The 49,652-nt window shown below is 65.1% G+C and carries 40 protein-coding genes, 1 pseudogene and 1 riboswitch (1 of these 42 running past the window's edge); of the genes and pseudogenes, 13 read left to right on the forward strand and 28 right to left on the reverse strand.

Annotation, left to right across the window (positions count from 1 at the left end; genetic code table 11):
• Positions 1-232 carry the 5' portion of a flagellar motor stator protein MotA gene (gene motA, locus CCOS865_RS26115; RefSeq protein WP_119146329.1) on the reverse strand. It extends 620 nt beyond the left edge of the window, so the window shows 232 of its 852 coding nt (coding positions 1-232); the start codon lies at positions 230-232; its stop codon lies beyond the left edge, outside the window.
• Between the two features lie 130 nt (positions 233-362).
• Here motA and CCOS865_RS26120 point away from each other — a divergent pair, with 130 nt between their 5' ends.
• Genes CCOS865_RS26120 through asd form a run of 3 tightly spaced genes read left to right on the forward strand, consistent with a single transcriptional unit; the run spans position 363 to position 3,628 of the window.
• Positions 363-1,898, forward strand: a complete 1,536-nt coding sequence (locus CCOS865_RS26120; protein WP_119146331.1) for an HDOD domain-containing protein — start codon at positions 363-365, stop codon at positions 1,896-1,898.
• A 47-nt stretch (positions 1,899-1,945) separates the two neighbouring features.
• Positions 1,946-2,755: a rhodanese-like domain-containing protein gene (locus tag CCOS865_RS26125; protein ID WP_119146333.1), complete on the forward strand. Its 810-nt coding sequence runs from the start codon at positions 1,946-1,948 to the stop codon at positions 2,753-2,755.
• Between the two features lie 9 nt (positions 2,756-2,764).
• Positions 2,765-3,628 (forward strand): archaetidylserine decarboxylase, encoded by an 864-nt coding sequence (asd, locus tag CCOS865_RS26130; protein WP_119146335.1) that lies wholly within the window; start codon positions 2,765-2,767, stop codon positions 3,626-3,628.
• Between the two features lie 92 nt (positions 3,629-3,720).
• Here asd and serB read toward each other — a convergent pair whose 3' ends face one another.
• Positions 3,721-4,935, reverse strand: coding sequence for a phosphoserine phosphatase SerB (gene serB, locus CCOS865_RS26135; RefSeq protein WP_119146337.1), 1,215 nt, complete (start codon positions 4,933-4,935; stop codon positions 3,721-3,723).
• Between the two features lie 135 nt (positions 4,936-5,070).
• Here serB and CCOS865_RS26140 point away from each other — a divergent pair, with 135 nt between their 5' ends.
• Positions 5,071-6,534: a histidine kinase gene (locus tag CCOS865_RS26140; protein ID WP_119146339.1), complete on the forward strand. Its 1,464-nt coding sequence runs from the start codon at positions 5,071-5,073 to the stop codon at positions 6,532-6,534.
• Between the two features lie 866 nt (positions 6,535-7,400).
• Here CCOS865_RS26140 and CCOS865_RS26145 read toward each other — a convergent pair.
• The 9 genes from CCOS865_RS26145 to CCOS865_RS26185 form a co-directional block, all read right to left on the reverse strand.
• A complete protein-coding gene (locus CCOS865_RS26145) occupies positions 7,401-8,111 on the reverse strand; it encodes a PqiC family protein (protein WP_119146341.1) in 711 nt (236 codons plus the stop codon).
• A 174-nt stretch (positions 8,112-8,285) separates the two neighbouring features.
• A complete protein-coding gene (gene parC / locus CCOS865_RS26150; protein WP_119146343.1) occupies positions 8,286-10,544 on the reverse strand; it encodes a DNA topoisomerase IV subunit A in 2,259 nt (752 codons plus the stop codon).
• A 10-nt stretch (positions 10,545-10,554) separates the two neighbouring features.
• Complete coding sequence (locus CCOS865_RS26155) at positions 10,555-11,073, reverse strand: retropepsin-like aspartic protease family protein (RefSeq protein ID WP_119146345.1); 519 nt, start codon at positions 11,071-11,073, stop codon at positions 10,555-10,557.
• Positions 11,070-12,056: an esterase-like activity of phytase family protein gene (locus CCOS865_RS26160; protein WP_119146347.1), complete on the reverse strand. Its 987-nt coding sequence runs from the start codon at positions 12,054-12,056 to the stop codon at positions 11,070-11,072. Before CCOS865_RS26160 ends, CCOS865_RS26155 begins: the two co-directional genes overlap by 4 nt.
• Complete coding sequence (gene parE / locus CCOS865_RS26165) at positions 12,053-13,957, reverse strand: DNA topoisomerase IV subunit B (protein ID WP_119146349.1); 1,905 nt, start codon at positions 13,955-13,957, stop codon at positions 12,053-12,055. Before parE ends, CCOS865_RS26160 begins: the two co-directional genes overlap by 4 nt.
• A gap of 35 nt (positions 13,958-13,992) precedes the next feature.
• Entirely contained in the window at positions 13,993-14,601 is a 609-nt protein-coding gene (locus tag CCOS865_RS26170; protein WP_119146351.1) for a YqiA/YcfP family alpha/beta fold hydrolase, read from the reverse strand.
• A 142-nt stretch (positions 14,602-14,743) separates the two neighbouring features.
• Complete coding sequence (gene cpdA / locus CCOS865_RS26175; RefSeq protein WP_119146353.1) at positions 14,744-15,553, reverse strand: 3',5'-cyclic-AMP phosphodiesterase; 810 nt, start codon at positions 15,551-15,553, stop codon at positions 14,744-14,746.
• 85 nt (positions 15,554-15,638) lie between these two features.
• Complete coding sequence (locus tag CCOS865_RS26180; protein ID WP_119146355.1) at positions 15,639-16,091, reverse strand: DUF1249 domain-containing protein; 453 nt, start codon at positions 16,089-16,091, stop codon at positions 15,639-15,641.
• The gene (locus CCOS865_RS26185; RefSeq protein ID WP_119146357.1) at positions 16,082-16,699 is read right to left on the reverse strand and encodes an NUDIX domain-containing protein; all 618 of its coding nucleotides are present in this window, start codon (positions 16,697-16,699) and stop codon (positions 16,082-16,084) included. Before CCOS865_RS26185 ends, CCOS865_RS26180 begins: the two co-directional genes overlap by 10 nt.
• Positions 16,700-16,883: 184 nt before the next feature.
• Here CCOS865_RS26185 and CCOS865_RS26190 point away from each other — a divergent pair, with 184 nt between their 5' ends.
• A complete protein-coding gene (locus CCOS865_RS26190; RefSeq protein ID WP_119146359.1) occupies positions 16,884-17,630 on the forward strand; it encodes an RsiV family protein in 747 nt (248 codons plus the stop codon).
• Here the strand turns inward: CCOS865_RS26190 and cytX are convergent.
• Positions 17,599-18,882, reverse strand: a complete 1,284-nt coding sequence (gene cytX, locus CCOS865_RS26195) for a putative hydroxymethylpyrimidine transporter CytX (protein WP_119146361.1) — start codon at positions 18,880-18,882, stop codon at positions 17,599-17,601. The two genes, CCOS865_RS26190 and cytX, sit on opposite strands and share 32 nt — an antisense overlap.
• Positions 18,883-19,009: 127 nt before the next feature.
• On the reverse strand, positions 19,010-20,896 hold the full coding sequence (gene thiC, locus CCOS865_RS26200; protein WP_119146362.1) for a phosphomethylpyrimidine synthase ThiC: 1,887 nt from the start codon (positions 20,894-20,896) through the stop codon (positions 19,010-19,012).
• A gap of 158 nt (positions 20,897-21,054) precedes the next feature.
• Positions 21,055-21,161, reverse strand: a riboswitch (TPP riboswitch).
• Between the two features lie 161 nt (positions 21,162-21,322).
• Between thiC and CCOS865_RS26205 the strand changes: the two genes are divergently transcribed.
• A complete protein-coding gene (locus CCOS865_RS26205; RefSeq protein ID WP_119146364.1) occupies positions 21,323-22,759 on the forward strand; it encodes a TolC family outer membrane protein in 1,437 nt (478 codons plus the stop codon).
• Positions 22,760-22,905: 146 nt separating this feature from the next.
• Here CCOS865_RS26205 and waaA read toward each other — a convergent pair whose 3' ends face one another.
• Entirely contained in the window at positions 22,906-24,177 is a 1,272-nt protein-coding gene (waaA, locus tag CCOS865_RS26210) for a lipid IV(A) 3-deoxy-D-manno-octulosonic acid transferase (protein ID WP_119146366.1), read from the reverse strand.
• 90 nt (positions 24,178-24,267) lie between these two features.
• Positions 24,268-25,158 (reverse strand): LysR family transcriptional regulator, encoded by an 891-nt coding sequence (locus tag CCOS865_RS26215; RefSeq protein ID WP_119146368.1) that lies wholly within the window; start codon positions 25,156-25,158, stop codon positions 24,268-24,270.
• An 87-nt stretch (positions 25,159-25,245) separates the two neighbouring features.
• Between CCOS865_RS26215 and CCOS865_RS26220 the strand changes: the two genes are divergently transcribed.
• From CCOS865_RS26220 to CCOS865_RS26235, 4 genes are all read left to right on the forward strand, one after another.
• On the forward strand, positions 25,246-25,578 hold the full coding sequence (locus CCOS865_RS26220) for a DMT family transporter (protein ID WP_119146370.1): 333 nt from the start codon (positions 25,246-25,248) through the stop codon (positions 25,576-25,578).
• Between the two features lie 90 nt (positions 25,579-25,668).
• On the forward strand, positions 25,669-26,844 hold the full coding sequence (locus CCOS865_RS26225; protein WP_119146372.1) for an NAD(P)/FAD-dependent oxidoreductase: 1,176 nt from the start codon (positions 25,669-25,671) through the stop codon (positions 26,842-26,844).
• Entirely contained in the window at positions 26,841-27,653 is an 813-nt protein-coding gene (locus CCOS865_RS26230; protein WP_119146374.1) for an aldo/keto reductase, read from the forward strand. Before CCOS865_RS26225 ends, CCOS865_RS26230 begins: the two co-directional genes overlap by 4 nt.
• Before the next feature lie 37 nt (positions 27,654-27,690).
• On the forward strand, positions 27,691-28,653 hold the full coding sequence (locus tag CCOS865_RS26235) for a metal ABC transporter ATPase (RefSeq protein WP_119146376.1): 963 nt from the start codon (positions 27,691-27,693) through the stop codon (positions 28,651-28,653).
• A gap of 39 nt (positions 28,654-28,692) precedes the next feature.
• Here CCOS865_RS26235 and hldE read toward each other — a convergent pair whose 3' ends face one another.
• Both hldE and msbA read right to left on the reverse strand, forming a co-directional pair.
• Positions 28,693-30,114, reverse strand: a complete 1,422-nt coding sequence (gene hldE / locus CCOS865_RS26240) for a bifunctional D-glycero-beta-D-manno-heptose-7-phosphate kinase/D-glycero-beta-D-manno-heptose 1-phosphate adenylyltransferase HldE (RefSeq protein ID WP_119146378.1) — start codon at positions 30,112-30,114, stop codon at positions 28,693-28,695.
• A 127-nt stretch (positions 30,115-30,241) separates the two neighbouring features.
• Positions 30,242-32,044, reverse strand: coding sequence for a lipid A export permease/ATP-binding protein MsbA (gene msbA, locus CCOS865_RS26245; protein ID WP_119146380.1), 1,803 nt, complete (start codon positions 32,042-32,044; stop codon positions 30,242-30,244).
• Between the two features lie 115 nt (positions 32,045-32,159).
• Here msbA and CCOS865_RS26250 point away from each other — a divergent pair, with 115 nt between their 5' ends.
• Positions 32,160-32,798, forward strand: coding sequence for a phosphotransferase (locus CCOS865_RS26250; RefSeq protein ID WP_119146382.1), 639 nt, complete (start codon positions 32,160-32,162; stop codon positions 32,796-32,798).
• A gap of 34 nt (positions 32,799-32,832) precedes the next feature.
• On the opposite strand, the gene CCOS865_RS26255 is transcribed toward CCOS865_RS26250, so the two are convergent.
• From CCOS865_RS26255 to putP, 9 genes are all read right to left on the reverse strand, one after another.
• Positions 32,833-33,972, reverse strand: a complete 1,140-nt coding sequence (locus tag CCOS865_RS26255) for an O-antigen ligase domain-containing protein (RefSeq protein WP_244216181.1) — start codon at positions 33,970-33,972, stop codon at positions 32,833-32,835.
• Positions 33,973-33,994: 22 nt separating this feature from the next.
• Positions 33,995-34,762 carry a glycosyltransferase family 2 protein gene (locus tag CCOS865_RS26260; protein WP_167469111.1) on the reverse strand — a complete coding sequence of 256 codons (768 nt, stop codon included), beginning with the start codon at positions 34,760-34,762 and terminating at the stop codon, positions 33,995-33,997.
• A gap of 22 nt (positions 34,763-34,784) precedes the next feature.
• On the reverse strand, positions 34,785-35,747 hold the full coding sequence (locus tag CCOS865_RS26265) for a glycosyltransferase family protein (RefSeq protein WP_119146386.1): 963 nt from the start codon (positions 35,745-35,747) through the stop codon (positions 34,785-34,787).
• Positions 35,744-37,171 carry a PIG-L deacetylase family protein gene (locus tag CCOS865_RS26270; RefSeq protein WP_119146388.1) on the reverse strand — a complete coding sequence of 476 codons (1,428 nt, stop codon included), beginning with the start codon at positions 37,169-37,171 and terminating at the stop codon, positions 35,744-35,746. Before CCOS865_RS26270 ends, CCOS865_RS26265 begins: the two co-directional genes overlap by 4 nt.
• Before the next feature lie 2 nt (positions 37,172-37,173).
• Complete coding sequence (locus tag CCOS865_RS26275) at positions 37,174-38,070, reverse strand: antimicrobial resistance protein Mig-14 (protein WP_119146417.1); 897 nt, start codon at positions 38,068-38,070, stop codon at positions 37,174-37,176.
• Positions 38,070-39,200: a glycosyltransferase gene (locus CCOS865_RS26280; RefSeq protein WP_119146390.1), complete on the reverse strand. Its 1,131-nt coding sequence runs from the start codon at positions 39,198-39,200 to the stop codon at positions 38,070-38,072. The genes CCOS865_RS26275 and CCOS865_RS26280 overlap by 1 nt, the downstream gene beginning before the upstream one ends.
• Positions 39,184-40,941 carry a carbamoyltransferase family protein gene (locus CCOS865_RS26285; protein ID WP_119146392.1) on the reverse strand — a complete coding sequence of 586 codons (1,758 nt, stop codon included), beginning with the start codon at positions 40,939-40,941 and terminating at the stop codon, positions 39,184-39,186. The genes CCOS865_RS26280 and CCOS865_RS26285 overlap by 17 nt, the downstream gene beginning before the upstream one ends.
• Positions 40,942-41,118: 177 nt before the next feature.
• Positions 41,119-41,955: a 23S rRNA (adenine(2030)-N(6))-methyltransferase RlmJ gene (locus tag CCOS865_RS26290; RefSeq protein WP_119146394.1), complete on the reverse strand. Its 837-nt coding sequence runs from the start codon at positions 41,953-41,955 to the stop codon at positions 41,119-41,121.
• Between the two features lie 153 nt (positions 41,956-42,108).
• Positions 42,109-43,584, reverse strand: a complete 1,476-nt coding sequence (putP, locus tag CCOS865_RS26295) for a sodium/proline symporter PutP (protein WP_119146396.1) — start codon at positions 43,582-43,584, stop codon at positions 42,109-42,111.
• Positions 43,585-43,942: 358 nt separating this feature from the next.
• Between putP and putA the strand changes: the two genes are divergently transcribed.
• A complete protein-coding gene (gene putA / locus CCOS865_RS26300; RefSeq protein WP_119146398.1) occupies positions 43,943-47,896 on the forward strand; it encodes a trifunctional transcriptional regulator/proline dehydrogenase/L-glutamate gamma-semialdehyde dehydrogenase in 3,954 nt (1,317 codons plus the stop codon).
• Between the two features lie 111 nt (positions 47,897-48,007).
• Here putA and CCOS865_RS26305 read toward each other — a convergent pair whose 3' ends face one another.
• Both CCOS865_RS26305 and CCOS865_RS28520 read right to left on the reverse strand, forming a co-directional pair.
• Positions 48,008-48,277, reverse strand: coding sequence for a DUF3077 domain-containing protein (locus tag CCOS865_RS26305; protein ID WP_119146400.1), 270 nt, complete (start codon positions 48,275-48,277; stop codon positions 48,008-48,010).
• Between the two features lie 154 nt (positions 48,278-48,431).
• Positions 48,432-48,673: pseudogene (locus tag CCOS865_RS28520) on the reverse strand (hypothetical protein).
• A gap of 786 nt (positions 48,674-49,459) precedes the next feature.
• Between CCOS865_RS28520 and CCOS865_RS26315 the strand changes: the two are divergent.
• A partial coding sequence (locus CCOS865_RS26315; protein WP_208644568.1) for an acyl-CoA dehydrogenase N-terminal domain-containing protein occupies positions 49,460-49,652 on the forward strand: 193 nt, incomplete at its 3' end.

A 49,652-nucleotide genomic window follows, 5' to 3' on the forward strand; every position in this document is an offset into this window, starting at 1 on the left:
GCACTTCCAGGTAGAAGGTGTGGGTGAAGCGCGAGCCGAACATCTTCAGCGACTTCTTGGCCACGTGCATGGTCATGTAGCCGGGGTTGGCCTGCAAGAACGCGCCAAAGGCTGCACCGCCGATGATGAGCACTTCGAACGGCTGGATCAGCGCCGCGATCTGGCCGTGGGAGAGCACGTAACCCGCGAGTACGCTCGCGAATACGACGATGATGCCGATAATTTTAGCCATAGGTTCAAAGCACTTGAAGTCGAGGTCAGGGTCGGGGACGGGAGCTTTAAAACTCTTCTTCTACTTATCGGCAGAACTGCGCCAGACTATAGCCACTCTAAGCGAAAAGCCAGTTCGGACTGATGTCAAAATGCCAATTGAAACCAAGGTACCAGGCCAGAACCCGCGCACACTCGAGGGTTGGATAAAGCTGCTGGATGGCGTCCGCCTACCGGTGCCCAAAGAGAGCCACGACCGTGTGCTGGCTGCGATCAATGACAATCGCCGGTCGTTGCGCGACATCGCCGAACTGATGCAAGACAGCCCGGCCCTGGTGCTCTCGGTGATGCGCGAGGCCAACCACCCGACCAACGCCAGCCAGGCCGAGCCCGCCGAAAGCCTGGAGATCGCCCTCAACCGCCTGGGCCTGGAACGCAGTGCGCAATTGCTGGCGCGCCTGCCGGCACTGCCCGGCGATGAGATCCCGCCGGTGCTGCGCCAGTTCGTGCTGATCAGCCAGCATGCCGCGCAGCAGGCCAGCGGCCTGTTCGCCAGCCGCCTGGCGCGGCTGTGGCAAGAGATTCACTGGGGCAGCCTACTGTTCCTGTCGCCGCTGTGGCCGTTGGCGCTGACCTACCCGAAGCTACTAGACAGCTGGGAGCTGCGGGTTATCCACAAGGGCGACAACGCCGCCCAGGTCGAGCTCGAGCTGTTCGGCGTGCGCCTCATGGAGCTCTGCCAGGCCGTGGCCAGCCACTGGCGGTTGCCTGGCTGGGTGACCCAGGGCTATCGCCTGCTGACCACCGAGCGCGAGCTGCTGGCGCAGGTGTTCAACGTCGCCCGCGACCCCGACAGCCTCAGCCAGCAGCATCGCCTCGACGAAGAGCCCGGCCTGCGCCGCTGGTTCAACCAGCCGGCCAACACCGTGCTGCTGGCCAACGGCCTGGCGCTGTCGGCCCAGGTCGGCTGGGACAACCCGCACCTGCTGCGCTGGCAACTGCTGACCGCGCTGTACCTGCAGACCACGCTCGACGACGTCCAGCAGCAGGTTCACCAGCAGGCCGCGGCCAGCGCCCGCCATCATGCCCGCGACGCGCTGTTCCACCCGGCCGAGGCGCTGATCTGGCCGTGGCACCAGCGTCGCCCGCACCCGGACATGCTCACCCCGCCGCCACCGCCCGCCGAAGCGCTGGAGCGCTGGCGCACGCTGTGCGGCGCACTGCTGGCGCAGCCCAGCCCGTTCAGCAACGGCGTGCACCTCGCCACCCAGGCCTGCGACGCGCTGCTGGCCTGTGGCATGCAACGCGTCATGCTGCTGATGCATGACAAGGCCAACGACGTCCTGCGGGTGCAGCAAAGCGCCGGCCTGGCCAAGGAGGCCGCGGCACTGACCCTGCCCGTCGCGCAGAACAAACTGTTGCAGCGTTTGACAAGCCAGGCCGGCCAACTGCGCCTGACACCCGACAACCACGCGCAATTTGCCGCGCTGCTGCCCGCGCCGCTGCGCGCCGTGTGGCGTGGCGAGCACCTGTTGCTGCGCTCGCTGGCGGTCAATGGCCAGGTCGTGATGCTGATGATCGCCGACCAGGGCGGCCGGCCGCTGGCCGATGTCGGCGTGCAGGCCTTTGGCAAGACCGCGCAGTGCGTGGAGCGTGCATTGGCCACCTTCGCCACCCGCAATGCGTGAGCCTTGGGCTACAATCGCCCTCTTGTCCTGCCCCCTGGAGACTGTGGATGACTGACTTTTCCGGCTTGCCGCTGGTGATCGAACCGGCCGAGCTGTTGCCGCGCCTGGATTCGCCACAGCTGATCCTGGTCGATCTGACCAGTGCCAACCGTTATGGCAGCGGGCACATCCCCGGCGCGCGCTTCGTCGAACCCAAGCGCACCCAGCTAGGCCAGCCGCCGGCGCCCGGCCTGTTGCCGGCCCGCGCCGACCTGGAAAAACTGTTCGGCGAGCTCGGCCACCGTGCCGACGCGGTGTATGTGGTCTACGACGATGAAGGCGGCGGCTGGGCCGGGCGTTTCATCTGGCTGCTCGATGTCATCGGCCATTCGCAGTACCACTACCTCAATGGCGGCATCCAGGCGTGGCCGGCAGACAAGCTCTCGACCGAGGTGCCAGCCAGTGCTGGCGGCCCGGTGCAGCTGACCCTGCATGCCGAGCCCACGGCCACTCGCGAGTACCTGCAAAGCCGCCTCGGCGCCGCTGACCTGGCCATCTGGGACGCCCGCGCGCCGGGCGAATACCGCGGCGAAAAGGTCCTGGCGGCCAAGGGCGGGCACATCCCGGGCGCGATCAACTTCGAATGGACCGCCGGCATGGACTTGAATGACCACCTGCGCATCCGCAAGGACATGGCGCAGGTCCTCACCGGCCTGGGCATCACGCCGGACAAGGAAGTGATCACCCACTGCCAGACCCACCACCGCTCCGGCTTCACCTACCTGGTGGCAAAATCCCTCGGCTACCCACGGGTCAAGGCGTACGCCGGCTCCTGGGGTGAATGGGGCAACCACCCGGACACGCCTGTAGACGTTTAAGGAAACCCAATGAAATCCCGCTTGTTCATCATCAGCCAGTACCTGCTGCCGCACCACCTGCTGTCGCGGTTGGCCGGCTGCGTCGCCGAGTGCCGTGCGCGCTGGTTCAAGAATGCCTTCACCGCCTGGTTCGCCAAGCGCTACCAGGTCAACATGAGCGAGGCGCTGGTCGAAGACCTCAGTGCCTACGAGCATTTCAACGCCTTCTTCACCCGCGCCCTGAAGCCGGGCGCGCGCCCGCTGGATGAAACCCCGGGTGCCATCCTCTGCCCGGCCGACGGCGCAGTGAGCCAGCTCGGCCCGATCGAGCACGGCCGCATCTTCCAGGCCAAGGGCCACGGCTACAGCGCGCTGGAGCTGCTGGGCGGCGACCCGGCGCTGGCCGCGCCGTTCATGGGCGGCGAGTTCGCCACCATCTACCTGTCGCCAAAGGACTACCACCGCGTGCACATGCCGCTGGCCGGCACCCTGCGCGAGATGGTCTATGTGCCGGGCAAGCTGTTCTCGGTGAACCAGACCACGGCGGAAAACGTGCCGGAGCTGTTCGCGCGCAACGAGCGCGTGGTGTGCCTGTTCGATACCGAGCGCGGGCCAATGGCGGTGGTGTTGGTTGGCGCGATGATCGTGGCATCTATCGAGACCGTCTGGGCTGGGCTGGTGACGCCGCCCAAGCGTGAGCTGAAGACCTTCCGCTACGACGACGCGAGCCGTGCGCCGATCCATCTGGAGAAGGGTGCCGAGCTGGGCCGCTTCAAGCTGGGCTCGACGGCGATCGTGCTGTTCGGGCCGGAGCAGGTCAAGTGGGCACAGAACCTCGGTGCGGGTTCGGCGGTGCGCATGGGTGAGCTGCTGGCGGTGCCTGAGCAGGCGTGACACCCGGGTAATCAAAAAGGCCCTGCATGACGCGAGTCATGCAGGGCCTTTTTGTTTGCGGGCACCGTCTCAGGCCCCTGGCCAGATACCGATCAGCTGCGAGCGTCGCGGTCGCGCACGCCCAGCAGGTACAGCACGCCATCCAGCCCCAAGGTCGAGATCGCCTGCTTGGCCGACTGGCGAACCAACGGCTTGGCCCGGAACGCCACACCCAACCCGGCCAACGACAACATCGGCAGGTCGTTGGCGCCATCCCCCACGGCGATGGTCTGTGCCAGCTGCAAGCCTTCCTTGTTCGCCAGCTCCTGCAGCAGGTCAGCCTTGCGCTGGGCATCGACGACCGGTTCGATGGCAACGCCAGTGACCTTGCCGTCGACCACTTCCAGCTCGTTGGCAAACACGTAGTCGATACCCAGGCGCGCCTGTACCTGCTTGGCGAAGTAGGTGAAGCCGCCCGACAGGATCGCGGTCTTGTAACCCAGGCGCTTGAGCTCGGCGAACAGGTTCTCGGCACCTTCGGTCAGGCGCAGCGAAGCGCCAATCTGGTCCAGCACCGCGACGTCCAGGCCCTTGAGCAGCGCCATGCGCTCCTTGAAGCTGGCGCGGAAGTCGAGCTCGCCGCGCATCGCCCGCTCGGTGATCGCCGACACCTGCTCGCCGACACCCGCAGCCTTGGCCAGCTCATCGATGACCTCGGCCTCGATCAGCGTCGAGTCCATGTCGAACACCGCCAGACGGCGGTTACGGCGGAACAGGTCGTCTTTCTGGAAGGCGATGTCGACCGCCAGTGCCTCAGACAGCGCGAAGAAGTCGGCGCGCATCGCCTGGGCGTCGCTCGGCTCTCCCCGTACGGAAATTTCCAGGCAGGCCTTGCCGTGCTCGCTCGGCGCATTCAGCGCGACCCGTGCCGACAGGCGCTCGATGCGTTCGATGGTCAGGCCGTACTGGCTGATCACTGCACTGACCCGCTGCAACTGCTCGGGGGTGACCTTGCGGCTCAACAGCGTCACGATTTGACGCGCTTCGCCCTGACTGTCGGCCCACTGCTGGTAATCGGCTTCGGAGATCGGCGTGTAACGCGCCTGCAGGTTCAGTTCGTGAGCCTTGGCCTGCACGCTCTGCAGCAGCTGGGTGGCCACTTCGTTGTCTGGAATATCGACCAGAATGCCGAACGACAAGGTGCCGTGCATCACCGCCAGGCCGATGTCGAGGATGTTCACACCGCCCTGGAGCAGGACGCCGGTGATGGCCGCAGTGAGACCGGGACGGTCCTCACCGGTGATGTTGATCAGGACGATTTCGCGCAAGACCGGGCTCCGATTTCGATGAAAAATGCGTATTCTACCGACTTTCAGTGACTATCGGGCGCCGCTTACACTTTGCCGACAAATGCCGGGTCGCTATACTGCGCAGCACTTTCTCGCCATAAAGAGCCGCGCTCTGTGAACCGGCCCACGCCAGTCAAATCCGATAATTTCTTCCTGATGCTCTTCCATGCCCTGCGCCAGCGTCGCGTACCCCTGGCATTGCGCATCGCCAGCACCAACATTTTCCTGGTGGCCATGGCGCTGGTGATCTACGCCTGCGTGATGGGGTTGCAGTTCAAGCAGGCCATGCACGAGCAGGCGGACGCCTTGGGCCAGAGTCTGACCATCCAGACCGCGACCTCGGCCACCGAACTGCTGGTGTCCAACGACATCCTCAGCCTCAATGTGCTGCTCGGCAACCTGGTGAAGAACCCGTTGGTGGCCCATGCGGCGATCTACAGTGTCGACAACCGGATCCTCGCCGAGGCCGGCCAGCGCCCGAAAAACAGCCTGTTGGGCGAAGCCGAAGGCCTCTACCAGACCAAGATCACCTTCCAGGACGTGACCGCCGGGCAACTGCGCATCAGCCTGGACATGAGCCAGTTCCAGCAGCCCATGCTGATCAGCCTGCAAAGCATGGGCATCCTCGCCGCGATCCTGCTGGTGCTGGCCTTGACCCTCAGCCTGCGCCTGGGCCGCTATATCTCTACGCCTCTGCTGCAACTGCGGGTCTGGCTGCGTGATCCGCACCCGTACACCCCAGGCATCGACCGCCAGGACGAAATCGGCGACCTCGCCCGCCAGCTGCACGCGCGCCTGGCGCCACCGCCGCCGCCTGAGCCCGAGGAAGAAGAAGAGGACTACGAAGACGGCTTCGATGACGTGCACGACGCACCGCTCGCCGCCAAGGCTGCGCCACGGGCCAAGGTCGTCGCGCAACAGGACGACGAGGACGATGATGCCTTCGCCGGGCTGATGGACAGCGAAGAAACCACCGCCAAGCCCGCCCCAGCGACCTCCAACGAGCCGCAGTACAGCGCGGTCCTGGCCGTTCAGCTGGGCTCGCAGGAGCAACTGCGGCGCCTGCCGCGCACGCGCCTGACCGAGCTGCTGGAGCGCTACCGTGATTGCCTGGAGCAAGCGGCCTCGCTGTACGAGGGCGAGACCTTCACGCTCAACGACGGCAGTACCCTGCTGCTGTTCCACAGCCGCGACAGTGGTGAGGACTACCTGACCAACGCCATCTGCTGCGGCGAGCTGTTGCGCGCCTTGGGCCATGCCCTGCAGATCGAGGTGGCCGACAGCGGCATCACCCTGCAACTGCAACTGGGCCTGACCCTGGGGGACGACCTGCAAGGGTTGGAACAGGTCGACCTGCTGATGGCCGAGAAGGCCCAGGATGCCCTGGCGCTGTCACAGCACAGCCGCAACCTGCTGCTGGTCGAGCGGCAGATCACCGACGATGCGCTGGTGCGCCAGCGTGCGCGCATTCGGCCGATTGCCAGCCCTGAAGGCGCGTGCTGCGTGGAGCGCTTGATGGAGCCTTATCCGTCGATGCTGGAGCGGCAGTTGGCGCGGATGCACGAGCGCCGGGCCTGACACAGCCTTGAGTGCCCCCGGCACTCTTCAGCAGCCACAAAAAAGCCCGCATCGCTGCGGGCTTTTTTGTTCTTCCGCATGCGCTTGCGCTTGCCGATTGGGGGCTTATCCGTTCGATGTAGCGGCGCTTATGGCCCCTTCCGCCCTTACGGCGGGTCACTTTTTTTCTTGGAAAAAAGTAACCAAAAACCGCCGGCTCCCACATACGGCCCTCCGCTGCGCTACGGGTTCCCTCACTCCGGTCTTGCTCCCGCGTGGACCGGGCTGTACGGGCCTTCCTGGCCCGCAGCCCTTGCCGGCCTTCCTGGCCGTCACCCCGCTCCGCAAGACCTCCGTTCGGCCTCCTGAGGTCGCCAAGTTACGGGCGGCGTCTGGGCTGGCGTTATCTTCGATAGTGGCAATGGTGGAGGAAGCTTGGCCTCTTCGCGGGTAAACCCGCTCCCACAGGGACCGCGGTGGCCTTACGGTCAGCAGAGAACCTGTGGGAGCGGGTTTACCCGCGAAGAGGCCGGAACTGCCAATGCAAATTCTGGCGCTGACGCGCCATACCGCCCTTATAAACAAGCGAGAGCGAAGCGATTCGCCAGCCGTTGCCCTGGCCTTTGATCTGGCTTGTGATCTTGATCTACTGCGACTTCAGGAGGCCGAACGGAGGTCCTCGCGGGAGCAAGACCGGAGTGAGGGAACCCGTAGCGCAGCGAAGGGCCGGATGTAGGAGCAAGCGGTTTTTGGTTACTTTTTTCCAAGAAAAAAAGTGACCCGCCGTAAGGGCGGAAGGGGCCAGCAGCAGCCCCCCATCAACCGGATAAGCTCGCTAATCGAAACGCGCCACCAGCGGCTGAAGAACCTTTATTGTGTCTGGAGGCTCAGAACCTGAACACTTCCATATCGGTACGGATCGGCGAAGCCATCGGGATCTTCGACTTCTCCGGCGCCTTCTTCACCTGAACCGGCGCAGCCGGCTTTTTCGGTGCCTCTTCAGCCAGCGCAGGCTGGTTGGCCAGCGGCTTGACCGCGCTGCTCAACTGCTCTGCCAGCTTCTGCAGCAACTGCCCCTGCGCCTGCACCTGGGCAGACTCGCTGCCTTCATGCTGCTGCTCGAGGTGCACGATACGGTTGTCACGCACGTTGCCGCGGCGATCGAGCAGGCGCCACTGGGCGTCAAGGATCGCCGGCTGGTTCTTGCCGGAATCAAGCCGGGTGATCGACAGCAGCACCTGCACGTCGGGGGCAAAGCCGCTGCTGGCCGGGGCCAGGACAACACGCTGGCTGTCCAGGCGCCAGGCGAGCTGACGCACCAGCAGCTGGTCGATATCCGACGAAAGGCTGCCGGCCCAACGACCGTTGATCGCCGACGTCAGGCTGCCATCAGCCTGACGCTGCAGGAACGTTTCGCGCTGCAGGTAGTCGGCAACCGATACCGGGCCGAGCACCACAGCCATGCCCGCGCTCTGCGAAGGCTGGCCAGGATCACCGCTGTCCAGCTGATACAGGGCAACCGGCTGGTGCATGCTGCACCCGCTCAGGCCCAGCAAGCCAGTCATCAACAGCGCAAATGGAAGGCGCAGAAGTTTCATCATCCCATCCAGGCGGCCGCCACTCGGCACACCGCAGTGATACATATGTAGAGTCTTCTGGGCGCTCAGCCACGCTGGCGCCACAGGGGCACTATCATCCGCGAAATAGCCGTCCGACTCCAGTGTTTCCGCCGGTAACAGCGCTGAAATTGCCGTTTCAGACGATTCGCGCGGTCAGTTCGGGGGCTCCACCAGCAGCCCGTCAACCCGCTGGAAGCCGCGTGGCAGCTTGCTGCCGCGTCGGCCGCGCTCACCCTTGTAGTGCTCCAGATCGTCGGGTTTCAAAGACAGGGTACGCTTGCCTGCCTGCAATACAAGGGTCGAGCCCTCGCTGATCACGGCCAGGTCGGTAACATACTCTTCACGGCTGGCGACTCGCTCACCCGGCACGCCGATGATCTTGTTGCCCTTGCCCTTGCCCAGCTGTGGCAGGTCGGCGACCTTGAACACCAGCAACCGGCCTTCGGTGGTGACCGCCGCCAGCCAGTCCTGCTCGCGATTGGCCACTGGCCGCGGGGTAATCACCTTGGCGCCGTTGGGCAGGCTGAGCAGGCCCTTGCCGGCCTTGTTCTTGGCCTGCAGGTCTTCGCCCTTGACCACGAAGCCGTAACCGGCGTCCGAGGCCACCACGTACAGGGCATCGTCCTCGGGCAGCAGCACGCACTCGAAGGTGGCGCCCGGTGGCGGGGTCAGGCGGCCGGTCAGCGGCTCGCCCTGGCCACGCGCCGAAGGCAGCGTGTGGGCCGCCACCGAATAGCTGCGGCCCGTCGAGTCGATGAGCACGGCAAACTGGTTGGAACGCCCGGTTGCGGCGGTCTTGAAACCATCGCCGGCCTTGTAGGAAAGGCCCGTGGCGTCGATATCGTGGCCTTTGGCGCAACGTACCCAGCCTTTCTCCGAGAGCACCACGGTGACCGGCTCGGTCGGCATCAGCTCGTTTTCCGAGAGCGCCTTGGCTTCAGTGCGCTCGACGATCGGCGAGCGGCGGGCGTCGCCGTAGGTTTCGGCGTCCTTGATCAATTCGCTACGGACCAGCTTGCGCAGCTTGGCGTCGCTGCCGAGCAGGGCCTGCAGCTTGGCCTGCTCCTTGAGCAGCTCGTCCTGCTCGCCGCGGATCTTCATCTCTTCCAGGCGCGCCAGCTGACGCAGGCGGGTCTCGAGGATGTATTCGGCCTGGATCTCGGTCAGCTCGAAGCGGGCGATCAGCGCCTGCTTGGGGTGCTCCTCGGTGCGGATGATGTGGATCACTTCATCCAGGTTGAGGAACGCGGTGAGCAAACCGTCCAACAGGTGCAGGCGCCGCTCGACCTTGTCCAGGCGGTGCTGCAGGCGGCGACGGACGGTACCGATACGGAACTGCAGCCACTCCTGGAGCAAGGCCCGCAGGTTTTTCAGCTGCGGCCGGCCGTCGAGGCCGATGATATTGACGTTGACCCGGTAGCTGCTCTCCAGGTCGGTGGTAGCAAACAGGTGCTGCATCAGCTCATCGGCGTCGATCCGGTTGGAGCGCGGGATGATGACGATGCGGCAGGGGTTCTCGTGGTCCGACTCGTCACGCAGGTCGGCGACCATCGGCAGCTTCTTGGCCTGCATCTGTGCGGCGATCTGCTCGAGCACCTTGGCCCCGGACACCTGGTGCGGCAGCGCGGTGACGACGATATCGCCGTCCTCGACACGGTACACGGCGCGCATGCGGATCGAGCCCTTGCCGCTCTCGTACATCTTCAGGATGTCGGCGCGGGGGGTGATGATCTCGGCTTCGGTCGGGTAATCCGGGCCCTGGATATGCTCGCACAGCTGCTCGAGGGTGGCCTTGGGCTCATCCAGCAGGCGCACGCAGGCACTGGCCACTTCGCGCAGGTTGTGCGGCGGCACGTCGGTGGCCATGCCCACGGCGATCCCGGTGGTGCCGTTGAGCAGGATGTTCGGCAGGCGCGCCGGCAGTACGGCCGGTTCCTGCAGGGTGCCGTCGAAGTTCGGCACCCAGTCGACGGTGCCCTGGCCGACTTCAGTGAGCAGGACTTCGGAGTAACGCGACAGGCGCGCCTCGGTGTAGCGCATGGCCGCGAAGGACTTCGGATCGTCCGGCGCACCCCAGTTGCCCTGGCCGTCGACCAGCGTATAGCGGTAGCTGAACGGCTGGGCCATCAGCACCATGGCTTCGTAGCAGGCGGAGTCGCCGTGCGGGTGGAACTTGCCGAGCACGTCGCCGACGGTACGCGCCGACTTCTTGTGCTTGGAATCGGCATCCAGGCCCAACTCGCTCATGGCATAGATGATGCGCCGCTGGACCGGCTTGAGGCCGTCGCCGATGTGCGGCAGGGCGCGGTCCATGATCACGTACATGGAGTAGTTGAGGTAGGCCTGTTCGGTGAAGTCAGCCAGGGAGCGGCGTTCGACGCCGTCGAGACTGAGTTCCAGTGAGTCGCTCATGCGGGCCTCGTCATTTCAGGTTCTGGCGCAACAGCATGCTGCCGCCGCGCTGGGTAAATTCAAGTTGTTTCAGGGCACTCATGCCCAGCAATACGGTTTCGCCGTCCAGGCCCGGGACCACCAGCGCGCGCACGTCGCGCAGGCGAATGTCGCCCAGTTGCAGGCTGTCCAGGCGGGTGCGGTAGCCCTCGGTGCGGCCATTGGCGGTGCTCAGTATCACCGGCGCACCGCGCTGCAGGTTCATGCCATTGGCCAGCGACTCGGGGATCGCCACGTCGGTGGCACCGGTATCGAGCATGAAATGCACCGTCTGGCCATTGATCGCGCCGTCGGCGACGAAATGGCCCTGGCCGTTGCTCAACAGCCGCACTTCGATAAAGCCTTCGCCCTGGGTGGACTGCGGCTGGGCATTGGGATTTTGCTGACGGTCCTCCCATTGGCCGAAAAAGCGCGTGGCAAGGAACATCGCCGCCGCCCAGGCGACCACCATCAGTACCCTGCCCGCGCGCTTGCCGGCCGCCTGACTCATGACTTGGCGCTCCAGCCACCGTGCGGGGCGGCGAAGCGCCAGACGATCGGCCGCGACTCGCCATCGGCGCGGTCGCCATTGTTGTTGTCCAGGCCGATCCAGGCGCCTTTGCCATCGATGACCAGGCCCTCGGCAAGGCCGAACGGCTGATCATAGCGGCGTGACGGCTGCAAGGCATCGACCGCGAACGACCAGCAGCGCTCGACCTGGCCGCTGTCGGCGTCACGCCGGCAAATACGGTAGGCGTTGCGCTCCAGGGTGAACAGCTTGCCGTCATACCAGGCCAGGTCGGCGAAGTCGCGCGAGCGTGGCTGCGGATTGGGCATCTGTGGCGGCTGCATCTCGACCCCGGCTTCGCTGAGCAGCACGCAGCTGCGCCCGCAGGTCCACACCGACTGCTGGCGCTGCACCGCGACCAGGCCGCGGCGCTCACGCTCGGCGGCCAGCCACAGGCGGTCGCCCGCCGGGTTGATCGCCACGCCTTCGAACAGTGCATTGAAGTGCAGCAGCATGCCACTGGCGCGGGCCTGACGGACCATCACCGGGTCGATCTTCAACCAGTCGGGCTGGCCCTCGAGCGGCAACTGCAGCACCGCCGCATGGGCCTCGCTGACCAGGTAGAAGTTGCCTGCCTGATCGCAGCTGATACCCTCGAAATCCAGCGCGCCGCCGCGCACGTGGGCCACTGCCCAATGGCGCGCCTTCAGGCCCCAGGGCAGGCCACTCTCCGGCACCGGCGGTGGCGTGAAGGTCAACGCCTGGGCACGCCAGACGCCGTCCTGCTGGTCGAGCCGGTAGATGCGATCGTCGTCCCGGTCGGAAACGCCCCACAGGGCGCCGCGGCACCAGGCCAGGCCGGACAGGTTACCGCCGCGCATGCCGTCGATCGGATGCTCGGCGGTGAGTTTCAGCTCTGGCCAGTTACCGGCAAGGCTCGGCGCCGCAAGCAGCGCCAGCACCGCTGTCAGAAACAGACGGATCAAACCATGACCTCGGCCAGGTTGCCTTTGGTCTCCAGCCAGCTCTTGCGATCACCGGCGCGCTTCTTCGCCAGCAGCTTGTCCATCAGCTCGCAGGTCGCCTCGACGTCGTCCAAGGTCAGCTGGACCAGGCGCCGGGTGTTCGGGTCCATGGTGGTCTCGCGCAGCTGCGGCGGGTTCATCTCGCCCAGGCCCTTGAAGCGGGTGACCTGCGGCTTGCCGCGCTTCTTCTCGGCGACCAGCCGATCAAGAATGCCGTCGCGCTCAGGCTCGTCGAGGGCGTAGTAGATTTCCTTGCCGAGGTCGATGCGGTACAGCGGCGGCATCGCCACGTAGACATGCCCGGCCTCGACCAGCGTGCGGAAGTGCTGGACGAACAGCGCACACAGCAGGGTGGCGATGTGCAGGCCGTCGGAGTCGGCGTCGGCGAGGATGCAGACCTTGCCATAGCGCAGCTGGGACAGGTCGGTGGCACCCGGATCGACGCCGATGGCGACGGCGATGTTGTGCACTTCCTGGCTGGCGAGCACTTCGCCACCGTCGACTTCCCAGGTGTTGAGGATCTTCCCGCGCAGCGGCAGGATGGCCTGGAATTCCTTGTCCCGCGCCTGCTTGGCCGAACCACCGGCGGAGTCACCCTCGACCAGGAACAGTTCCGAGCGCATCGGGTCCTGGCCGGCGCAATCCGCCAGCTTGCCGGGCAGCGCCGGGCCCTGGGTGATGCGCTTGCGCTCGACCTTCTTGCTCGCCTTGAGGCGCCGGCCAGCGTTGCTGATGGCCAGCTCGGCGAGCTGCATGCCCAGCTCCGGATGGCCGTTGAGCCACAGGCTGAAGGCATCCTTGACCACCCCGGAGACGAACGCCGCCGCTTCACGCGACGACAGGCGCTCTTTGGTCTGCCCGGAGAACTGTGGCTCCTGCATCTTCATCGACAGGACGAAGCTGATCCGCTCCCAGATGTCTTCCGGCGCCAGCTTGACCCCGCGTGGCAACAGGTTGCGGAACTCGCAGAACTCGCGCATGGCGTCGAGCAGGCCCTGGCGCAGGCCGTTGACGTGGGTGCCGCCCTGGGCCGTGGGGATCAGGTTGACGTAGCTTTCCTGGACACTGTCACCGCCCTCGGGCAGCCACAGCAGGGCCCAGTCGACGGCTTCCTTGTTGCCGGCCAGGCTGCCGCAGAACGGCTCGTCGGGCAGCCGCGGGAACTCGCTGACCGAGTCGACCAGGTACGAGCGCAGGCCGTCCTCATAGTGCCATTCGACTTTTTCGCCGCTGGCCTTGTCCTCGAAGCTAATGGACAGGCCCGGGCACAGCACGGCCTTGGCCTTGAGCACATGCTTGAGGCGGCTGATGGAAAATTTCGGCGAATCGAAATACTTCGGGTCAGGGCTGAAATACACGCTGGTGCCGGTGTTGCGCTTGCCAACGCTACCGACAACTTCCAGCTCGGTGGCCTTGTAGCCATCGGCGAAGGTCATCTGGTACTCGTTGCCGTCGCGCTTGACCCGCACCCGCACCTGCGTCGACAGGGCGTTGACCACCGAAATGCCGACGCCGTGCAGGCCCCCGGAGAACTGGTAGTTCTTGTTCGAGAACTTGCCACCGGCGTGCAGCTTGGTGAGGATCAATTCGACGCCAGAGACGCCTTCTTCCGGGTGGATGTCCACCGGCATGCCGCGGCCGTCGTCGCTGACTTCCAGCGAATGGTCGGCATGCAGCACGACCTGCACCGAACGGGCGTGACCGGCCAGGGCTTCGTCGACACTGTTGTCGATGACTTCCTGGGCGAGGTGGTTCGGCCGGCTGGTGTCGGTGTACATGCCCGGACGCTTGCGAACCGGGTCGAGGCCGGAGAGGACTTCGATGGCGTCTGCGTTATAGGCGCTAGCGCTGGGATTGGCCATGGGTTCTCGTCGTCAGTCTGGTGAGTGCGAAAAAATCAAAATTCAGCAAAATCGAGCGCCGCATACTGCCCGCGGGCGATACCGGCGAAGGCCAGCAACGCCGGCAGGCGCTCGCTGAAACCTTGGAAACTGTGGTCGCCGCCCGCCTCGATGCGCAGGGCACAGGCCCGGTAGTAAGCCTCGGCGTGGCGATAGTCGAGGGTTTCATCGGCCGTCTGCAACCACACTTGATAGCGGCTGGCGTCGGTCGGCGCGGGGACTTCCAGCTCGGCCAGGGCCTGCACGTGGTCCAGGGTCAGTTCCCAGGGCTCGTCGGTGTACAGGTTGCGCTGGGTGCCCAGGTAACCGTCGAACAGCCGGTGTGGGGCGACCGCCGGGTTGACCAGCAGGGCCTTGAGGCCGTGGCGCTGCGCCAGGTAAGTGGCATAGTAGCCGCCGAGTGAACTGCCCACCAGCAAGGGCGCGCCGAGCTCATCGATGGCGCTTTCGAGCTGGGCGATGGCCTGGCGCGGGTGGTGGTGCAGCGCGGGCACGCGCAACTGCGCGGACAGGCCCAGCTGCTGCATCACGGCCTCGAGCTGGCGCGCCTTGGTCGACAAGGGCGAGCTGTTGAACCCATGGATATAAAGGATGGAACCCGACATGCTGCCCCCGGAGTCTGCTGCGGCGCGCCCTCCTGTAGGGGCGCAGGGACGCGCAGTGTAGCGTGTTCGCTGGGCGTTGGCGTAGCTTAGGGATTTTCGCAACACTTTCCCCAGGCCTGGCGGGGCTGCTGCACGGCCCCGGTCAATAACCCGCGCTGTCAAAATCCAGTTTTACCTCGAAGTCGCGCGCGCGCTCCACGCCCGTCTCCAGCCGACCATCGGCATGCAGGCGAAGCCAGCGATACCCCGGCTGCTCCTCGCTGACCTTGAAGTCCTCGCTGTGCGGCGCGAACTGGATGCAGGTGGACGGCGTGGCCAGGAAGCGCACGCCGTCGCGCAGTTCATCCCACGCCTGGTGAATATGGCCCCAGAGGACCGCCCTGACCTGCGCATGCTGGCGTACCCGCTGCAACAGCGCATCGGCATTGCGCAGGCCGATCGGCTCGATCCAGGCACAACCGATGTCCACCGGCTGATGATGGCAGCACACCAGGCAGTGGCGCTCGCCGGCCGTGGCCAAGGCGTCGTCGAGCAGCGCCAACTGAGCGTCTGCGAGCAGGCCGTGGGTCGCGCCGAGCACCGCCGAATCGAGCATGACGATGCGCCAGCCACCGATATCGGTCACCGCCTGGACCAGGTCACTGCCCTGCGCCACCTCGGCCATCACCCGCGCCTCGTCATGATTGCCGGGCAACCACCGCGTGGGCACGGCAAACGCCGCGGTCATCTGGCGAAACGCCTGGTACGCCGCCACACTGCCGTCCTGGGTCAGGTCGCCGGTGCACAGCAGCAGGTCGATCTGCGGCTGCTCGCGCTGCACCTGGGCGATCACGTGGCGCAGGCTGTCGCGCGTATTGAGGCCCAGCAGGGTGCCCGCCGGGTCGGCGAACAGATGGGCGTCGGTCAGTTGCACCACATGCAGCGGCGCGGGGGGATGGTTGGGCTGCGGCAACGGCCGTCTCCTCAAGCGGATTCAGGGCGATTATCGCCGCTGACGGGTTTCGAGCAAACACTCGAAACCGATCCAGCTCACATTTTCAGCGTACCGCTACCAGTTCATGGCCGCAGGCCAGGCAATGACTCAGCCATTCGCCGAGAAACAGGTTGAGCTGGGCCTTCTCGTCCGGCTGATGCATCGCCTCGTTGGGGTACGGATAGATGCTGCGAAACCGCCGGGCGTGCTCGGCGCTGACCACTTCGGCCATGCGCGCATCGTGATACACCTGAACTTCCAGCTGCGGCACCGGCAACCACGGCAGGCTGTGCTCCTGACGCACCCGCAAGGTGGTGGTATACGGGCAGGACAACACCACATCGAGCACCAGCACGCCGAGCATCTGGTCGCCCTGGGTCATGCCGATACGGCGCGAACTCGGGGTGCTGCGCATGTCCGGGAGCAAACGCATCAGGCGGGCATAGTTGGCCTCGCAGGCTGACTGCAGCCCGACCAGATCGACCCGATAACGCTCGCGCAGCAGGTTCACTTCCACATACCTCGTACTTCGTCTCTGTTCAGCGCCAGCCACTGCAGGCCAATGATCGTCGCCGCGTTACAGATACGTCCATCGCGTACGGCCTGCAGCGCGTCCTCGAACGACCACACCCGCACACGGATATCCTCACCCTCTTCTTCCAGCCCATGCAGGCCGCCGGCGCCCTCGCTGATGCAACGCCCGAGGAACAGGTGGACGAATTCGTCGCTGCCGCCCGGCGACGGGAAGTAGCGGGTCATCGGCCACAGGGCGGCAAACGTCAGCCCGGCTTCCTCGTCGGCCTCGCGGTGGGCGACCTCCTCAGGCTGCTCGTCCTTGTCGATCAGGCCGGCGACCATCTCGATCAGCCAAGGGTTGTCGACCTTGCCCATGGCACCGACGCGGAACTGCTCGATCAGCACCACCTCGTCGCGTTGCGGGTCGTAGGGCAGGACACACACCGCATCGTGACGCACGAACAGCTCGCGGCTGATTTCACGGCCCATGCCACCGGCGAACAGCTCGTGGCGCAGGTGCACCTTGTCGAGCTTGTAGAAGCCTTGGAAACAGTTCTCGCGCTTGACGATCTCGACCGCCCTTGGCACTGAAATTGACGTGTCTGTCATGGAAATCCTCGTTACCTCTAATGCTGCATCGCGCCATCCTACTCTGCGTGCCGCCCGGTTTCATCCCTTTCCAGCGACCGTTCGTGCGACCGGGACAGCTCGGCTTCTGTCTGTTAGCTTAGTGGCGAACCGAAGGCTTTGCCGACGGTCCAAGGCCGACTATTCCTGTTCTGCAAGGATCATCATGACGCTTGTCAAACTGACTTCCGTGGCTGTGCTGGCAGTGGCCCTGAGCGCCTGCCAAAGCCTCTTCGCACCCAACTATCGGGCCCCGCTCGAGGTCAAGCGCGAAGCCTGGGAGCACGTCAAGCCGGGCTGCAGCGAGAGCGACTGCCCGCTGGTGAACATCGACACCGTGCACTTCCCTGACCTGCCCAAGCTCGACGCCATCGTCGAGAGCCGCCTGCTGCAACTGACCGAGGACAACCAGCGCAGCACCACCCCGACCTCGCTCAAGGCCTATGAAACGCAGTACCTGGCCAGCGCCGAGAAGCGCAACAGCAGCTACCTGCAAGCCAAGGTACGCGAGCAGCATGACGGGCTGGTGATCGTCGAATTCTCCAGCTACCTGGACAGCGGTGGCGCCCACGGCATGCCCGGGCGCGCCTTCATCAACTATTCGCGCAAGCAGGACAAGGTCCTGACCCTGCAGGACATGCTGGTGGCCGGCCAGGAAGAGACGTTCTGGAAGACCGTCGAAGAGTCGCACCGGGCCTGGATGATCAGCACCGGCATGGACAAGGACGCGGAATTCGTCAAGACCTGGCCGTTCAAGAAGTCCCCGCACATCGCCCTGACCTATGGTGCGGTCGTGGTGAAGTACGAGGTCTATGCCATTGCGCCCTACTCCATGGGCCACATCGAACTGAAAATCCCCTACCCGCGCCTGAACGGCGTGCTCAAGCCTGAGCTGTTTCCCGGGCGCGGTTGACGCTCAACAGCCCATACAGCACACCTGCCAGCAGCAACGCCGGCAGGGTCGCGCCCAGCTCGGGTGCCTGGCTGGCCATCAGGTGATAAGCCGCCACGCCCACCGCCCAGGACAGCAGCGCTTGCCAGTGCAGCCCGTCGACCTGGGTCGGCAGCTGCCGGCGGCGGATCACGAAGTGGTCGATCAGCACCACGCCGAACAGTGGCGCGAACACCGAACCGATCAACAGCAGGAAGTTTTCGTACTGGGCCAGCGGTGCCAGGTAGGCGATCAGCGTGCACAGCACACCGATGGCCAGGGCCAGGTGCTCGACCTTGATGCGCACCAGCAGGCCGGTCGAGACCGCGCCGGAGTGGATATCGGCAAAGGCGTTTTCGGTTTCGTCGAGCAGGATCAGCAACAGCGGGATACCCAGCCCGGCACCGGCCAGCGCCAGCAGCAGCGCATTGGCTTCACCGCTCGGGGCGAAGGCCAGGGTGTAGGCCACGCCCAGGCTCATCAACCAGGCATTGCCGAGGAAATAACCCAGCACCGTGCCGCTGAACACCCGGCTGGCGCGTCCGGCGAAGCGTGAATAGTCGGCGATCAACGGCAACCACGACAGCGGCATGGCGATGACGATGTCAAAGCCCACCGCCAGCGACATCGAACCGTCACCGGCACGTGCCCAGATAGCCGCCAGGTCAGCCTTGGCAAAGAGGTTCCAGGTCAGCCACAGGCAGGCACCGATCAGCAGCCAGATGCCCCATTTGCGCAGGATCTTGCGCACGAAGGTCAGCGGCCCGCAGATGGCCAGCAGGGTCGCCAGCGCACCGAAGCACAGGGTCCACAACAACGGGCTGGTCCACACGCTGTCGGCACCGAACGCGCGCGCGCCAAGCAGGCTGGCGGCGTCGCGCATGACGATGATCTCGAACGAGCCCCAGCCGATCAGCTGTAGCAGGTTGAGCACCGCCGGCAGGCGTGCGCCATGGCCGCCGAGGGTCAGGCGCAGGGTGCCCATGGCCGACAGGCCGGTGTCGCTGCCGATCACCCCGGCCGCCGCCAGCAGCAGCACGCCCACCGCGGTGCCGAGGACGATCGCCAGTACCGCGCCCGCCAGGCCCAGGCCGGGGGCGAGCATGGCGCCGACCTGCAGCACCATCAGGCCGGTGCCAAGGGAGAACCACAGGACGAACAGGTCACGCGCGCCGAACAGGCGCTGGCTGGCAGGGATCGGGTGATCGGGTGAGAAATGGCTGGGGGTGGTCATGCTTGGGCTCGCCGGAATTAGTGTCGGGGGTTACACAAGGCCGCTCCCACAAGGATCAGCAACGCTGCAAATCCCTGTGGGAGCGGCCTTGTGTCGCGAAAGGGCCGCAGAGCGGCCCCGCGTTACATCAGACTTTCTGGTACAGCTGGCTACCGGCCTGACGGAAGCGCTCGGACTGCTCGCGCATGCCCTCTTCAACCGACACATCCACCGCCTCGATGCGCTGGTTGGCCGCGTACTCGCGGACCTCCTGGGTGATTTTCATCGAGCAGAACTTCGGCCCGCACATCGAGCAGAAGTGGGCGACCTTGGCCGATTCCTTGGGCAGGGTCTCATCGTGGTAGGCGCGCGCGGTGTCCGGGTCCAGGCCCAGGTTGAACTGGTCCTGCCAGCGGAATTCGAAGCGCGCCTTGGACAGTGCGTTGTCGCGGATCTGCGCGCCCGGGTGGCCCTTGGCGAGGTCAGCGGCGTGCGCCGCGATCTTGTAGGTGATGATGCCGGTCTTGACGTCATCCTTGTTCGGCAAGCCCAGGTGCTCCTTGGGGGTCACGTAGCACAGCATGGCGCAACCGAACCAGCCGATCATTGCCGCCCCGATGCCGGAGGTGATGTGGTCGTAGCCGGGCGCGATGTCGGTGGTCAGCGGGCCAAGGGTGTAGAACGGCGCCTCGTCACAGCACTCCAGCTGCTTGTCCATGTTCTCCTTGATCAACTGCATCGGCACATGGCCCGGGCCTTCGATCATGCACTGGACATCGTGCTTCCAGGCGATCTTGGTCAGCTCGCCAAGGGTCTCCAGCTCACCGAACTGGGCGGCGTCGTTGGCGTCGGCGATCGACCCCGGACGCAGGCCATCGCCGAGCGAGAAGCTGACGTCGTAGGCCTTCATGATTTCGCAGATTTCGTCGAAATGGGTGTAGAGGAAGTTCTCCTGGTGATGCGCCAGGCACCACTTGGCCATGATCGAGCCGCCGCGGCTGACGATGCCGGTGACCCGCTTGGCGGTCAGCGGTACATAGCGCAGGAGCACGCCGGCATGGATGGTGAAGTAGTCCACGCCCTGCTCGGCCTGTTCGATCAGGGTGTCGCGGAACAGCTCCCAGGTGAGGTCTTCGGCGACCCCGCCGACTTTTTCCAGGGCCTGGTAGATCGGCACGGTGCCGATCGGTACCGGCGAATTGCGGATGATCCACTCGCGGGTTTCGTGGATGTGCTTGCCGGTCGACAGGTCCATGACCGTGTCCGAACCCCAGCGGATGCCCCAGGTCAGCTTGGCCACTTCTTCCTCGATCGAGGAACCGAGGGCGCTGTTGCCGATGTTGCCGTTGATCTTCACCAGGAAGTTGCGGCCGATGATCATCGGCTCGAGCTCGGTGTGGTTGATGTTGGCCGGGATGATCGCGCGACCGCGGGCGATCTCCTCACGGACGAACTCGGCAGTGATCTCCTTGGGGATGCTCGCACCAAAGCTGTGGCCGGCGTGCTGCTGGTCCAGCAGGCCGGCGGCGCGGGCTTCCTGCAGCTTCATGTTCTCGCGGATGGCGACGTATTCCATCTCGGCGGTGATGATGCCCTGGCGCGCGTAGTGCATCTGCGTGACGTTGGCCCCGGCCTTGGCCCGGCGCGGGTTGCGCACATGGGCGAAGCGCAGCTTGGTCAGCTCGGCGTCGCTCAGGCGCTGTTGGCCGAAGTTCGAGCTCAGGCCGGCCAGGCGCTCGGTGTCGCCGCGGTCGTCGATCCAGGCCGAGCGCACGTCGCCCAGGCCCTTGCGCACGTCGATGATGACGGCGGGGTCGGTGTACGGGCCGGAGGTGTCGTAGACCAGCACCGGCGCATTGGTCTCGCCGCCGAAGTCGGTGGGGGTATCGTCGAGGCTGATTTCACGCATGGGCACGCGAATATCGGGGCGCGAGCCTTCGACATAGATCTTGCGCGAACGGGTGAAGGGTTGCACGGACTGCTGATCGACTTGTGCCGATTCGCTGAGGTTGATCGCTTTTTCTTGTTTGGTCATCACAGGCTCCAGACGGCTTCCTAGCGGCGGAATGTCGGGGAGAACCTGAAAGACGCGGACGCACCCCATGAGATGGGTGCCGTGCCGGATACCTGGAGTGCCATGAGCGTGGTGCGCTGCTCGACAAATCCCGGACCTGACACAAGAGACTCGCCGGGAAAGCGAGAAATCTTGTTCCCTACGCAGGCGCTAACCTGATCAGGTTCAACGGGATCCGCAACTTTGCGATCTCAGCCTTTGCATCAAGGCACCCCGACAAGAACATGCGCAGTCTAGACTGGAGTGGCAGCCAAAGCCAAGGGGGCTTGCAGGCAGGATGATGAAAGGCGTGCCGAACGGATTGTTGCCAACGGCGCGCGGCACTACACTGGCGCATCGCTCGAAACTCAACAGTTCAGTAATTAAAACTCGTACAAGGATTGCCCTATGCTGCGCAAACTTTCACTGGCGATTGCCGTGTCTTGTACGTCCAACGGAGTGGTGTGGGCAGCGGATGTGCCCACCACGGTGAAAACCGACCTGGTCAGCGTCTACCAGGAGGCGGCCAGCAACAACGCCGACCTCGCCGCCGCCCGTGCCGACTACGGCGCCCGCCGTGAAGTGGTGCCGCAGGCCCGCGCCGGCTTGCTGCCGAACCTGTCGGCCGGCGCCGAGATGATGAACACCCGGACCAAGCTCGACGAGCCGGCGATCACCTCCAACCGTAGTGGCAATTCCTGGAGCGCGACCCTGTCGCAACCAATCTTCCGTGCCGACCGCTGGTTCCAGCTGCAGGCGGCCGAGGCGGTCAACGAACAGGCCGCCCTGGAACTCTCGGCAACCGAGCAGAACCTGATCCTGCAGACCGCTGAAAACTACTTTGCGGTGCTCCGCGCCCAGGACAACCTGGCCTCGACCAAGGCCGAGGAATCGGCGTTCAAGCGCCAGCTCGACCAGTCCAACGAGCGCTTCGATGTCGGCCTCTCGGACAAGACCGACGTGCTGCAGTCACAGGCCAGCTACGACACCGCCCGGGCCAACCGGATCATTGCCGAGCGCCAGGTGCAGGACGCCTTCGAAGCGCTGGTGACGCTGACCAACCGCGAATACGGCGCGTTGCAGGGCGTGGTGCATACCCTGCCAGTGCAGGTGCCGACTCCCAACGACGCCAAGACCTGGGTCGAGACTGCGGCCCGGCAGAACCTCAACCTGCAAGCGACCAACTACGCGGTCGACGCCGCCGAGGAGACCCTGCGCCAGCGCAAGGCTGGCCATGCGCCGACGGTGGACGCGGTGGCGCGCTACCAGAAAGGCGACAACGACAGCCTCGGCTTCACCAACCCGGCGCCGCAGGCCGGGGTGCGTTATGGCGGCGACGTCGAGCAGACCAGCATCGGCCTGCAGTTGAATATCCCGATCTACAGCGGCGGCCTGACCAGCTCGCAGGTGCGCGAGGCCTATCAGCGTCTGAGCCAGACCGAACAGCAGCGCGAGAGCCTGCGCCGGCAGGTGGTGGAGAACACCCGCAACCTGCACCGCGCGGTGAACACCGACGTCGAGCAGGTACAGGCGCGCAAGCAGTCGATCATTTCCAACCAGAGCGCGCTGGAGGCCACCGAGATCGGCTACCAGGTCGGCACCCGCAACATCGTCGACGTGCTCGACGCGCAGCGCCAGCTGTACACCTCGGTGCGCGACTACAACAACAGCCGCTATGACTACATCCTCGACAACCTGCGCCTGAAGCAGGCGGCCGGGACCTTGAGCCCGCAGGACCTGCAAGACCTGGGGCGCTACCTGAAGGCTGACTACAACCCGGACCGCGACTTCCTGCCGCCGGACCTGGCAGCCGCAGCGGCGAAGAACTTCGAACGCCGCCCTTGATTGGTCGATAGTGCCGCCCTCTTCGCGGGGCAAGTCGCATCGGCGCACCGCCGCTCCCACAGGTTTAGTACTGGCCCCGGAATTTGGGCATTGCAGAGATCCTGTGGGAGCGGGCTTGCCCCGCGAAGAGGCCCGCACCGGCAACGCTAGCGCATCAGCTTGCCCAACCCCTCCAGCAGGCGCTGCAAAGCGCCCTGATTGGCCTGCATCACTGCCCTGCCCGCTTCGCCCACGCGCCGCGCATCCTGCGGCAACTCGATCAGCCGCTGTACCGCGAGCGCCAGCCCCTCGGCGTCGTCCACCGACTGCAAGGCGCCCGCTTCGCGCAACATCGCACTGATTTCGAGGAAGTTGAACACATGCGGCCCCATGATCACCGGCAATGCCAGCGCCGCCGGTTCCAGCGGGTTGTGCCCACCGGTCGGCACCAGGCTGCCGCCAACAAAGGCGATGTCGGCCAGGGCATACAGGAACAGCAATTCGCCCATGGTGTCGCCGAGCAGCACGCGGGTCTCGGTGCTGACTGCCTGCCCGGTCGAGCGGCGCACCGTGGCGAACTGCTCGGCACACAGCGCCTGCACCGCATCGAACCGCTCGGGATGGCGTGGCACCAGGATCAACAGCGCATCGCCATGCACCTCGAGCAACTGCCGATGCGCCTGCAGCACCAGGGCATCTTCGCCTTCATGGGTACTGGCAGCGATCCACACCGGGCGCCGCTCGGCCTGCCACTGCCCACGCAGCTCGCGGGCACGCGGCAACAGTTGCGCGTCGATCTTCAGGTCGAACTTGATCGAGCCGGTCACTTGCACGCAGGCCTCGCGTGCCCCGAGGCTGCGGAAGCGCTCGGCCTCGACCTCGGTCTGCACGGCGACCAGGCTCATTTCGGCGAGCATCGGGCGGGTCAGCCGGGCGAAGCGCCCATAACCGCGAGCGGAACGCGCGGACAACCGCGCATTGGCCAACGCCACCGGGATCCCGCGCTTGGCGCACTGGTGGATATGGTTCGGCCACAGCTCGGTTTCCATGATGATGCCCAGCCGCGGGCGGACATGATCGAGGAATCGCCCCGCCGCCCACGGCAGGTCGTAGGGCAGGTAGCAGTGCTGCACGCGCGGTTCGTCGGCGAACAGCGCCTTGATACGCTCCGAGCCGGTCGGGGTCATGCACGTGAGGGTGATCGGCAACTCCGGGTAGGCCTTGAGCAAGGCGCGCACCATGGGTGCCGCGGCGATACTCTCGCCCACCGAAACCGCATGCACCCAGATCCCGCCGTGGCGCATCGCTGGCAGTTTGCAGGCGAAGCGCTCGGCGATCCGCTGCCTGTAGGCCGGCGCCTTGCGCCCACGCAGGAACAGGCGCAGCGCAACCAGCGGCAGGCCCAGGTGAAACAGCAGGGTATAAAGGGTTCTGTTCATGGCGGCGAAGTTTACTAGGAACCGCGCGAAAAGGCCTGCGCTTGGCCACGCCGGCAACGAAAACGACAGGGCTCACCCGCGCCTGCCGGCCTAGCCAATCGCTCGCAGGTGCACCGCAAACCGCTCGGCCAACCACTGCGCCGCCGGCCCGAGCGGCTGATCACGCCGCCACGCCAGTTCGACCACCAGCGCGGGCGGGCGCCACTCGGTGTCAAGTTCGACCATCTGTGCCTGGTACGTCGGGTACTGCACCACATGCCGGGGCAACCACGCCCAGCCCAGGCCGCGCATGAGCAGCTCGGCCATGGCGTAAAAACTGTCGGCGCGCCAGATCTGCGGGCTGATCGCCTCGCCGCCGGGGTAGTCGCTCTGCTGCGGGGTGATCAACAGCTGGCGGTGCCGCGCCAACTGCTGCCGGTTGACCCGCCCCTCGCGCGCCAGCGGATGATCGACCGCACACACGGTGACCATCTCGACACTGCCCAGGGCGCGCCGCTCCAGGGAGGCCGGGATGCGCTCGTGATGGAAGAACAAGCCAAGGTCGGCCTGGCGCTCGACCAGCTTGCGCGCCACATCACCCTGGGCGCCGCTGGCCAGTTGCACTTGCAGGAACGGCAAGTGACTGGCCAGCTCCTCCAGGCTGTCGATCACCGGCTGATACGGCATGGCCTCGTCCTGGGCGACCCGTAGCAAGGGCTCCTGGCCACGCATCAAGGCCAATGCACGGCCATCGAGGCGCTCGCATTGGCGCAGCAACTCGCGGGCGTCTTCCAGCAGCGCCGCGCCGCGCTCGGTCAGGCGCGGCTGGCGCCCGCTGCTGCGCTCGAACAAGGTCACACCCAGGTCGGTTTCAAGCATCGCGATGGCGCTGCTGACCGCCGACTGGGCCTTGCGCTGCTCGCGGGCAACGGCGGAAAACGAGTTCAGGTCGGCGACGCGGACGAACAGCCGCAGGTGTTCGAGATTCCACTTTTCAGCCATCAACCTATCTCCATGAGCGATAGGTAATGACTTTACCGCATCCGGGCAACGCCTAGAATGCCAACCACGAATCGGAGGAACTGCCCCATGAACGCCTACACCTACCTGGCCATCGCCATCTGCGCCGAAGTCATCGCCACCGCCTCGATGAAGGCCGTGAAGGGCCTGAGCACGCCCCTGCCGCTGCTGCTGATGGTGTGCGGCTATGCGGTCGCGTTCTGGATGCTGACCCTGGTGGTGCGCAGCATTCCGGTCGGCATCGCTTACGCCATCTGGTCGGGGCTGGGGATTGTGCTGATCAGCATCGCGGCACTGGTGATCTACGGGCAGAAGCTCGACGTGCCGGCCATGCTCGGGATGGCCATGATCGTCGGCGGGGTGGTGGTGATCCAGGTGTTTTCCAAGACCGTCGGGCATTGAGCGCAGACACAGGCTGTTTCCTGAGCGCGGGTTCATTAACGCTATCCCCGGCGTATACTGACCAGCTGTCCAAGTCTTAGAGGTAGCCGCATGCCATCCGCCATTTCCACTGACGTGCTGATCGTCGGCGCCGGGGTCGCTGGCCTCTGGCTCAACGCCCGGCTGCGGCGCCAGGGTTACTCGACCGTGCTGGTCGAGCGCGCCAGCCTTGGCGGCGAGCAGACCATCAAGTCGCAGGGGATCATCCATGGCGGTATCAAGTATGCCCTGCACGGCAGCCTGACCGGCGCCTCCGAAGCGATCGCCGACATGCCGCGACGCTGGCGCGAGGCGCTGGCTGGCAGCGGCGAGCTGAACCTGGACAAGGTCCGCCTGCTGTCCGACGCCCATTACCTGTGGTCGCCCGGCGGCCTGCTGGGCAATGTCACCAGCTTTTTCGCCAGCAAGGCGATGCGTGGCCGGGTCGACCAGGTAAAAGGCGAGCAACTGCCACCGGCCCTGCAGGACCGCGCGTTCAAGGGCAAGGTCTACCGCCTCGCGGAACTGGTCATCGACGTGCCGAGCCTGCTCGCCAACCTGGCCGAGCTGGCCGGCGACAGCCTGCTCGCGGGCGAGCACATCGAGCCACTGCGCGAGGCTGACGAACTGGTCGGGCTGCGCATCGACGGTCGTGAGATCCGTGCCCAGCGCATCGTCCTGAGTGCCGGCGCCGGCACCGAAGACCTGCTCAAGGCCCTTGGCCTGAGCCAGCCGGCCATGCAACGCCGGCCGCTGCACATGGTCCTGGCCAAGGGCCCGAACCTCAAGCCGCTGTACGCCCATTGCCTGGGTGGCGGGCCAAAGCCGCGCATCACCGTGACCACCCATCCGGCCGCAGATGGCCAGTGGGTCTGGTACCTCGGCGGCGACCTTGCCGAAGCCGACGGTGTTGCCCGCGAGCCTGCGGCGCAGATCGCTGCCGCGCAAAAAGAGGTCGCCAGCCTGCTGCCGTGGGTCGACCAGAGCCAGGTCCGTTGGGCCACCCTGCGCGTCGACCGCGCCGAGCCGGCGCAATCCGGGCAGGTGCGTCCGGACAACGCCTTCCTCGCCGAGCAACAGCGCTTGCTGGTCGGCTGGCCAACCAAGCTGGCCCTGGCCCCGGACTTTGCCGACCACGTGCTGGCCAAGCTCGAGCGCGACGGCATCCGCCCGGCGGCCCAAGCGGATTTGTCCGACCTGCCACGCCCAGCGCTTGGCGTACCGGCCTGGGAGCAACTGCTGCCATGAGCCTGCCCAACCTGCACGACCTCCATCGCCCGTTGGGCAGCACCGGGCTGAAGGTCTCACCGCTGGGCCTGGGCACGGTCAAGCTGGGCCGCGACCAGGGCGTCAAATACCCGACCGGCTTCACCATCCCCAGCGATGACGACGCCCGCCTGCTGTTGGCCCAGGCGCGCCAGCTGGGCATCAACCTGATCGACACCGCGCCAGCCTACGGTCGCAGCGAGGAGCGCCTCGGCCCGCTGCTGCGCGGCCAGCGCGACGCGTGGGTGATCGTCAGCAAGGTCGGCGAAGAATTTGAAGCGGGCCAGTCGCACTTCGACTTCAGCGCCGCCCACACGCGCCGCTCGGTAGAACGCAGCCTCACGCGCCTGGAAACCGACCGCATCGAACTGGTGCTGGTGCACTCGGACGGCAACGACCTGGCCATCCTCGAGCACGAGGAGGTCTACCAGACCCTCGCCGCGCTCAAGCAGGAGGGCAAGATCCTCGGTTTCGGCTTTTCCGGCAAGACTGCCGCAGGCGGCCTCAAGGCACTCGAGCAGGGCGACTGCGCGATGGTCACCTACAACCTCAACGAACAGGCCGAGCGCCCGGTGCTGGACTACGCTGCCGAGCATGGCAAGGCGATCCTGGTGAAAAAGGCCCTGGCCAGCGGGCACGTGTGCCTGGCGCCGGGCGTCGATCCGGTGCAGGCCAGTTTCGAGCTGCTGTTCTCCCACCCGGGCGTCAGCAGTGCTATCGTCGGCACCATCAATCCGCTGCACCTGGCCCATAACGTGGCCACCGTGGCCCGCATCCTGGGCCGGCATTGAGCCGCCCTGGCAGCGGCCTTGCACAAGGAGGAGCCTCGTGGCGCGTACGCTGATCCGCAAGAACCCGAGCAACTTCAAGACCCTGCCGCTGCATGTCGAAGCCACCCCCGACGGCCTGAGCTACCAGAGCATCGGCCTGCCGCTGAACTTCGCGCAGACCCTGCAACGGCGCAAGGCGGTGCAGTTGGCCGACAGCGAGCGCTTCGTGGTCGAGCTGGCCAACCTCGGTGTGTCGGTACGCTTGACCCTGCAGTGGCAGAACCGCGACTACTGGGTGCTGGTCCGCCAGCGCCGGCAAGACCGTGGCGACGTGGTGCTGAAACTGATCTCCGGCTACGTGCCGGCCCAGGAACTCAACCTGCCACTGCACACAGCCATCCAGGAAGTCGCCGAAGAGTGCCTGCTGGAAACGCCCGAAGGCTGGCTCGGCGGGCGCTTCAACGACACCTGGCTGCCGGCGCCCTACGCCGCGGCGCTGCACTACCGCGAGGCGCTGCCGTTCGTGCTCACGCCGCAGTCCGGCGCCGCGCGGCCGGTGCACTGTGGCAACCTGAAGTTGCTGGAGCGGCCACGGGCCTATGTGCACCTGCCGACGGCGTCGCTGCAGCTGATCTACGACCTGCGCCTGCAGGTGCCGAAAGAGGCCAAGTCGGTCAGCCTGTTCCATGTCGATGAGCGCCTCGAAGGCGATCAGCTGGTGGCGCGGTTGAACCGCAAGCGCCCGGACCTGTACCTGATGCCGCTGGAAGACGGCAAGCCGACCGCCGAGCTGTACACCCTGAAGAAGGACGAGCTGGTGCCTGCCAGCACGCGGGGGTTGTACCTGGCGGAGAGCTTTGCCCAGCAGGAAGGCTGGGTGGTGCGCGAAGAGCGGATTCGCTGGAAGGATTGGGTGCGCCAGCAAGGGCTGGCTGAACCCCGGCCCGACTCGCGCCTGCAGCGCTTTACCGGCAAGGCCCGCGAGTTGCTGGAGCGGGCCAGGACGACCCTGCACAAGTAGCCAGAATCATCGCGGGGCTCGCCCCGCGATGGCTACGCCTCAGTTCTTGCGGATTTTCTCGACGATCGCGGTGGTCGAGCTGTTTTCCACCAGGCCGAGCACCTTCACCGTCCCGCCGTAGCCGGTAACGATATCGGCGCCGACCACTTGGTCGATCCCGTAATCACCGCCCTTCACCAGCACGTCCGGCTTGACCTGGCTCAGCAGGTTTTCCGGCGTGCCTTCAGGGAAGCTGATCACCCAGTCCACCGCGCCCAGGCCCGCCAGCACGGCCATGCGCCGGTCGACGCTGTTGATCGGTCGGCCCGGGCCCTTGAGGCGGCTTACCGAAGCATCGTCGTTGACCGCGACGATCAGCCGATCGCCTTGCGCCCGCGCCTGCTCCAGGTAGGTCACATGGCCGGCATGCAGGATGTCGAAGCAGCCGTTGGTAAAGACGATCTTCTCGTTGTGCGCGCGGGCGTCGTCGATCGCCAGCAGCAGCTGATCGAGGGTCAGCACACCGCGCTCGGAGCCTTCTTCGCGCTGGATCGCACGGCGCAGCTCTGGCGCACTGATCGCCGCGGTACCCAGCTTGCCGACCACGATGCCGGCCGCCAGGTTGGCCAGGGCCACCGCGTGCGGCAGATCCTCACCGGCGGCGATGGCCGCGGCCAGGGTCGAGATCACGGTATCACCGGCACCGGTGACATCGAACACTTCACGGGCGCGCGCCGGCAGGTGCAGGGCGGGATGGTCAGCGCGCAGCAGGGTCATGCCGTGTTCGCCACGGGTCACCAGCAACGCGCCCAGGTCCAGCTCCTGCATCAGTTGCAGGCCCTTGGCGACCAGTTCGGCCTCATCGGCGCAACGGCCAACAATGGTCTCGAACTCGCTGAGGTTGGGCGTGATCAGGCTCGCGCCACGGTAAATTGAGAAGTCCTTGCCCTTGGGGTCGGCCAGCACCGGAATGCCGCGGGCACGCGCCGCCTGAACCAGGCTCTGGTGGTTTTTCAACGCGCCTTTGCCGTAGTCCGAGAGCACCAGCACCTTGACCCCTTCGAGCAGGTTTTCGACCTCTTCGCCGAGCGACAGCGGGTCGGTGGCGAACGGCTCTTCGAAGTCGATGCGCAGCAGTTGCTGGTGACGGCTCATGACCCGCAGCTTGACGATGGTCGGCTGATGGGCGATGCGCTGGAACACCGAGCGCACCCCCGCGGCCTGCAGGCTGTTGGCCAGGCTGTCGGCGGCTTCATCCTGGCCGGTCACACCGACCAGCGAGGCCGGGGCACCGAGCGCGGCGATGTTCAGCGCGACGTTGGCCGCGCCGCCCGGACGGTCCTCGATCTGCTCGACCTTGACCACCGGCACCGGCGCTTCGGGCGATATACGCGAAGTACCACCATGCCAGTAGCGGTCGAGCATGACATCGCCGACCACCAGAACCGGGGCTTGATCGAAACGCGGCATGGACAACTTCATGGGCAACCCATATGAAAAATTAACAAGGGCGGGATATTAGCACAGGGTAGGCGACGGCTTTATGGCCAACCTGCGCTGGAAAAATGCGCTAACAATCGGGGCCGCGGGCGGCCCCGATGGGCAGGGCTCAGGTGATATCGACTTTTTCGGGTCGATCCAGGCCCATGGCGTGCAGGCGGGCATAATGGCCATTCGCCTGAAGCAGCTCGGCGTGGGTGCCGCGCTCGACCAGGCGGCCGTTGTCCATCACCAGGATCATGTCGGCCTTTTCGATGGTCGACAGGCGGTGAGCGATCACCAGCGTGGTGCGGCCCTGCATGACGTGGTCGAGGGCAGCCTGGATGTGCCGCTCGGACTCGGTGTCCAGCGCCGAGGTCGCCTCGTCGAGGATCAGCAACGGCGCGTTCTTCAACAAGGCCCGGGCGATGGCCAGGCGCTGGCGCTGACCGCCGGAGAGCAGCACACCGTTCTCGCCGACGTCGGTGTCGAAGCCCTTGGGCAACTGGTCGACGAACTCCTTGGCGTAGGCATCGGCGGCGGCAGCCTCGATGGCCTCGCGCGGCGCACCGGCCAGGTCGCCGTAGGCAATGTTGTTGGCCACGGTGTCGTTGAACAACGTCACGTGCTGGGTCACCTGGGCCACATGCCGACGCAGGTTGCGCAGCTTGTACTCTTCGATTTCCACGCCATCGAGCAGGATCTGCCCCTGATCGTGGTGATAGAAGCGCGGGATCAAGCCGGCCAGGGTCGACTTGCCGCTGCCGGAGCGACCGACCAGGGCGATCATCTGCCCGGGTTCAGCAGTGAAGCTGATATCGCTGAGCACCTGGCGCTCGGTGCCTGGGTAGGTGAAGCTGAGGTTGCGCACCTCGAGGCGACCCTCCACCCGCTCCTTCTCGACGGTGCCGGTGTCCAGCTCGGCTTGTTCGTCCAGCTGCTCGAAGATGCTCTCGGCACCGGCCAGGCCTTTCTGGATGGTCGAGCTGACTTCCGACAACTGCCGAATCGGCTTGGGCAGCAGGCCCGCGGCGGTGATATACGCCACCAGGTCGCCGGCCGACGCTTCGCCGCGCAGGAACAGCACGAGGAACATCAACGAGGCCATGGCGGTGTAGATCACCAGCTGCAGCATCGGCGTGTACAAGGCGCCGGTCTTGGTCATGCGCAGTTGCTTGTCGGTGTTGCTCTGGCTGGCAGCGTTGAAGCGGCGCTGCTCGTAGCTCTCGCCGCCGAAGCTGCGCACCACGCGGTAGCCCTGGATGGTCTCGGAGGCGACGTGGGTGACATCGCCCATCGCCACCTGGATCTTCTTGCTCTGCTTGCGGAATTTCTTGCTGGCCGTGCTGACCATGACCGCAATGATCGGCAGGATGGCGACCATCACCAGGGTCAGTTTCCAGTTCATCCACAGCAGGTAGGCGAACAGGAAGACCACCGTCAGGCCTTCACGGATGACCACCTTGATCGCGTCGGTGGCAGCACCGGTGACCATGGTCACGTTGAAGGTGATGCGCGAGATCAGGTGGCCGGAGTTGTGGTTGTCGAAGTAGCGGTTGGGCAGTACCAGCAGCTTGTTGAACAGCTCCACGCGCAGGTCGTGCACCAGGCCCAGGGAAACCTTGGCCAGGAAGTAGTTGCCGAGGAACGAGCCCAGGCCCTGCCACGCCGCGATCAGGATGATCAGCAGCGGCACCGCCTGCAGCAGTTGCAGGTCGCGCAGGTAGGGCACATTGGGGAACAACACCGCCTGAGGATCGCTCAGGCCGTCGACGAAATACTTGAGGATGCCGGCCAGCATGGGCTGGGTGGAGGCGAAGATGACGAAGCCGACGATGCTCAACGCGAAAATGCCAATGTAGGGCTTCACGTAGCTCAGCAGGCGAAAGTAGATCTTCAGGCTCGCGGGGGCGGACGATTCAGGAACTGTCATGACAATCCGTCGGGTGAAAAAGAGTCGGGATTATAACACACGCGGTGTCTCGGGCCGCCCGCTGCAGGTAAGATAGGCGGCTGTCCCGCCCCCATGGCCAAACTCTGGAGACTTGATGCAAGCGCTTGAACATGCACGTTATCTCGCCCTGCGCGAAGGCGCCCATGTGCTCGAAGCCGACGGCACGGGCGACAAGGTGTTGCGCCTGGCCGATGGCTCGATGCTCAAGCTGTTCCGCCGCAAGCGCCTGATCAGCTCCGCCGCCTGGTACCCCTACGCACAGCGGTTCGCCGACAACTGCCGGCACCTCGCCGAGCGCGGCATCCCCTGCCCGCAGGTCATAGCGGTATACCGTATCGCGGCGATTGCCCGCGACGCCGTGCACTATGCGCCGCTGCCCGGACAGACCCTGCGCCAGGTACTCGAGCAGCCCGGCGAGCACGCTGCGCTGCGCGCCCAGCTCGGGCGCTTCATTGCCACCCTGCATGAGCGCGGGGTGTACTTCCGTTCGGCGCACATGGGCAACGTGGTGCTGACCCCCGACGGCGAGCTCGGGCTGATCGACATCGCCGACCTGCGCATCTACGCGCGGCCGCTGCGCAAGTCGCAGCGCCTGCGCAACTTCCGCCACATGTTGCGCTACCGCCAGGACCGCCACTGGCTGCTGGAGACCGGCGACCGCAGTTTTGTCGACGGTTACCTGGCCAGCCAGCAGCTGTGCGATGCGCAGGACCTGGCAGCCGCCCTGGGCTGAAAAGCAAAAGGCCGCCTTACGGCGGCCTTGGGCATCAGAAGCTCGAACGTCGTTGCTGCTGGTGCTGGATAACCCTGCCCAGCACCACCGCGGCCGGCAACAGCACCAGTGGCCACAGTTCGTCGGGGTTGCCGATCAGCTTGCTGCCGTCGAAGTTGAGCATCACCAGCGCGCACGCCAGGTACATGCCCCAAGGGTCACGCAGGCGCGCCGCCTGGACCAGGGTCATGGCCATCACGACCAGGAACAGCACCAGCGAGATGGCGCCGGTGTAGAGCCCCATCGCGACGAAGATATTGTGCGGATGCTGGATCGGCATGACGCCGCTGAGCAGCTTGTCGGTATGGAAGTCGACCCCACAACCCAGCAGCCAACCGCAATTGCTCCACTCACCGACCATCACCTGGAACAGCTCGATCCGGTACGAGTCGCCGCGGGCGAACAGGTTGTGGAACCATTTCGCATCCTTGACCAGCCACAGGGCAATGCAGCCCATGACCGCGAACGCCAGCAACCACGGCGCGGTTTGCCGCGGGAAGCGCCACAACGCGTAGCACGCCCAGGCCGCGAACAGGAACGCCGCGCCGACCAGCGCCGTGCGGGTCTGCAGTACGAAGCTGACCGCCACCACCGACAGCACTACCGCGGCGAACGCCTCTACCCAGCGACGGTTGCGCGCCCAGGACGGCATGGCCAAGGCCAGCGCGCAGAACAGCCAGATGCTGGCGTAGATGACGTTTTCCAGCCGCGCGGGCAGCAGCCCGACGCGAGAGCCGAAGCCGAACACACCGGTCTGGTAGGCGTATGCCGCATAGCCGTAGATGTACAGGCAGAGAATCCAGAACAACGCCCGGACAAAGCCCTCGGAGCGGAAGAAGTCCGGGCTGACCAAGCCTGCGACGACGAACACGAACAGCGTCACATACAGAATGTGCTTGTAGAACTGGCCATCACCGGCCACCGCGGCCGGCACCAGGAACCACAGCAGGAACACCAGCCAGGCCAGGCCCAGCTTGTTGGAAAACAGCCCGGCACCGCGCTCCTTGATCAGGAACACCAACCCCGGCAACGCGACGAACGCGTAGAAAATGTTGTTGGTCCACTTGGAAGAGGCCATCAGCACGTAGCTGAGGAGGAAGATAATCAACGCCGCGCCAAAGTATTGCCTACTCATGCCACTGCCCTTGCCTGTACTTTCAAACATCCTTAAGAACCCACCCAACCACTAGTCCAATGACGACAGCACCGATCAGCCGGATGCGGTCGATGCGTTTACGGCGAAGCTTCTTCACCTTTTCTTCCTGCATTTCCACGTGCTCACCGAACCCGGTGTGCAGCACGGCGTCGTTTTCCAGAATCAGCGCATAGCGATTGGCCTCGGCATACAGCCGCGAAAGGCTCTTCTCGCCCGAGTGCGAGGCGTAGGGCGCGTGCGCCTGATAGTCGGCCAGGCGGCGCAGGCCGGGATTGAACGAGAACCCCTGCCACTCGGCCTTGTGCGAGCCCAACTGATAGAACGGGATACCTTGCAGCACCTGCCGCTCATGCAGGAAGACATACGGGCTGTGCACCTGCAGGTCATGCATGAAGCTGCGCAGCCAGACCTGCAAGGCCTGCGGGTCGGCCTCCAGCAGCGCCTGGGAGTCCTCGATGAAGCCCGGACGGTAGAACGCCCAGTCATCCTCACAGTGGAACACCCAGAACGTCTTGATCTGCGCGTAGGCGGCATCCACCGACCGCAACTGGCCGAGCTTGGGATTGTTGACGATGAAGGTGGTGTGCGCGCGCCAGTGCTCAGGGATGCAGTCACGCACGGCTTCGTCACCCGCGTCCTCGGTGATGAACACTTCACGGATGGGCGCGGTGTTGTAGCGGTCGAAGGTCTCGAGCGTGCGCTTGAGCAGGTCGAACCGGCCACAGCTGGTGACCATCAGAGTGATCTCGCTGCTTTCACTGAAGAGCATGGTTTCCTCGTTGTTCTAGGGTTCAGCGCGACAGGCCGAGGGCGCGACACAGCCGCTGCCAAGGGCTCAGGGCAGGACGCTCGCGTAAAGGGGCGCGCATCGCCTCGACGATCGACTGTCCGATCGCATGGAAGGTGAAGCGCTGTTCGGCCAACTGCTGGCCGTTGCGTGAAATGCGCTCGGCCAGCGCGCTGTCGGCGCGCAGCACGGCGAGCTTGTCGCGCAACTGCTGGAGGTCGCTGTAGAGGACGATATTGTCCATGTCGACAAAGCCCAGCGCGCGGTTTTCTTCCTCGCCCTGGTCGTACGCAAACAGCACGCAGCCACAGGCCATGGCTTCGAAATTCTTGATCATGTACTCGCCCATGCCGACATCGGCACTGACGAAGAAGCGGATCCGGCTCAGGGTCTGGCTGTACTCTTCACCCGACTTGGTGCGGGTGATGACCAGGTTTTCCACTGCGGCCAGCGAGTCGAGCATCGCCTTGCGCCCGGAGTACGCGACGCTGCGCAGGCTGCCGACAAAGGCCAGCTCGATATCCCGCTCGCGGTTCTCGTTGCGCAGCAGCGCCTGGTCATAGCCCTTGGGCACGAACACCGCGTCGAAGCCCTCATCCACCAGGCGCCGCGTGACCACCGCGCCCGAGGTGATGACCCGCGCCCACGGCATGCGCCGGTACTGCGCGCTGAACTTGCCGGTGTACTTGCAGGGGATGTAGTTCTGGTAGGCGTCGTGTTCGAGAATCACCAGGTTCGGCACCTGGGCGATGAAACGGGCCTGGCGGATCTCTTTTTTGAAGCGCAGGAAGAACAGGATCCGGTCGTATTCCTTGACCTTCACGTGGCGACTGAAATAGCCGCGCAGGTCATCCTGCTCGTCGTCGCTCAACCAGCGAATGTCGCACTGGCAGCTGGCCGAGATACCTTCGTACAGACGATCGAGGATGGCGCGCTGCTCTTTCTGGACCAGGAACAGGACTTTCACTGTTGCTCTCTCTTGTCGATCACGGTCTCGACCCAAAACAGTTCATGACGACGCACTGCCTTGCGGAAGAATTCATTTTCACCGAATGCCGGCCAACGGCGGGCGGCCAGGTAGTGCTGCAAAAACCGCCGAATCTTGCGCTTGAGCGGTGCCGGTGGCTGCAGGTCGTGCATCATACCCAAGGCGATGGCCTTTTGCCGCTGCCGCTCGGGCGAGACCTGCAAGGCCCACGGGCGCATCGCCACCTGCTCCTCGAAGAACGGCGGCAAGGCGACGCCATCACCCGCCTCGCCCATCGGCCAGCGGTCATTGTCGTGCAGGTGATTGGCGTACAGCAGCAGGGTCTGCGGCTGCCACTGGGTACCCAGTAGCGCCTCGCGCACGGCGTCATGGGCACACACGTGGTCAGGGTGCGGGTCGAGCTGCGGGTGCGGCAGCACGAGGGTCGCCGGGCGCGCCCGGTCGATCAGCTCGCGCAGGTCGCGCACCAGGTTGTGCCAGGTCGGCAAGCCATCGGCGTCACTGTGCAAGGTGCATTCATTGAAGCGGCGGAACGGCCGGGTGTCGGCGAGATCAGCCTCGCGCGAAGCGACCACAGCCGCCGGGTCGGCCTTCATGGCGGCCAACTGCATGCAGAAATAGCCCAGTTGCACGCTCTGCGACGCGGGCACGCCAGCCCAACGCGGCACCGCCACGCTGTCCCAGCTGCGCACTTCGCCCTTGAGCCGGGCAGCCGCCACGGTGTCGAGCTGCAAGGTGTCGCGGTAGTACTCGTTTTCGATTTCGCCGGCGGTCAGGGTGACGATCCAGCTCTGCTCGGCCTGGGCATAGGCAGCAAACCCGGCAAGCTCGGCATCGTCCGCATGCGGCGCGATGACCATCATCGTCCCGGCCAGGTAATCGGCATGCCGCACGACCAGCAGCTGCAGCTCATCCGCCAGCCGGCAGCGCCGGCCACGCAGGCGCAAACGGCCGGCCGCAAGCGCCTCGGCCTGGCTGGTCAGGTTGAGGTAGCGCACGCCGCGCACGCCGCGTTCGAACGTCTGCCGGTCAGCCTCGCCGCCCTCGATCAGCACCGCCGGGTCGAACAGCCGGCCCAGCCAGCCCGCGCGCAGTTGAACGCGCAGCAGCAAGGTCGGCGCGCCGTCCAGCGAACACCCGGCCGACACCACCAGCAGCCCGTCGCGGCACGCCACGGCATGCCGTTCAGTGGCCTGCAGGTCGTAGCGGTAGTCACTGCCCGGCAGGTAGAACAGGTGATCGGAGAACCACGCCTCGTGCGCCACCCACAGCAGCACCGCCAGCAGCGGTGGCAGCCACCAGGCCAACGCGCCGCTGAGCAGCACCAGGCACAGCGCCACCAGCAGGATCACCCGCTTGCGCTTGCGATGACGGCTCAACAACTGCTGCTTGCGTGCGCTCATGGTCAGACCTGGTACACAGTGACGGGGTTGCACCAACGGTCCTTGTACTCGCGGTCGGCACGACCGAAGGAGAACCGCAGCGGCTTGTTGCGCGCCTTGGCATCCTCCCAGGCGGCCTGGGTGTTGAGAAAACTCAACACGCTGCCAGGGCTGAATGCCTTGGTTTCGGGGTCGACACCGCCGTTGACGTATTCGACGCTGATCCACTCCGGCGCTTCGACGCGGTACACCAGCTGGATGGCGATCGGCGCGCCGTCAAGCAGCAGCACCGAGCCGATCAGCAGCCCACGCAGGCGCTCGACGACCTCCGCCATGTGCTGCGCGCCGGTTGCGGCAAAGCCCCAGCGACGCTGGAACAGGTCGCAGTACATGGCCGCGATTTCAGCCGAGCTGAAGTCGCTGATCGGCCGCACCTGCCCGCCCGCCTCTTCCAGCAGGCGCAGTTCGCGGCGCTGGTTGTAGCGAAACTTCTTCGACAGGTCTTCATGCGCACGGGCCATGGCCAACTGCTCGGTTTGCGCCTTGAGGCCGCTGAAGCGCCCCTGGTTAAGCTCGGACAGGTAGCGCCCGGCATGCCGCAGCCGCGCACCGGCGGTGCTGGCGGCGGGCAGGATCAGTTCGGCGTTGCCCAGATCGAACAGGCCTTTCTTGCCATGGCGCTTGAGCACGTCCTTGGACAGCGCCAGGTGACGCCCCCAGGTGGGAATGGCCGCCTGCAACTGGCCGCCCTGCTCCCAGCCCAGGTAGCGCACCGGAATCTGCGCCAGCTCGGCGAGCTGCTCGATCACTTGCGGGTGGGTCGCCACACTGCCGCCGAAGCGTTGCCAGACGTCAGCATAGGCGGGCGCGTCGATGACCTGCCAACCGCGTTCACGCAGGGCCGGTATATGGTTGAGGATCACGGCTGCACCACCAACGCGCGCGCCGATGGCAACTGCCAGAAGGTCTCCCGCACAGCCTGATCGCTGAAGCGTTCGCGCAGGCGTTGCAGCATATGCGCGGCACACGCCTGGCGCTGCTGATCATCCAGCCCGGCCATGTGCGTGAGGCCTTGGGCCAATTGCCCGGCATCACCCAACGGGAACAGTACGCCGACCCCTTCGACCACTTCACGTGCACCGCCACAGGCGGTGGCCAGCACGGGCACACCGGCGACCATGGCTTCGAGCAGGACCATGCCGAACGGCTCATGGTCGGAGCTCAAGGCGAACACATCGAACGCCTGGAAGTAGCGTCGAGCGTCGGCGACCTGGCCGAGAAAATCGACCTGGCCGGCAATACCCAGCGCAACGGCCTGGGCCTTCAACTCGGCCTCCAGCCGCCCCGTGCCCAGCACCGCCAGACGGGCGCCTTGCGGCAGATTGGGCAACGCTTCGGCAAAGCCCTTGAGCAGGGTGGCCTGGTCCTTGTCCGGATGCAGCCGGCCAACGTTACCGACGATCCACGCCTGTGGGTCGAGACCGAGCACCCGGCGCGACTCTTCACGCGGCACCAGGGCAGCCTGCAGGGCGTCGACATCGATACGGTTGTACAGGGTCTGGATACGCTCGGCCGGCCACTTCGGCAAACAGCGGCGCATGTCGTCGCGCACCGCGTCGGAGACGCCGAGCAGGCTCAGGCGCTTGCGAAACAGGTTGGCGAACAGCTGCCGGCTCTTGCGCTGGTAGTCGCTGAAAGCATGGTGCACACCGATCACCGGCAAGCCGGTGGCGAGCAAGGCCACGTAGATCGGCTTGAAACGGTGGGCGATGCACAGACTGAAATTGCGCTCGGCAGCGATCGTGCGCAGTGCACGGATCGCCCCCAGCTTGAGGCCACGCACGGCCTTGGAGCTGAACTCGAGGAACAGCACCTCGTCCGAGGCGCAGCCGGCCGCTACCTGCGGGTCGGCCTTGCCGGTCAGAAAGACCGTGGTGACCCGGTAACCGCTGCCCTGGAACAGGCTGGCGTATTGACGGGCACAGTCGAGAAACGGCCCGTCATAGCCATGGCAGAACTGCAGGATGCGCGGTTCAGAGCGGCTGGTCATAAGGCGCAGCGCCATCCTTGACGACCAGGATGTCTTCCATGATCAGGTACTGCAGGTCGGAGCCGAAGAACATGTTCAGCGCATCGGTCGGCGAGCAGATCATCGGTTCGCCGCGACGGTTGAGCGAGGTGTTCAACGACACGCCGTTGCCGGTGAGGACCTCGAGGGCCTTCATCATGTCGTAGTAGCGCGGGTTGTACTCGCGCTTGAGCACCTGGGCCCGCGAGGTGCCGTCTTCGTGGACGACTTCCGGCACGCGGGTCTTCCACTCGTCCGAGACTTCAAAGGTGAAGGTCATGAACGGCGCCGGGTGATCGATCTTGATCATCTGCGGGGCGACGGTGTCGAGCATCGACGGGCAGAAAGGCCTCCAGCGCTCGCGGAACTTGATCTGGTGGTTGATCCGGTCAGCCACGCCCGGCACGCTCGGGCAGCCGATGATCGAACGACCACCCAGCGCACGCGGGCCGAACTCCATGCGGCCCTGGAACCAGGCCACCGGGTTGCCATCGACCATGATCTTGGCGATCTGCTCGGGCATGTTGTCCAGCTTGCGCCAGGCCGGCTGGCTCGGGTGACGGGCACAGGCGGCGATCACGTCCTCGTTGGAGTACGCCGGGCCGAGGTAGACGTGTTCCATCTTCTCGACCGGTACGCCACGGGCGTGCGACACGTAGGCCGCGGCACCGACTGCGGTACCGGCGTCGCCGGAGGCCGGCTGGACGAACAGTTCCTTGACGTCCGGGCGGGCGATGATCTTCTGGTTGAGCTTGACGTTCAGCGCGCAGCCGCCGGCGAAGGCCAGCTTGCCGGTCTGCTTGAGGGTGTCGCCCAGGTAGTGGTCGATCATCTGCAGGGCGAGTTTCTCGAACAGCGCCTGCATGCTTGCCGCGTAGTGGATATACGGCTCGTCGGCGATATCGCCTTCGCGCTTGGGACCCAGCCACTCGATCAGCTTGGGCGAGAAGTAGAAGCCCTTGCCCTTCTCTTTATAGCGGCGCAGGCCGATGACGTTGGCGTACTCGGTGTTGATCACCAGTTCGCCATTCTCGAAGCTGGCCAGACGCGAGAAGTCATACTTGCTGGCGTCGCCGTACGGCGCCATGCCCATGACCTTGAACTCGCCGTCGAGCATCTCGAAGCCGAGGAACTCGGTGATCGCGCCGTACAGGCCGCCCAGCGAATCCGGATCGAAGAACTCCTTGATCTTGTGGATCTTGCCGTTTTCGCCGTAGCCAAAGAAGGTCGTGGCGTACTCGCCCTTACCGTCGATGCCGAGGATCGCGGTTTTCTCTTTGAAGCCCGAGCAGTGGTAGGCGCTGGAGGCGTGAGCGAGGTGGTGCTCGACCGGCTCGATCTTGATCTTTTTCGGGTCGAAGCCCAGTTGCTCCAGGCACCAGACGATCTTCTTGCGGTAGCGCTTGTAGCGGCGGTTGCCCATCAGGATCGCGTCGAGGGCGCGGTCCGGGGCGTACCAGTAGCGCTTGGCGTAGTGCCAGCGGGCCTTGCCGAACAGGCTGATCGGGGCGAAGGGAATGGCCACCACGTCGACGTCCGACGGCTTGATGCCGGCCTGTTCCAGGCAGAACTTCGCCGATTCGTAGGGCATGCGGTTCTTCGCATGCTTGTCACGCACGAAGCGCTCTTCTTCGGCGGCGGCAATCAACTTGCCGTCGATGTACAGGGCCGCGGAAGGGTCATGGCTAAGGGCGCCGGACAGGCCAAGAATCGTCAATGCCAAGGGTCTAGCCTCTTCATTCGGTAGAGATGCGCCATCGGCCTCATGGGCGGACGGCGGCTAAAGGGCGGGATTATAACGCAAACATCAGGGACACACCGCCCCCTCCGGGCGCGGAGTGCCGCAGGCTACGATGCAGGGTGTGTCACCGTCATCCGCGGGCAGGCCTGCCCGCGAGCATTATTCGGCGATCAACCAGTCCAGGCGCCAGCTGCCGTCGGTCTGCGCCAGCTCTTTGGCCAGCAACGGCAGCAACTCGCGCAGCTCTTCCTCCAGCCCCCACGGCGGGTTGGCAATGGCCAGGCCAGAGCCGTTCAGGCCCTGCGGGCTGTCCTGGTGATGGACGTAGAGCTCGGCGCGCAGCAGCTTGGGCGCGCCGGTGCTGGTCAGGTCCTGGTAGAAGCGGGTCAGCGAGCGCTGGTCCTTGATCGGGTACCAGATGGCCGCGACCGTCTGGCGCATACGACCGATCGCTTCCTTCACCGCCACGGTGCAACGCTTGAGCTCGTCGGCCTGCTCGAAGGGCGGGTCGATCAGCATCACCGCACGTTTTTCCTGCACGGGCAGCAGCGCCCGCGGCACATGCCAGCCCTCGCCGAGGTGGACGGTGACGCGCGGGTCCTTTTTCATGTTCTCGCGCAGCAGCGGGCCGTCTTCGGGGTGCTTTTCGTTGAGCAGCGCACGGTCCTGCTCGCGCATCAGCCGGCGCGCAAGCTCGGGCGAGCCTGGGTAGTAGCGCAGTTCGCCGTCCTTGTTCAGGCGCTTGATCACCTGCAGGTAGTCGGCGGTGATCGCCGGCAGGTCATCGCGATTCCACAACCGCGCGACGCCTTCGAGGTATTCACCGGTGCGCGACGCCTGGTCGCCCTGCAGGTCGTACAGACCCAGGCCGGCGTGGGTGTCGATGTAGGCGAACGGCTGCTCCTTGCGCGACATCAGGGCGATGAGGCGGGTCAGCACGATGTGTTTGAAGACGTCGGCGTGGTTGCCGGCGTGGAAGGCGTGACGATAGTTCATGGCAACTCCTGCAAGGCCGGCAAGTTTACCTTGTCGCGCCGGAGTCGTCAGGCCCGACAGCCGATCGGCGCCGCCAGAAGGCCACCACCGCGCCCACAAAAAAGCCCGCGCCTCCAGGAGGCGCGGGTTTTTCAGTACAGCATCAGGCAGGCATCACTTACCGATATGGTAAGCCTCGTCGGCCTTCTCGAAGCGCGAAACCATGCTCGAGGTCGGCGCGCCCAGCTTGCTCACCACGAAGATCGCGACGGTAGCGAACAGGAAGCCCGGAATGATCTCGTACAGGCCGGTATCCAGCTGTTTCCAGAAGATCACCGTCAGGGCGCCGATGACGATACCCGCCAGGGCACCGTTACGCGTCATGCCTTTCCACAGGACCGACAGCAGCACCACCGGGCCAAAGGCCGCACCGAAGCCTGCCCAGGCGTAAGCCACCAGGCCGAGCACGCGGTTTTCCGGGTTGGCCGCCAGGGCGATGGCGATCAGCGCCACGGCCAGCACCATCAGACGGCCGACCCAGACCAGCTCGACCTGCGAGGCGTTCTTGCGCAGGAAGGTCTTGTAGAAGTCTTCGGTCAGGGCGCTCGAGCACACCAGCAGCTGGCAGCTGAGGGTACTCATCACCGCCGCCAGGATGGCCGACAGCAGCACACCGGCAACCCATGGGTTGAAGAGGATCTTCGCCAGCTCGATGAACACCCGCTCGTGGTTCTCGGTCACCGGACCGGCCAGCTCAGGATGGGCCGAGAAGTAGGCGATGCCGAAGAAGCCCACGGCACAGGTACCGGCCAGGCACAGGATCATCCAGGTCATGGAGATGCGACGGGCATTGGCGATCGACTTGACCGAGTCCGCCGCCATGAAGCGCGCGAGGATGTGCGGCTGGCCGAAGTAGCCCAGGCCCCAGCCCATCAGCGAGATGATGCCGATGAAGGTGGCGCCCTTGAACATGTCGAAGTTGGCCGGGTTCTGCGCTTCGATCGCCAGGAAGGTGGTGTCGAAGCCACCGGTGGAGATCAGCACGATGATCGGCGTGAGGATCAGCGCAAAGATCATCAGCGAAGCCTGCACCGTGTCGGTCCAGCTCACTGCCAGGAAGCCACCGACGAAGGTGTAGGCAATGGTTGCCGCGGCACCGGCCCACAGGGCGGTTTCATACGGCATGCCGAAGGTGCTTTCGAACAACCGCGCGCCGGCAACGATGCCGGAGGCGCAGTAGATGGTGAAGAACACCAGGATGACGATGGCCGAGATGATCCGCAGCAGGCCGCTGTTGTCTTCGAAACGGCTGGCGAAGTAATCCGGCAGGGTCAGCGCATCGCCGTTGTGCTCGGTCTGCACCCGCAGGCGGCCGGCAACGAACAGCCAGTTGAGGTAGGCGCCGACGGTCAGGCCAATGGCAATCCAGGCCTCGGACAGACCCGACATGTAGATGGCGCCCGGCAGGCCCATCAACAGCCAGCCGCTCATGTCCGATGCACCTGCGGACAGCGCGGTGACAACGCTGCCGAGGCTGCGACCACCGAGGATGTAATCGGAAAGGTTATTGGTGGAGCGATAGGCGGCGAAGCCGATCAGCACCATTGCCGCGATGTAGATCACAAAGGTGATCGTAAGTGGATTGCCCATGGTTGTGCCCTGGCGTTTGTTTTTATGTTCGTGCGACCGGCCGGATAAGCGGTTGCACCCTGGCGGCGAATGCTATGCAACAACCTCAAGCGGGTGCAACCCTTTTTCTTTTACAAGTTGCACCCTGGAACGCATTTTCGGAAAAATGCCTCGTTTTTGCTCCTTTTTGGCGCAAAGACAGCGTATTTCATAATAAAACGCACTGTAAGCGCCCATTTCCGCTGTGTGGGAAATGGCGTCAGACGAGTTGCACCTTTTCTTGCGAAAAAACGGGTTGCACCTGGTTGCACCCGAATTGTCCTACAGCTAATCTGAGCATCAGCTTAGGCCACAACCGTGGCAATAATGAGGATAAGAAATGGCGACGACCACCCTTGGGGTCAAACTTGACGACCCTACCCGTGAGCGACTCAAGGCCGCTGCGCAGTCCATCGACCGCACGCCGCACTGGTTGATCAAGCAAGCGATCTTCAATTACCTGGAGAAGCTCGAGGGTGGCGCCACCCTGACCGAACTCAACGGTCATGCCAGCAACCTCATCGAGGACGCTGGCGACGTCCAGCAAGACCACAACCACCAATGCTTCCTCGAGTTTGCCGAGAGCATCCTGCCGCAGTCGGTACTGCGCTCGGCGATCACCGCCGCCTACCGCCGCCCCGAGCAGGAAATGGTGCCGATGCTGCTCGAGCAGGCGCGCCTCTCGACCGCCCAGGCCGAGGCCACTAACAAGCTGGCGGCCGGCATCGCTGAAAAACTGCGCAACCAGAAGAGCGCCAGCGGTCGCGCCGGCATCGTCCAGGGCCTGCTGCAGGAGTTTTCGCTGTCGTCGCAGGAAGGCGTGGCACTGATGTGCCTGGCCGAAGCCCTGCTGCGCATCCCCGACAAAGGCACCCGCGACGCGCTGATCCGCGACAAGATCAGCACCGGCAACTGGCAGCCGCACCTGGGCAACAGCCCGTCGCTGTTCGTCAACGCGGCCACCTGGGGCCTGCTGCTGACCGGCAAGCTGGTCTCCACCCATAACGAATCCGGCCTGACCTCTTCGCTCACCCGCATCATCGGCAAGAGCGGCGAGCCGATGATCCGCAAGGGCGTCGACATGGCCATGCGCCTGATGGGCGAGCAGTTCGTCACCGGCGAAACCATCGCCGAAGCCCTGGCCAACGCCAGCCGCTTCGAAGCCAAGGGCTTCCGTTATTCCTACGACATGCTCGGCGAAGCCGCACTGACCGAGCACGACGCGCAGAAATACCTGGCCTCCTACGAGCAGGCGATCCACTCGATCGGCAAGGCCTCGCACGGCCGCGGCATCTATGAAGGCCCGGGCATCTCGATCAAGCTCTCGGCGCTGCACCCGCGCTACAGCCGCGCCCAGTACGAGCGCGTGATGGAAGAGCTGTACCCGCGCCTGCTGTCGCTGACCCTGCTGGCCAAGCAATACGACATCGGCCTGAACATCGACGCCGAAGAGGCCGACCGCCTGGAGCTGTCGCTGGACCTGCTCGAGCGCCTGTGCTTCGAGCCGTCGCTGACCGGCTGGAACGGCATCGGCTTTGTCATCCAGGCCTACCAGAAGCGTTGCCCGTACGTGATCGACTCGGTCATCGACCTGGCCAAGCGCAGCCGCCACCGCCTGATGATCCGCCTGGTCAAGGGCGCCTACTGGGACAGCGAGATCAAGCGCGCCCAGGTCGAGGGCCTGGAAGGCTATCCGGTGTACACGCGCAAGGTGTACACCGACGTGTCCTACATCGCCTGCGCCCGCAAGCTGCTGTCGGTGCCAGAAGCGATCTACCCGCAGTTCGCCACCCACAACGCCCACACCCTGTCGGCCATCTACCAGATCGCCGGGCAGAACTACTACCCGGGCCAGTACGAGTTCCAGTGCCTGCACGGCATGGGCGAGCCGCTGTACGAGCAAGTGGTCGGCAAGGTCGCCGACGGCAAGCTGAACCGCCCGTGCCGCGTCTATGCACCGGTCGGCACCCACGAGACGCTGCTGGCCTACCTGGTCCGCCGCCTGCTGGAAAACGGCGCCAACACCTCGTTCGTCAACCGCATTGCCGACCACTCGATCTCGATCCAGGAGCTGGTCGCCGACCCGGTCGCCAGCATCGAGCAGATGGCCGCCCAGGAAGGCAGCATCGGCCTGCCGCACCCGCGCATCCCGCTGCCGCGTGACCTGTATGGCAGCGAGCGGGCCAACTCGGCCGGTATCGACCTGGCCAACGAACATCGCCTGGCGTCGCTGTCCTGCGCCCTCCTGGCGACGGCCCACAACGCCTGGAAAGCCGCCCCGCTGCTGGGCTGCGCCTCCAGCCAGGAAGCCCCTGCGGCGGTGCTCAACCCGTCCGATCATCGCGACGTGGTCGGTCATGTCCAGGAAGCCACGGTCACTGACGTCGACAACGCCATCCAGTGCGCACTGAACGCCGCGCCGATCTGGCAGGCGACGCCACCGGCCGAGCGTGCGGCGATCCTCGAGCGCAGCGCCGACCTGATGGAAGCCGAGATCCAACCGTTGATGGGCCTGCTGGTGCGCGAGGCGGGCAAGACCTACGCCAACGCCATCGCCGAAGTCCGTGAAGCGGTCGATTTCCTGCGCTACTACGCGGTGCAGGCACGCAACGACTTCAGCAACGACGCCCACCGTCCACTGGGCCCGGTGGTCTGCATCAGCCCGTGGAACTTCCCCCTGGCGATCTTCAGCGGCCAGGTCGCCGCGGCCCTCGCAGCCGGCAACCCGGTGCTGGCCAAGCCGGCCGAACAAACCCCACTGGTCGCCGCCCAAGCCGTGCGCCTGCTGCTGGAAGCCGGCATCCCCGAAGGCGTGCTGCAACTGCTCCCGGGCCGTGGCGAGACCGTGGGTGCACGCCTGGTCGGTGATGAGCGGGTCAAAGGCGTGATGTTCACAGGCTCCACCGAAGTGGCTCGCCTGCTGCAACGCAACATTGCCGGGCGCCTCGACGCCCAGGGCCGGCCGATCCCGCTGATCGCCGAAACCGGCGGCCAGAACGCGATGATCGTCGACTCCTCGGCCCTCACCGAGCAGGTGGTGATCGACGTGGTGTCTTCGGCCTTCGACAGTGCTGGCCAGCGTTGCTCGGCCCTGCGCGTCCTGTGCCTGCAGGAAGATTCTGCCGACCGCGTGATCGAAATGCTCAAAGGTGCCATGGCGCAAAGCCGTCAGGGCAACCCGGAGCGCCTGTCGGTGGACATCGGCCCGGTGATCGACGCCGAAGCCAAGGCGGGTATCGAGAAGCACATCCAGGGCATGCGTGAGAAAGGCCGCACGGTCTATCAAGTCGCCATCGCCGATGCCGCCGAGTGCAAGCGCGGCACCTTCGTGATGCCGACCCTGATCGAACTGGACAGCTTCGACGAGCTCAAGCGCGAGATCTTCGGCCCTGTGCTGCACGTGGTGCGCTACAACCGTCGCAACCTCGACCAGCTGATCGAGCAGATCAATGCCTCCGGTTATGGCCTGACCCTGGGCGTGCACACGCGCATCGACGAGACCATTGCCAAGGTGGTCGACAACGTCAACGCCGGCAACATGTACGTCAACCGCAACATCGTTGGCGCTGTGGTCGGCGTGCAGCCGTTCGGTGGTGAAGGCCTGTCTGGCACTGGCCCGAAAGCCGGCGGCCCGCTGTACCTGTACCGCCTGCTGTCGACCCGTCCGGCCGACGCGGTGGCCCGTCACTTCCAGCGTGCCGATGGCGAAGCCAAGGTCGACCGTGTGCTGCGCGATCAGTTGATCAAGCCGCTGCATGCGCTCAAGGCCTGGGCCGAGAGCAACCAGCTGGCCGACCTGGCGCGTCTGTGCGACGACTTTGCCGAGCAGTCGCAGAGCGGTATCAGCCGCCTGCTGCCAGGCCCGACCGGCGAGCGCAACAGCTACACCATCCTGCCGCGCGAGCATGTGCTGTGCCTGGCGGACAGCGAGGCTGACCTGCTGGCTCAGCTGGCTGCAGTGTTGGCTGTGGGTAGCTCAGCGGTGTGCGTGGATGGCGAGCCGGCGAAGAGCCTGCGTGCGCGTCTGCCCAAAGAGCTGCAGGCGAAGGTCAAGCTGGTGGCCGACTGGAACAAGGACGAGGTGGCCTTCGATGCCGTGCTTCACCATGGCCACTCGGACCAGCTGCGCGCGGTGTGCGAGCAGGTGGCCAAGCGTGCCGGCGCGATCGTTGGGGTTCATGGGCTGTCCAGCGGCGATCATCAGATTGCGCTGGAGCGCTTGGTGATCGAGCGGGCGGTGAGCGTCAACACCGCTGCGGCGGGGGGCAATGCCAGCTTGATGACCATTGGCTGATTGAAGTGATGTGATGAAAAAGGAGAGCTTCGGCTCTCCTTTTTTTTGGCCTGGACAGCGCGTGAAGTTGGGGCCGCTTTGCGACCCCGGGAGGCTCCAGCCAACGCAATGTCAGTGCGTCATGCCGAGTTCAGCATCGTCCAGCAACGCCTTGGCCAATGCGCTCAGGTAGTGCGAGGCCCAGACTAGCTGGGGGTTGTCTTCCATCACGCCAGTGATGGTCAACTCTCGTACAACGCCCATCAACTCCGAGGCCTGTTCACGGGCATGCTGGCACGGGATGCCGGGCTCGATGCAAAACAAGGGTTGGGTCAAGCCTTCCCCTTGGTAAAAGCGGGTCTTGCCGACGGTGGTGTTGGGGGTGGTTTCGTCAGTACTCATGGGTCAATCTCCCTGAATTCAGCAGTGCCTGGCCGGGCTTTATCGCGGGCAACCCCGCGCCTACAGACCGCGCGTCATGCCAATGACTGCGCTGCCCCTGTAGGAGCGGGCTTGCCCGCGAAAGGGCCCGTACAGACGACACATCACTCGCGTTTTAGTGCATCGGCCGCGGCTGGGCGGCGGTTGCACATGTATCAAGGCCGACTCAAGCAGCATACGCAGGGCCTCCAGCTCATGCATCGCGGCCATGATCAGCACCGAGACGGGCGATTTTGGCTGGAGCAGGAGCGCTTGGTGGGCCACGGTCTGTGCGCACAGGGCGGACTCGGTGGCTTGGAGGATGGTGTCTTCGAGGGAGTGGGGACTGTGCGGTGGGTCGGGGACAATTTTCAGCATTTTATTTTTCCTGAAAAGTGGCCGTCGCCATCTGCTGTCAAACAAGAGGGTGGCAGCTGTACACGGGTTGACAGACCGGTAGGAAAAATCAAAAACCCGGCGCACACGAGGTGCCCCATGCACAGCTGCCATAAAGGCAAAGCCATGGAATTTTAACCTGGGCGGCCTGTCAAAGCCGGTCGCTGATTAGCAGCGACCGTCCGAGACTAGGGCTCAACCCAGAGCACCGCAATGGCTTGAAAGGGGTTGGAAGTATGTTTGGGAAATGGACTACAAGGAATAGGGTAAGTCCTCAAAGCCAGGTGAAAAGCAGGGCCTGAAGTTCGACCGCATCATGGCCACCAGGCGCAAGTCACAGGCTATTGCAGCGTCCTCAAGATCGAGCGCCGCCCGCGCGGCGCATCGCGGGCAAGCCCGCTCCTACATTTGCTGCAACGTACGGTAGCCTGACAGACCGAGGTTTTGCCTTGTTTGTACGACGAATATCTTGAGCCGGCCCTGATGGCCTCTCACCAGGCTTTCGTCATGCACCAAGGCTGGCAACGCCTTTTTCACAGGCTATGGTACGTTGCAGCAAATGTAGGAGCGGGCTTGCCCGCGATGCGCCGCGCGGGCGGCGCTCGATTTCGAGAGCGCCCGCGAAGCCGGTGGCATGCCTCCCAGGTGCACAACAAGCCATCCCCCCAGCGCCACCACTTTTCCTGCCCCATCACTCCCACCTATTTAACTACCCCATCGCCCCACCCCCCCCTAGACTCGACCCATCCCGACTCAGGACCCAACACCATGCCCGAGACCCTGCTCAGCAGCCGCAACCTCGCCTTCGAACTCTACGAAGTCCTCGACGCCGAGGCCCTGACCCAGCGCCCGCGTTTCGCCGAGCACAGCCGGGAAACCTTCGACGCAGCGCTCACCACCGCGCGCACCATCGCCGAAAAGTACTTCGCCCCGCACAATCGCAAAGGCGACGAAAACGAAC

The organism is Pseudomonas reidholzensis, from assembly GCF_900536025.1.
Classification (GTDB): domain Bacteria; phylum Pseudomonadota; class Gammaproteobacteria; order Pseudomonadales; family Pseudomonadaceae; genus Aquipseudomonas; species Aquipseudomonas reidholzensis.

Bases quoted from the DNA above. Each gene is read 5' to 3' on its own strand.
- msbA (WP_119146380.1), bottom strand. From the start codon at position 32,044: ATGACAGTTCCTGAATCGTCCGCCCCCGCGAGCCTGAAGATCTACTTT.
- CCOS865_RS26205 (WP_119146364.1), top strand. From the start codon at position 21,323: ATGCTGCGCAAACTTTCACTGGCGATTGCCGTGTCTTGTACGTCCAAC.
- CCOS865_RS26270 (WP_119146388.1), bottom strand. From the start codon at position 37,171: ATGAGCGCACGCAAGCAGCAGTTGTTGAGCCGTCATCGCAAGCGCAAG.
- CCOS865_RS26120 (WP_119146331.1), top strand. From the start codon at position 363: ATGCCAATTGAAACCAAGGTACCAGGCCAGAACCCGCGCACACTCGAG.
- thiC (WP_119146362.1), bottom strand. From the start codon at position 20,896: ATGACCAAACAAGAAAAAGCGATCAACCTCAGCGAATCGGCACAAGTC.
- CCOS865_RS26155 (WP_119146345.1), bottom strand. From the start codon at position 11,073: ATGAGTCAGGCGGCCGGCAAGCGCGCGGGCAGGGTACTGATGGTGGTC.
- CCOS865_RS26225 (WP_119146372.1), top strand. From the start codon at position 25,669: ATGCCATCCGCCATTTCCACTGACGTGCTGATCGTCGGCGCCGGGGTC.
- CCOS865_RS26185 (WP_119146357.1), bottom strand. From the start codon at position 16,699: ATGACAGACACGTCAATTTCAGTGCCAAGGGCGGTCGAGATCGTCAAG.
- CCOS865_RS26280 (WP_119146390.1), bottom strand. From the start codon at position 39,200: ATGACCAGCCGCTCTGAACCGCGCATCCTGCAGTTCTGCCATGGCTAT.
- asd (WP_119146335.1), top strand. From the start codon at position 2,765: ATGAAATCCCGCTTGTTCATCATCAGCCAGTACCTGCTGCCGCACCAC.
- CCOS865_RS26125 (WP_119146333.1), top strand. From the start codon at position 1,946: ATGACTGACTTTTCCGGCTTGCCGCTGGTGATCGAACCGGCCGAGCTG.
- CCOS865_RS26250 (WP_119146382.1), top strand. From the start codon at position 32,160: ATGCAAGCGCTTGAACATGCACGTTATCTCGCCCTGCGCGAAGGCGCC.
- CCOS865_RS26145 (WP_119146341.1), bottom strand. From the start codon at position 8,111: ATGAAACTTCTGCGCCTTCCATTTGCGCTGTTGATGACTGGCTTGCTG.
- CCOS865_RS26255 (WP_244216181.1), bottom strand. From the start codon at position 33,972: ATGAGTAGGCAATACTTTGGCGCGGCGTTGATTATCTTCCTCCTCAGC.
- parE (WP_119146349.1), bottom strand. From the start codon at position 13,957: ATGGCCAATCCCAGCGCTAGCGCCTATAACGCAGACGCCATCGAAGTC.
- CCOS865_RS26215 (WP_119146368.1), bottom strand. From the start codon at position 25,158: ATGGCTGAAAAGTGGAATCTCGAACACCTGCGGCTGTTCGTCCGCGTC.
- CCOS865_RS26220 (WP_119146370.1), top strand. From the start codon at position 25,246: ATGAACGCCTACACCTACCTGGCCATCGCCATCTGCGCCGAAGTCATC.
- putA (WP_119146398.1), top strand. From the start codon at position 43,943: ATGGCGACGACCACCCTTGGGGTCAAACTTGACGACCCTACCCGTGAG.
- CCOS865_RS26290 (WP_119146394.1), bottom strand. From the start codon at position 41,955: ATGAACTATCGTCACGCCTTCCACGCCGGCAACCACGCCGACGTCTTC.
- parC (WP_119146343.1), bottom strand. From the start codon at position 10,544: ATGAGCGACTCACTGGAACTCAGTCTCGACGGCGTCGAACGCCGCTCC.
- CCOS865_RS26230 (WP_119146374.1), top strand. From the start codon at position 26,841: ATGAGCCTGCCCAACCTGCACGACCTCCATCGCCCGTTGGGCAGCACC.
- CCOS865_RS26190 (WP_119146359.1), top strand. From the start codon at position 16,884: ATGACGCTTGTCAAACTGACTTCCGTGGCTGTGCTGGCAGTGGCCCTG.
- hldE (WP_119146378.1), bottom strand. From the start codon at position 30,114: ATGAAGTTGTCCATGCCGCGTTTCGATCAAGCCCCGGTTCTGGTGGTC.
- CCOS865_RS26305 (WP_119146400.1), bottom strand. From the start codon at position 48,277: ATGAGTACTGACGAAACCACCCCCAACACCACCGTCGGCAAGACCCGC.
- CCOS865_RS26170 (WP_119146351.1), bottom strand. From the start codon at position 14,601: ATGTCGGGTTCCATCCTTTATATCCATGGGTTCAACAGCTCGCCCTTG.
- waaA (WP_119146366.1), bottom strand. From the start codon at position 24,177: ATGAACAGAACCCTTTATACCCTGCTGTTTCACCTGGGCCTGCCGCTG.
- CCOS865_RS26260 (WP_167469111.1), bottom strand. From the start codon at position 34,762: ATGCTCTTCAGTGAAAGCAGCGAGATCACTCTGATGGTCACCAGCTGT.
- putP (WP_119146396.1), bottom strand. From the start codon at position 43,584: ATGGGCAATCCACTTACGATCACCTTTGTGATCTACATCGCGGCAATG.
- cytX (WP_119146361.1), bottom strand. From the start codon at position 18,882: ATGACCACCCCCAGCCATTTCTCACCCGATCACCCGATCCCTGCCAGC.